This is a genomic window from Noviluteimonas gilva (assembly GCF_009740395.1).
GTDB classification, from domain to species: Bacteria; Pseudomonadota; Gammaproteobacteria; order Xanthomonadales; family Xanthomonadaceae; genus Noviluteimonas; species Noviluteimonas gilva.
This window is the reverse complement of the sequence record NZ_WOXT01000004.1, coordinates 345,055-402,725: the sequence shown is the minus strand read 5'-3', so window position 1 is coordinate 402,725 and position 57,671 is coordinate 345,055. Positions and strand designations below refer to the sequence as shown.

Genomic DNA, 57,671 nt, shown 5'->3' with positions numbered 1-57,671 from the left:
GCCCGACGCACGCAATGCACGCAAGAGGAAGGTTTCCGCCTGGTCGTCACGATGATGGGCGAGCGCGAGCAGCGCGCCGTCGTCCATTTCCGCCGCGAGTGCCGCCTGCCGCGCTTCGCGCGCCGCCGCTTCGAGCCCGAGCTTCGACTTGCGATCCACGACCACGTGCGCGACATGCAGCGGCACGCCGAGCGACGCGCACACGCGTTCGCAATGCGCGGTCCATGCGTCGGCCTGGTCGCTCAAACCATGGTGGATGTGGATCGCGCGCAGCCCGCGTTCGCGGACCTCACGCATCGCCGCGAGCGCGTGCAATAGGACCGTGGAATCCAGCCCGCCGCTGTACGCGACGAAGATCGGGGCGTCGCGCCCGACGTCGGGCAACGCAATGGACAGCTTGGTGGCGGTCGACATCGCGCGACCGCCGCCCTCAGGCGTGTTCCGGTTGGGCGGTGCGACTTTGCAGCGCGCGCTTCGCGATCTCGACCCAGGCGCGCTGGTCGCGCTGGTAATACTTCGGCGCAAGCGATGCGCGCTTGATCACTTCTTCGAACACCGCCGTGGCGCGCGCCGTGTGTCCGCGGCGCTGCAGCAACTGCGCGTAGCGCACGCGCGCTTCTTCGCCCGGGAAGCCTTGCACGACCGCTTCGTATTCTTCGAGCGCCTTCTCGACATCGCCGCTGCCTTCGACGGCGCGCGCGTAGAGCAGGTGACCGTCGCTCGATCGATAGTTCGGGTTCGCGACGATCAGCGCTTCGAGCGTGGCGCGTGCTTCGATGGCCAGATCCAGCGCGAACTGCGCTTGCGCCAGGCCGAGCATCAGCGTCGGGTCGGTCTTGTACATGCCCGACAACGAATTGCGATACAGCTCCAGCGCCTGTTGGTAATCGCCGCTGGCCATGCTCTGTTCGGCGAGGCGGCGGCGGTTTTCCAGCGTGTCGGCGATGTCGAGCTGGCGCGCGGCGCGGCGCTTGCCGTGTTCGGGATCGACCTTCTGGCGCACGTTCTGCGCCACGCGGCGCGCGACGGGATCGCGATGCAGGTTGGGCAACACTTCGGCGAAGAAATACACCGCGATCCCCAGGAACGAGCCGATGAGGACGATGTAGATCCAGTAGTGCGGGCGGCCGCTGCGGACCACGTGCACGGCGCACGCGATCTGCAGCAAAACGGACAGGACGATCAATGGCATGGCGGCGGGCTCCCCTCCCGACGACGGATCAGGCGACTTCGTACGCCCCGTAGGACCGCAGGCGTTGGTAGCGGCGTTGCACGAGTTCGTCGGCCGGCACCCCTGCCAGCGCGTCGAGTTCGTTGATGAGCACGGCCTTCAGGCGCGTGGCCATCTGGCGCGGATTGCGGTGCGCGCCGCCGGTGGGCTCGCGCACGATCTTGTCGATCAGGCCGAGTTCCTTCAGGCGCTTGGCGGTCATGCCGAGTTGTTCGGCGGCGTCCTTCGCCTTCTCCGCGGTCTTCCAGAGAATCGAAGCGCAGCCTTCCGGCGTGATCACCGAGTACGTGCCGTATTCGAGCATCAGCGTGCGGTCGCCGACGCCGATCGCGAGCGCGCCGCCCGAACCGCCTTCGCCGATCACGGTGCAGATGATCGGCACGCGCAGTTCCGACATCTCCAGCAGATTGCGCGCGATGGCTTCGGACTGGCCGCGTTCCTCGGCATCGATGCCCGGCCAGGCGCCGGCGGTGTCGATGAAGGTCAGGATCGGCAGGCCGAAGCGTTCGGCCATCTTCATCAGGCGCAGCGCCTTGCGATAACCCTCGGGCTTGGGCATGCCGAAGTTGCGGCGGATCTTGGCCTTGGTGTCGCGGCCCTTCTCATGGCCGATGACGACGACCGGGCGCCCGTCGATGCGGGCAAGCCCGCCGACGATGGCGTTGTCGTTGGCGAACGCGCGATCGCCGGCGAGCTCTTCGAACTCGTCGCAGATCACGCGCAGGTAGTCGAGGGTGTAAGGCCGCGCGGGATGGCGCGCGAGCTGCGAGATCTGCCACGGCGAGAGGTCGCGGAAGATCTGCGCGGTGCGCACGCGCAGCTTGTCCTGGAGGGCGTGGACTTCGGCATCCACGTCCACCGCCGAGCCCTGGCTGGCGTGGCGGAGTTCCTGGATCTTCGCTTCCAGGTCGGCGATGGGCTGCTCGAAATCGAGGTAGTTCGGGTTCATTGGCGAGCGCTGGGCGGCCACGTGAAAGGCAAGGTGGGGGAGTGTAGCCCACGGTGCCGGACCGTACCGAGGCGTGCGGATGGGTATGCTTCACGGATTCGGAAAGGGGCACGCATGGCACGGGATTGGCGCGGCTGGGTGGCGTTGGGGTTGTTGGCGGTCGCGGGTTCGGCGGAGGCCTGTTACGCGGTGCCGTCCGTGTTCCAGGTCGCGCCCGGAATCCTGCACGTGCCGCCGGACGGCTGGCGCGGTCGCGATGCGTGGGCAGCGCGGCCCGTGGACGAGCCACTCCCGTCGTCCCGCTTGCAGAGCACGCGCTCCACTTGCGAAGGCGAGTTCGAGTTCGCTTCGGGGCTGGCGTTGCCGCACTCCATCTGGCGAGGCCGGTCCCAACACGCCTGGACGCTGACGGCAACCCGCGATCGCGATGGATTGCATATCCCGTTGCAGCCGGGCGACCGCGTCTACGGATTGGGCGACAAGGCCGGATCGATGGATCGTCGCGGGCGCATCTTCACGCTGTGGAATACCGACGCCTATGCGTGGGATGCGGCGCGTGATCCCTTGTACAAGTCGATTCCCTTCCTGATCGTCGAGCGCGAAGGGCGAGTCTTCGGCATCTTCGTCGACAACGTCGAACGCATGATGATCGACGTCGGCAAGACCCAAGCCGATGTCCTGACCATTACGACGACCAGTGGATACGCCGATTGGTACCTGATCGACGGGCCCACCCCACGCGAGCTGCTGCAACGCTACACCGCACTCACCGGCCGCACGCCGCTGCCGCCGAAATGGGCGCTCGGCTTCCAGCAATCGCGTTACACATACGTGCCCGAAGCGCGCGTGCGCGAAGTGGCGAAGACCCTGCGCGACAAACGCATCCCCGCCGATGCGATCTGGCTCGACATCGGCTTCCAGGACGCGAACAAGCCGTTCACCGTCGACCGCAAGGCCTTCCCCAACTTCGAAGGCATGCTCGGCGACCTGCGCAAGGACGGCTTCCGCACGGTGCTGATCACCGACCTGCACATCGCGAAACAACCCGGTTATGCACCGTACGACAGCGGCAAGGCCATCGATGCGTTCGTCAAACGCGGTGGCGAGGATTACGTCGGCAAGGTGTGGCCCGGCGACAGCGTGTTCCCCGACTTCACCCGCGCGCAGGTGCGCGAGTGGTGGGGCGGGTTGTACACCGACTTCGTGCGCATGGGCGCGGCGGGGTTCTGGAACGACATGAACGAGCCGTCGGTGTTCGACGGCCCCGGCGGCACGATGCCCGACGACGTGGTGCATCGCTTCGACGACGGCACCACGCGCACGCATGCGCAGCTGCACAACGTGTACGGCATGTTCAACGCGCGCGCGACGTACGAAGGCGTGCTGAAACTGCAACCGGATGTGCGGCCCTTCGTGCTGACGCGCGCTGCATTCGCGGGGACGCAACGTTACGCAGCGACGTGGACCGGCGACAACACCGCCGACTGGGCGCACCTCGCGCAGGGCGTGCCGAACATCCTGAGCCTCGGGTTGTCGGGCATGGCGTTGGCGGGCGACGACATCGGCGGGTTCATCGGTTCACCGCCTGCGGATTTGCTGACGCGTTGGTATCAACTCGGCGCATGGCAGCCGATCTTCCGCAGCCATGCGGCGACGGATACGCGCGATCACGAGCCCTGGGTCGACGGGCCGGAACACGAAGCGTTGCGACGCGCGGCGATCGAACAACGCTATCGGTTGATGCCATACCTGTACACGGCAGCCGAAGAGAACGCGCGCACGGGTGCGCCGATCACGCGGCCGGTGTGGTTCGAATTTCCGACGGCGGGCGGAAGCGATCGCGACTTCCTGTTCGGCCGCGATCTGTTCATCGCACCGGTGGTGACCGAGCGCGTCGATCCGCACGTCGTGCAGTTGCCGCCGGGCACGTGGTACGGGTTGAGTGACGGAAAGCGTTACACCGACAAGGTGACCTTCGATCCGGTGCCGCGCGACGTGCCGGTGTTCGTGCGCGCCGGTGCGATCGTGCCGATGCAGCCGGTCGTGCAGCACATGGGACAGACGCCGGATGGCCCGCTCGAAGTCCACGTGTGGTGGCCGGAAGCGGGAACGCCTTGCGACGGCGCCTTGTACGACGACGACGGAACCTCGTTGGCCTTTCAACGCGGTGCATACCTGCGCCTGGATTTCGATTGCCGCGTGAAAGGCGACACGCTGATCGTCGAAGCACGGGCCGAGCATGCGAAGTTCGACCCGTGGTGGAAAGCGATCGATGTCATCGCGCATCGCCCGGATGGAACGACGCGCACGCACCGCATCAAGGGCGCGCGCACCGACTGGCGCGCGACGCTGCGTTAACCCGGGTACGTCAGCGGCGCGCCCGGCCCGACGGGCCAACCGAACGCGATCCACACCGCGAACATCACCGACCACGCGATGCCCAGCGCGATGGAGTAGGGCAGCATCGTCGACACCAGCGTGCCGAGTCCGGCCTTGGGTTCGTAACGCTGGAAGAACGCGATGATCAGCGCGAAGTAACTCATCATCGGCGAGATGATGTTGGTGACCGAATCGCCGATGCGATAGCCGGCCTGCACCATCTCCGGGGCGTAGCCGAGCAGCATGAACATCGGCACGAAGATCGGCGCCATCAGCGCCCACTTCGCGGAGGCCGAGCCCAGGAACAGGTTCGCGACGGCGGTGATCGCGATCAGCCCGAGGAACAAGGGGATCGCCGGCAACTGCAGGACCTGCAACAGGCCCGCCAGTTTGACCGCGAGGATCAGCCCGATGTTCGTCCACTGGAAGCACGCGACGAACTGCGCCATGAAGAACACCAGCGCGATGTACGGGCCCAGCGCGGCCATGCTTGCGCCCATGCCGCGGATCACGTCCGCATCGCTGCGCAGCGTGCGCGCGCCCACGCCGTACGCGATGCCGCAGACCACGCCGTACGCGAAGATGATCCCGACGATGCCGCGCAGGAAGGGCGAGTCGAGCACGCCGCCGGTTTCGGTGTTGCGCAGCAGACCGTCGGCGGGCACGACACCCCATGCGGTCAGCGCGCTGAGCGCGAGCGTCGCGTACAGCGCCCATCGAAGACCGCGGCGTTCGTTCGCGTCGGGTGGCGCGATGGTGTCGCCTTCGACGTCGAGGGTGGACGCCATGTCGAATCGCGGCGCGACGTGGCGTTCGGTCACCCAGGTGGCGACCGCGACGACGAGCAGCGTCGAGGCCATCATGAAATACCAGTTGGCCGCCGCGTTGACGGTGTAAGCGGGATCGACGAGCCGCGCCGCTTCCTGCGACAGCCCCGACAACAAGGGATCGATCGACCCGAGCAACAGGTTCGCCGAGAACCCACCCGACACGCCCGCGAATGCCGCCGCCATGCCGACGATCGGATGCCGCCCCGCGCCCTTGAACATCAACCCCGCGAGCGGAATCAGCAACACGTACCCGATCTCGCTGGCCATGTTCGACATCACGCCAGCGAACACGACGACCGGCGTCAACGCCCAACGTGGCGCCGCGAACACCAAGCGACGCAACGCCGCACCGATCAACCCCGAGTGTTCCGCGACACCGATGCCGATCAGCGACACGAGCACCGCACCGAGTGGCGCGAAGCCGGTGAAGTTCGGCACCAGGCCGGTGAGCAGGCGATGCAGGCCTTCGCGCGAGAGCAGGTTGACCGCGCGGATCGTTTCGCCGGTGGCGGGATGCGCGGCGGAGACATCGAACCACGTCGCGAGCGAGGAGGCGACGATGACGCAGAGCGTGAGTAACGCGAACAGTGTTGCGGGATGCGGGAGTGCGTTGCCGCCGACTTCGACGATGTGGAGGAAGCGGTCGGTGAGAGAGCGCCGCGGTGCGGCGCTTTGCGGGGAAGAGGACATGGCGGGATCGATTCGGGGGAGTGGCGAGTCGAACGCCGCGGGCGTGTGTGTCGCAATTGTCCTTTTGGGCAAATCGTTGCGAAAAAAAGCCACGCCCCTCGTCGAGGGGCTTGGCCATTGCACCGCATCAGAAGGAGATGCTCCAGCGGTCGATGTAACCGACATCGCCGCTGGCCCCATCGGCGACCGAGAGCGTCCAAGTTCCGTTCATCGGCTCGGCGCTCAAGTCGACCGTGTAGGTCTGGTCGATGTTCGGCGTGGAGTCTGAGGTCTGTGGCTGCAAAGTGAATTCGGTGCCAACAGGCGAACGCAGACGCACCCTGAGATCGCCCCGATACGAATGTACGATCTTGACGTAAACAGGCACGTTTGCAGGGGCATTTCCGACGCGCCCTGACACGGTGACCCCGCTTTCTGCGGGCGGCGGCGAGATAATGTCATTGTCCAGAATGTTGACGTCGGTATCGTTGCTATAGGTCGATACCCCACTGACTTGCGAATCGGTTGCCTTGAAGACTTCGGCGCCGTTGCTCGGCGCCCCCGTGGCGCTAACAGGCGTGATGCCAAGGACCAGGAAGAAGTCCCTGTCGTCGTTTTGAATCAGGTGCGACCTCGCGGTGGCGCTGGCGATTGGAGTGCGCATCGTGCCGGCCGCATCGGTGGCGCGGTACCACTGGAAAAGGTGTGCGCCTTCGCCGTCGCCGTCGGGATCGTGAAAGCCCTGCGGCATGCCCGTCAGCGTTTCGCCAATGAGAACGGTGCCAGTGATTGTCGGGGGCTGCATCGTGGGCGCGTGGCCGATGGGCGGAGCGGCAACCGCGCTCGACGTCACCGCGCTGACGGCCGCGCCTTCGAACGGTTCAACCAGGCTCACCGGAATCACTTCGAACACAAGCCACACGCCGACATCGGCTTCCGTGATCGTGAACTGCAAAGCGGTCGCCCCATCGATGGCAGTTCGCTGCGTGCCGGCCGCATCAGTCGCGCGATACCACCGGTAACGATGCGTACCTTCACCGTCGCCGTCGGGGTCGTTGAACCCGTTTGGTACGCCAGTCAGCGTTTCGCCGATAGCGACGTTCCCATTGATGGTGGGAGGCTGCATTGTTGGCGCTTGGCCGACGGGCTGAGCGGCCACTGCATTCGCGGTCACCGTGCTCACGGCGACACCGTCGTGCGGGGCAACGAGGCTGACCGGAACAACTTCGAACACGAGCCACATGCCTACATCGGCCGACGTGATCACGTACTGCAGCGCGGTCGCCCCATCGATCGCCGTCCGCTGCGTGCCCGCAGAATCCGTCGCGCGATACCACTGGTAACGATGCGTGCCTTCACCGTCGCCATCTTCGTCGTTGAAGCCCTGCGGCGTGCCGGTCAGCGTTTGTCCGACGGCGACCGTGCCCGTAATCGTCGGCGCCTGCATGGTCGGCGCCTTGCCGGTTTCGCCGACGCCATCGGTGACGACCGACGCGCTGACCAGGGAAACGGTCACACCTTCCGCTGGCGTGCCCGTGGCCGCGACGGGCGTGACGTCGACGACGAGATAGTTGCCGACATCCGCGGCAGCGATGGTGTAGGACAAGGTCGTCGCGTTGGCGATGATCGTGCGCTGCGTACCGGCGGCATCGCTCGCGCGATACCACTGCACGCGCGTGGCGCCTTCGGCATCGTTGTCCGGATCGGTGAAGGTGTACGACGCGGTGACGACGCTGCCGACATTCAACGCGCCCTGCATCGCAAGCGCGCTGGCCACCGACGCCTGGCCTTCCACCGGCGCTTGCTTCAACTCGCGGACGATCTCGAAGGCCTGGCGCGCTTGCCCACCGCGCGTGTCGCGCGCGACGACGGTGACGTGGAGTTCTTCGGTCACCGGCTGCGCAGGCGCGGCCAGCGACTTCTGTGCCGAGACTTCTGGCGCGAGCTCCAGGTGACTGTTGACGATGCGGAAGCGGTTCGCATCACGCCCTTCGAGCGACAACGTGGGCGTGCCGACGCCGCCGGTCACGATCAGCCCGTGCGCCAACGTCTGATCGGCGGCAAGCGTCATACGGACCAATGCCCCGCCGACGAAGACCAGCGGATGCGCCTTCAACTGCTTTTCCATCACGATGCGGTGCTGGCGTTCGACCGGTGCGAGCGCGCGGGCCGCGATGTCGTTGCGCCGTGCGACGTTCGACGATTCCAGCTGTTGGGCCAACGATTGGCCGAAGCGATAGGTGAACTGCATGTCGATGCGGTGGTTGATCTCGTGGCCCGTGCGTTCGTGTTCGAACGCCAGCGAAATCAGCGGAATCGGCGTGTAGCCGATCTTCGCCGACCACACCAGCGGGTCGGTATGCAGATTGCCGCTGTCGAACACGTCGACGGCATCGCCGAGCCATTGCGAGGCTTTCAGTTGGAAGTCCAGCGAAGGCAGCACGCCCGGCGACCAGGCGGCGCCCAGGTCGTAACCATTGGCCACGCGTTCTTCCCACCGGTCGCCATCGACCGGCGCATCGCGCCACTTGTTGGAGATGCCTTGATAGGCGTTCGAGAACATCCGCCACTGCTGCGTGGCCGCTTCCACGCCGACGCTCGCGCGCTGCGCGCCCGAATCGAAATCGCGGTCGTAGAACAGGTTCGTGCCGATCAACCACGCCTTGTCGACGCTGATCCAGCGGTAGATCAGGCCCGCGTTGACGGTGTCGCGGTCGCCTTCGTTGTGCGCGCCGATCTGGCCGAGCCAATGGTGGCGCGTGCCGTTGCCGTACAACTTGCCGACCGTTGAGAGGTCGTAGCGCAGCAGGCCGCTCGCGTGGTCGTAGGTGATGCCACCCTGCAGGCTGCCGAGGAAGGGAAGATTGTTGTCGCCGACGAAGGAGACGGCTTCACCGAGCGCCGCGTTGGCGCCCTGCGAGATCACCGAATCGGCGCTCGCGCTGCGGACCTCGGTGTCGTCCTGCTGCCCGGTGTGATCGAACGCGAAGGGGTTCTTCGCCGGCAACGCCGGGGCGATGAGCAGACCGATGAGAACGGCGGCGGTGGCGCGGGAAAGCGGATGGAGCTTGGGCGTGCGAGTGCGGCGCGTCATGGCGGCCCCCTGCAGAAGGAAGGCCGCGATGATCTAGATCGTCCACACAGGGCGATATTGGAACGGGCCGCCATGTGGGGCAGACCGTTCTCCGATTGTTCGAATGACGTTTACAACGCGCGCTTTGAGACGCGACTGCCTTACGAGGCCCAGGGCTTCGCCAACGCAAGCCGCACCGTGCGAACACCGGGAATGCTGCGCAGCACGCCCGGCAATCCGGCATCCGCGCGCACGCCCTGGCCGCCGTTGATGCTCAGGCGCCCGACGGCGGTGGACGTGATCGCTTCCAGCAACATCGGTGTCGCGCCCGGCAGATAGGGATGCAGCGCTTTTTCGAAATGCGCGAGCGCGTCCTTCTGACGCAAGTCGAGCTTCACCGACAATCGTTGCGCGTACTGGCTGCACACCTGTGTGAAATCCCAGCAGCGCTTGGCGCGCAGCGAGAAGCCGCCGCTGAATTCGTCTTCGCGCAGGCCGCCTTCGATCACGAGGATGCGGTCGCGCGTGAGCAACTGCGCGAAGTTGTAGTACGCCTCGGCGAAGAACGCGCATTCGATGCGGCCGCGCCCGTCTTCGAGTTGCACGAAGGCCTGGCTGTCGCCGCGCTTGCGCATGCCGATCACCTGGCCGGCGATGACGACCGCCATCTCCGGGCGCCAGCCCTTGCGCTCTTCGTCGGGCCGCTCGCTCCACATGCGATCGAGGTCGCTGAGATCGTGGCCGACGAGGCCGCGCAGTTCTTCGCGATAGGGATCGAGCGGATGGCCGCTGAGATAGTGGCCGAGGGTTTCGCGCTCGCCCTGCAGTTTCTGCAGGAGCGACCATTCCTCGGATTCGGGCAGCGACAGATGCAGCGCGGGTGCTTCGGGCATCGCGCCGAACAGGGACACCTGGCCGGCTTCGCGTTCCCGCGCGAGCTGGTCGGTCGCCTTCAATACTTCCGGCAACTGCAACATCAGCGAAGCGCGATTGCGGCCGAGCGCATCGAGCGCGCCCGCGTTGACCAGCGCTTCGAGTGCGCGGCGATTGAGCTTGGAACCTTCGACGCGCTTGCAGAAATCCAGCAGATCGATGAAGACGCCGTTGCGGTCGCGTTCTTCGGCGATCGCTTCGCACACGCCGCGGCCGACGCCTTTCACCGCGCCCAGCCCGTAGCGGATCGTCTTCGGATCGATCGCTTCGAACATGTACACCGACGCATTGACGTCGGGCGGCAACACCTCCAGCGACAAGGTGCGCGCTTCGTCGAGGAAGCCGACGACCTTGTCCGTGTTGTCCATGTCCGAGGACAACACCGCCGCCATGAATTCGGCGGGGTAGTGCACCTTCAGCCACGCAGTTTGGTACGCGACGAGCGCATACGCGGCCGAGTGCGACTTGTTGAAGCCGTACTCGGCGAACTTCTCCATCAGGTCGAAGATCGACGACGCCACGCGCGGCTCGACCTTGTTCGCCGCCGCGCCGGTTTCGAACTTGACGCGCTCCTTCGCCATTTCCTCGGGCTTCTTCTTGCCCATGGCGCGGCGGAGCAGGTCGGCGCCACCGAGCGAATAGCCCGCCAGCACCTGCGCGATCTGCATCACCTGTTCCTGGTACACGATCACGCCGTAGGTCGGCGCGAGCACGGATTCCAGCAGCGGATGCGGATAGCTGACTTCGGCGTTGCCGTGCTTGCGATCCACCCAGTCGCGGTCCATCCCCGAGCCGAGCGGGCCGGGGCGGAACAACGCGGCGAGCGCGATGATGTCTTCGAAGGTGTCGGGCTTGGCGCGCTTGAGCAACTCGCGCATGCCGCGGGATTCGAACTGGAACACCGCGACGGTGTCGCCGCGCGCGAACAATTCGTACGTCGGTTTGTCTTCGAGCGCGAGCGCGGTGATGTCGAGCGGCGCTTCACCGGCAATGGCGCGGCGCAGGTTGATCGCCTTCACCGCCCAATCGATGATCGTCAGCGTGCGCAGGCCGAGGAAGTCGAACTTCACCAGGCCGATGGTTTCGACGTCGTCCTTGTCGAACTGCGTGACGGGGTTGCGGCCGCGGCCGCCCTCGTCGTGTTCGGCGAACAGCGGGCAGAAGTCGGACAGCGGGCTCGGCGCGATCACCACGCCGCCGGCGTGCTTGCCGGCGTTGCGCGTCAGGTCTTCCAGGTCGCGCGCGAGCGAGAGCAGATCGCGCACGTCGTCTTCGGCCGCGTTGCGCTGCATCAGCTCGGCGGAGGCGAGCTCGGGGTTCTTGCGCGCGGCGTCGGATTCGCCGAGTGCGTCGTCCAGGCTCACGCCCAGCGTGAGCGGGATCAGCTTGGCGATGCCATCAACGAAACCGTAGGGATGGCCGAGCACGCGGCCGGTGTCGCGCACCACGGCCTTCGCGGCCATCGTGCCGTAGGTGATGATCTGGCTGACGCGGTCGCGGCCGTATTTCGCGGCGACGTAATCGATCACCTCGTCGCGGCGGTCCATGCAGAAGTCGATGTCGAAGTCGGGCATCGACACGCGTTCGGGGTTGAGGAAGCGCTCGAACAGCAGGTCGTAGGGAATCGGATCCAGGTCGGTGATGCCCAGCGCCCACGCGACCAGCGAACCCGCACCCGAACCGCGGCCAGGGCCCACGGGAATGCCGTGGTCCTTCGCCCAGTTGATGAAGTCGGCCACGATCAGGAAGTAGCCGGGGAAGCCCATCTTGATGATGACGCCGAGTTCGATTTCGAGGCGTTCGAAGTACGACTCGCGCGTGTGGCCGGCGGCGATCGGGGCCTTTTCCAAACGCTTGGTCAAGCCTTCGCGCGCCTGCACGCGCATCCAGCTGTCCAGCGTTTCGTCGTCGGGCACCGGGAAGGCGGGCAGGTAGTACGTGCCCAGGCGCAATTCGAGATTGCAGCGCGTGGCGAGCGCGATCGCGTTGTCGAGCGCATCGGGGACGTCGGCGAACAGCTCCGACATCTGTTCCGAGGACTTCACGTACTGCTCGGGGCTATAGTCCTTCGGGCGCTTGGGATCGTCGAGCACGCGACCGGTGGCGATGCACACGCGCGCTTCGTGCGCGTCGAAGCCGTTTTCGTCGAGGAAGCGCGCGTCGTTGGTCGCGATGACCGGCACGCCGCGGCGCGAGGAGGCATGCAATGCGAAGGCGTTGAACGCGTCTTCGTGCTCGCGCGCCGTGCGCGTGATTTCCAGGTGCAGGCGTTCGCCCGTGGCTTGCTGCCACTGCGCGAGCCATTGTTCGGCGAGGTCGTGCTTGCCTGCGAGCGCGAGGCGCCCGGCTTCGCTGTGCTTGCCGGCGAGCAGGAACAGACCGTTGTTCGCGTCCTGCAACCACTGCGGGCGCACGACGACGCCATCGTTGCGATGGCCTTCCATCCACGCGCGCGTGAGCAGGCGCGAAAGACTCAGGTAACCATCGCGATCACGGCACAACACCGTCATGCGCGTGGGCGCTTCGTCGCCGTCGGCGAGCAACAGGTCGGCGCCGGCGATCGGCTTGATGCCCGCGCCTTCGGCCGCCTTGTAGAACTTCACCAGCCCGAACAGGTTGTTCTGGTCGGTGATCGCGACCGCCGGCTGCCCTTGCGCCACGCAACGACCGACCAGGTCCGGGATGCGGATGGTCGAATCGACGAGCGAGTACTCGCTGTGGAGATGCAGGTGGGCGAATGCGGACATGCCGGGACGTTCGAAGGCGTCTCGGCAGGTTAGGGGGGAGGCGATGCAGCGACAAGGACTTGACGCGTACGAGATGTGCGCGTCGTCGTTGCTTTATCCCCCCCAATCGCGCTTTGCGCGATTGACCCCCCTTGGAAAGGGGGTGGAGATCGCGCATTAGCTGCCTACGCGGAACGGCGCCTCCGCATGGCCGCGACGGCTGTAGTGGCTCGCGTTCACGCGCATGTTGTGCTGCCACAACTGGATCTCGGCCAGGCGGTCGCGGATCCACGCGGCGCGCTGTTCGTCGCCGGTGCCGGCCGCGCCGGTCTCCGAGCGATAGGCGCAGAAGTCGCGATAGTCCTCGGCCTCGGCGGCGAAGGCGGGCCACGCCAGTTCGAGCAGCAGCACGTCGTCGAGTTTGCCGAGCAGCGGTTCGCGGTCGGGGATCAGGTCTTCATCCTGGTCCAGGTACCCGATCAGCTTGGCCAGCCGCGCGCGCAGGGCGTCGGGCGGGTCCCAGCAGTCGTCGTCGAGCATCGCGCGCAGTTCGTCGATGCGGCGCAGGCGGCGATCGAGCACGTCCTGGGCGGCCTGGGCCGGCATCGACGCCAGCCAGACGCACAGGTTGCGCACGCGGTCGGCATCGACGCGTACGGCATCGGGGTAGAGCTCGTGGAGCAATGCATCGAACTGGACGACCGCCTCGGGCCGGATGGCCGGTCCGCTACCGGAATCGGCGCCGAAGGACATCGGCAGGGGTTCGTCGGTGATGGTGGGGGCGGATAGACGCATGACGCACCTCCCGGACCGGCTGTCAGAAGGTGCGTGCGCCGGCCGGCGCGGCGCGCGACCGAAAGGTTGGGACGGGTGCCTGGCTCGGTTGGTTCCCGGGCCCCGTTCCGAATTGGATGCAGGCTGAGTCTGCTCCGTTGCATATCGGATGTCTCGGCCGGGAAGTCGGGGTGCCGAACGTCCCGACCGGCGGTAGCCGGGATGTGCGGGTTTGCGCGTTGGGCCAGTCGATGCAGGACTCTCCTCGCGACCCCGGGCAGGTCTACCGATTCGACGACGTCGAGGTGCGCGCGCGCCCGATCGGCGTGCGTCGCGGCGACCGGATGATCGGCGTGGAACCAAAGGCGCACGCCGTCCTGCTGCAACTGCTGTCGCACGCGGGCGAGGCGATCGAGCGCGAACGCCTGCTCGACACCGTCTGGGGCCATCGCCACGTTACGCCGAGCGTGCTCAACCGCATCGTGGCCCAGCTGCGACGCGCGCTGGGCGACGACGCGTCGAACCCGCGCTACATCCAGACGCTCCACGGCCGCGGCTATCGGTTCATGGTCCAGCCCGAGAAGCTCGCCGACGAGCACGGCGAAGAGAACGAGACGACCCGGTCGCACTGACGGCGGGTCAGTCCTCGACGACTTCCAGCGGCAACAGGTTCCCCTGCAACGCATCGCGCACGGGCGTGAAGCTGCGCCGATGCTGCGGGCACGGCCCGTGCGTGCGCAGGGCGGCGAGGTGTTGCGGCGTCGAATACCCCTTGTGCTCGTTGAAGCCGTACTGCGGCCATTGGCGATGCAGCGCGACCATGTGGCGGTCGCGCGTCACCTTGGCCAGGATCGAGGCGGCCATGATCGCGCGGTCGCTCGCATCGCCGCCGATCAGCGCTTCCGCGCGGCACGACAGGCCTTTCGGAATCGCGTTGCCGTCGATGCGTGCGTACTCGCACGCGTGCAGCACGCCTTCGACCGCCAGGCGCATGCCGAGCATCGTGGCGTGGTAGATGTTGAGGCGGTCGATGTCTTCCACTTCGACGTGCACGATCTTGTAGGCGATCGCACGCTCGACGATGCGCACGTAGAGTTCTTCGCGGCGCTCGGCGTTCAACTGTTTCGAATCGGCCAGGCCGTTGATGGGCGTTCGGCCCGGTGCGAAGACCACCGCGGCGACGACCACCGGTCCGGCGAGCGGGCCACGGCCCGCTTCATCCACGCCGGCGAATCGCGCGGGTGGGGCGGCGGGGTCGGCGGTGGCGGGTTCGAACGACATCGGCGCGGACTGTGCGGTGGACCGACGCATTCACGCAAGCGGTGCGGGCGCGTCCAGCAGTTCGGCGATGGCGTCGGCCGCGCGGGCGGAGGCGTCGCGGCGCAGCGCGAGGTGCAGGTCGCGGAAACGGGCCTGGAGGATGAGGCCGGGTTCGGGCGTGGAGAGCAGCGGGAGCAGGGCGGCGGTGAGCTTGTCGGGCGTGCAATCGTCCTGCAACAGCTCGGGCACGAGCGATTCGCCCGCCAGCACGTTGGGCAGCGACACGTGTTGCACCTTGAGCAGGCCGAAGGTGCGCACGATGGCGTGCGTCAGCGGCGCAAGTCGGTAAGCGACGACCATCGGGCGCTTGCACAGCATCGCTTCGAGCGCGGCGGTGCCGGAGGCGAGCAGGACGGCGTCGGCGGCGATCATCGCGCGCTGGGCCTGGCCGTCGAGCACGGTCACGTTCGGAAGATCGGCGGGCAGCGCGGCTTCGATCGCGCGCCGGCATGCAGCGTTGGCCGCGGGGACGACGATGTGCAGATCGGGCAACGCCGCGGACAACTTCGCAGCCGCGGCGAAGAACGTCGCAGCGAGCCGATGGATCTCGCCGAGTCGGGAACCGGGCAACACCGCGAGGACGCGCGCGCCCTGCGGCAGCCCGAGGGCTTCGCGTGCTTCGTTGCGATCGGGTTCCAACGGCAACGCATCGGCCAGCGGATGGCCGATGTAGCGCGCGTCGACGCCATGCTGCGCGTAGATCGCAGGCTCCATCGGGAACAGGCACAGCACGCGATCGGCGCTTTGCCCGATCTTCGCCGCGCGCGACTGGCGCCAGGCCCACAGCGACGGGCTGACGTCGTGCACCGTGCGAATGCCGCGTTGCTTCAGCCACTTCTCGACGCCTAGGTTAAAGTCGGGCGCGTCGATGCCGACGAAGACGTCGGGCTTCCAGGCCAGCACGCGTTCGCGCAACTCGCGACGCACGCGCAACAAGCGGGGCAGATGCGCGATGACTTCCGTCAGGCCGAAGACCGCGAGTTCGGACGCGTCATGCCACGCATCGAAACCGGCGGCGCGCATGTTGTCGCCGCCGATGCCGGCGAATTGCGCATCGGGAAAGCGCGCACGCAGCGCTTCGATCAAGCCTGCGCCGAGTTGGTCGCCCGAGGTTTCCCCCGCGACCAGGCCGATCCGGAGCGGACGGGCCATGGGTCAGCGCAACAGGTGGCGTTCGCCGCGGCCGATGAACTCGACCATCGCGCGCACGTCGTCGCTGTCGTTGCTCATCTCGCGCAGTTGCTCGAGCGCGTCTTCGAGCTTGGCGCCCGAGACGTACAACGCGCGGTACGCACGCTTGATCGCCGCGACGCGCGTGGCGTCGAAACCGCGGCGCTTGAGGCCTTCGGAATTGATGCCGCGCGGGCGGCCGTAGCTTTCCTGCGCGATCATCAGGAAGGGCGGGACGTCGCCGTTGACGAACGCGCCCATGCCGATGAAGGCGTGGTCGCCGATGCGGCAGAACTGGTGCACGCCGACGAAGCCGCTGAGGATCACCTGGTTGCCGACTTCGACGTGGCCCGCGAGCGTGGCGTTGTTCGACAACACGCAGCCATCGCCGATGATGCAATCGTGCGCGACATGCACGTAGGCGAGCAGCCAGTTGCCGTTGCCGATGCGCGTGACGCTGGCGCCGGTGCCCGTGCCGCGGCTGATGGTGACGAATTCGCGCACGACGTTGTCGTCGCCGATCACCAGTTCGGTGCGTTCGCCCGCGAACTTCTTGTCCTGCGGATCCCCGCCGATGGCCGAGTGCCCGTGGAAATGATTGCGCCGGCCGATGCGCGCCGGGCCGTCGATCGTGCAGTGCGGGCCGACGATGGTGCCATCGCCGATTTCGACGTCGGCGCCGATGACGCAGAACGCACCGATGCGCACGTCCGCGCCCAGGCGCGCGCCCGCATCGACGACGGCGGTGGGATGCACCTGCGCCGTCATCGGGTTCAGCCCTTGACCTCGGCGCAGAGGATTTCGGCGCACGCGACCTGTTCGCCGTCCACGCGCGCGATGCCCTGGTACAGCGCCATGTTGCGGATGGTGCGCTTGAGCTCGACGTGCAGCTCCAGGCGATCGCCCGGCACGACCATGCGGCTGAACTTCGCGTTGTCGATCTTGACCAGGTAGAACAACTTGTCCGTCGCCGCGGCCTGGTGCGAGAGCTGCGTCAGGATGCCGCCGGCCTGCGCGAGGGCTTCGATCACCAGTACGCCCGGCATCACCGGGTGGCCGGGGAAGTGGCCCTGGAAGAAGGGTTCGTTGATCGTGACGTTCTTGATGCCGAGGATGCGCTTGTGCGCTTCGAACTCGGTCACGCGATCGACGAGCAGGAACGGGTAGCGGTGCGGCAGCAGCTTCTGCAGCGCGACCACGTCGAGGGGAGGTTGCACGTCCATCGTTTTCAATCCTTGTCCGGGGCCGCCACGCGGCGGGCCAGTGCATCGAGTTGCTTGAAGCGCGCAGCGCTCTTGCGCCAGCTGCGATTGTCCATGATCGGCGTGCCCGACGAATACTCGCCCGGTTCCCGGATCGAATGGGTCACCAGGCTCATCGCGGTGACGATCACGCGGTCGCACAGTTCCAGGTGCCCGAGGATGCCGGCGCCGCCGCCGATCAGGCAGTAGCGGCCGACCTTCGCGCTGCCGGCGATCGCGGCGCAGCCGGCCATCGCGGTGTGCGCGCCGATCACGACGTTGTGGCCGACCTGGATCTGGTTGTCCAGGCGCACGTCTTCTTCGAGGATCGTGTCTTCCAGCGCGCCGCGGTCGATGGTGGTGTTGGCGCCGATTTCGCAATCGTCGCCGATCACCACGCCACCCAGTTGCGGCACCTTGAGCCAGCGGCCGGCGTCCATCGCCAGGCCGAAGCCGTCTGCGCCGATGACCGTGCCCGGATGCAGGCGCACGCGCTTGCCCAGGCGAACGCGCGTGACCAGCGTGACGCGCGCGATGAGCTCGCAGCCTTCGCCGACCACGCAATCCTCGCCGACGATGCAGCCCGGCCCGAGCGTCGCGCCCGCGGCCACCGTGCTGCGCGCGCCGACGACGACATGCGGGCCGATGTGCGCCGAAGGATCGACGACGGCGCTCGCATCGATGACGGCGGACGGATGGATGCCGGGTTCGACCTGCGGCACCGGTTCGAACAACGCGGAGATGCGTGCGAATGCCGCGTACGGATCACGCGCGATCAGTGCCGTGCCCGCGTAACCCTCTGCATCTTCGGCGCGCATGACGACCACGCCGGCTTGCGACGTGGCCAGTTGCGCGCGATAGCGGGGATTGGCGAGGAAGCCCAGCGAATCCGGGCGGCCGTTGGCGAGCGTCGATACGCCGCGAACGACGCGTTGCGCGTCGCCCGCGACATCCAGCCCGAAACGCGCCCCGAGATCTGCTGCGGTGAATTCCGGGGCGCCCATGGTGTCGTTTCCCGAAGCCGCGGTCAGAACGACCCGCCGAAGGTGAACTGCAGTCGCTCGATGTCGTCGCCCGGGAAGAACGTGAGCGGATCGGCATCCTTCGAGCGGATCGGCAACGCGTAGCTGATCGACAGCGGACCCATCGGCGAGCGCCACAGCAGCGCGACACCGGCCGAAGCACGCAGTTCGCCCGCGTCGAACGCGTCGAAGTCGGCGAACACGTTACCCCAGTCGAGGAAGGCCGAGATGCGCGCGGCCGGCGAGTCGAACAGCTTCGGGAACACCAGTTCCACGGTGCCCACGGTCTTCAGCGCGCCACCGATCGGCTGCGACTGGAAACCGGCGACTTCGCGCGGGCCCAGCGAGTTGTCGACGAAGCCGCGCACGCGGCCCGACGAGCTGATGCCGCCGGCGTAGAAGCGTTCGAAGAAGGGCAGGCCGTCGGAGTTGACGGTGGTGAGGAAGTCGTCGGACGCGGTGGTGCAGGGCACGGTCATGTCCACGCACAGGTCGCGGTAGATGACCTCGCCGTAGTTGTCGCCGTAACCGATGTTGACCGCGGTGAGCAGGATCAGCGACGGGGCGAGCGGGAAGTAACGCGAATACTGGTATTCGGCCTTCCAGTACTCCGCCGTCGAACCCGGCATCGCGATTTCGATGCTGGCGCGGTGGTAGCTGCCGTTGGACGGCATGAAGTAATCGTTGCGCGTGTCGCGCGAATAACCGAACTGCGTGCGCCACGCATGGAAGGTGCGATGCCCGACGGCCGCGATGTACTTGCGGATCGACAGCGGCGTGGACGCCGACAGCAGGATCTCGTTGGTGTCGATGCCCGCCAGCGCCGAGACGGTGTCGTACTCGGTGATCGGCAGGCCGAGGAAGACCTGGGCCGCGCCGCTGTTGGTCGAGTAGTTGGCCGCGCCGTAGTCGCTGTAGTCGAACTCGCGCCACCACAGGTTGTAGCCCAGCGACATGCCTTCGTCGGTGAAGTACGGGTTGGTGAACGAGAAGTCGTAGCGCTTCTGGTAGCTGCTCTGCTGCGCGGCGATCGACACGCGGTTGCCGCTGCCGAGGAAGTTGTTTTCCTGCAGCTGCACCGACAGGTTGACGCCCGACAACTGCGAGTAACCCACGCCGAACATGAAGCTGCCCGAAGTGGTTTCCTTGACGGTGTAGGTCACGTCGACCTGGTCGTCGGTGCCGGCGACCGGCACGTTTTCGACTTCGACCGTTTCGAAGTAACCCAGGCGCTGCAGGCGGACCTTGGAACGGTCGACCGCGGCCTGCGAGTACCACGCGCCTTCGAACTGGCGCATTTCGCGGCGCAGCACTTCGTCGGCGGTACGCGTGTTGCCCTTGAAGACGACGCGGCGCACGTTGACGCGCGGGCCCGGGACCACCTGGAAGTTGATGGCGACGGTCTTGTCTTCGGCATGCACTTCGGGGATCGGGTTCACCTGCGCGAACGCGTAGCCGATGTTGGCCAGCGAGGCGACGATGGCGTCGGACGTGAACTCCAGCAGGCGGCGGGAGAAGATCTGGCCTTCCTTGACGGGGACCATCTTCTCGACCTGCTCCTGCGGGAGGATCGTGTCGCCGGTGACCTTGACGCTGGAAATCTTGTACTGCTCACCCTCGGTCAGGCCGGCGGTGATGAACATGTCCTGGCGGTCGGGGCTGATCGCGACCTGCGTGGAGTCCAGGCTGAAGTCGACGTAGCCGCGGTCCAGGTACCAGCTGGTGAGCTTTTCCATGTCGCCGGACAGCTTTTCGCGCGAGTACTGGTCGTCGCGGCGGTACCACGAGAGCCAGTTGTGTTCCTTCGATTCCCACGCATCGGTGATCGTCTCGTCGGCGAATTTCTCGTTGCCGACCAGGTTGATGTGCTGGATCTTCGCGGCCTTGCCTTCCTTGACGTTGATCGTCACGTCGACGCGGTTGCGGTCCAGGCGCGCGACGTTCGGGGTGATCTCGACGTTGTACTTGCCGCGGTTGTTGTACTGGCGATTGAGTTCCTGCGTCACGCGGTCCAGCGAAAGGCGGTCGAAGGTTTCGCCTTCGGCCAGGCCGATGTCCTTCAGGCCCTTGGTCAGGTCTTCGGTCTTGATGTCCTTGTTGCCGGTCAGCGTCAGCTTGTTGATCGCCGGACGCTCGACAACGGTGATCACCAGGATGTCGCCCTGGCGATCCAGGTGCACGTCTTCGAAGAAGCCGGTGCCGTACAGCGCGCGAATCGCGTCGCCGGCGAGCGAGGCATCGAGGCGGTCGCCGCGTTCGACGGGCAGGTAGGTGAACACCGTACCCGCCGAAATGCGCTGCAGGCCTTCGATGCGGATGTCGCTGACGGTGAAGGCGGCCGGATCGCTGGTCGGGCCCGGGGCCGGCGCGGCGCCTTCCGGCTGCTGGAGCGCGAACGGGTTGGCCGTTTGCGCCGCCGCGGGGGCGGCGATCGCCGATGCGAGGGCGAGGGCGAGCAGGCGGCGGGAAAGGTGTCGCGTCATCGTCACGTCCGGTTGGGGGTTCAGGCCACCGCGCGTATGGCGGGGGCGGGTCTTGCGGGCTTTGGGGCGGTGGCTAATGGAAAAAGACGTCGTTGAACAACGCCAGCCCCATCAGGCCGACCAGCAGCGCCAGGCCCACATATTGCCCGGCAGCCATCGTACGCTCGCTCAGCGGGCTGCCTTTGACCAATTCAATAAGGTAATACAGCAGGTGTCCCCCATCCAAGAGCGGAATGGGGAGCAGGTTGAGGATCGCCAGTGAGATCGACAGGACGGCGAGGAAGTTCAAAAACCAGGCCAGCCCCAGTTTTGCCGTCGCATTCGCCGCGCGGGCGGTGGTGACGGGGCCTGAAACGTACTTCAGCGATGCATTGCCGGTCAGCATGCGGCCCATGAAACCGACGGTGTCGCGCGCCTTGTGCCAGGTCTCGACGAAGGCCGCCGGGATCGCGTCGATCGGGCCGTAGCGGCGGACCGCGTCGAAGTCCGGCATCGTGCCCGACGACTTGTGGATCACGCCGATCCGCGCGACCGGCTTGCCGTCTTCGCCCTTGTCGATGCGCGGCGTCAGCGGGAAGGCCCTGCGCTCGGGCGATTGCGCGTCGCCTTCGGTGCGCAGGACTTCGATCATGCCGGGGCCGCCGCGCGCGGCGAGCGCTTTGACGGCCGGGGCGATGTCGGCGTAATCGGAGACCGGTTGGCCGTCGATCGCGACGATGCGGTCCTTTTCGGCGAGCACGCCGTACGCGGGCGAGCCCGGGACGATGTCGTCGACGGTCGGCGGTTCGAGCTGGTAGCGCGCGGTGAGGCCGACGAGCGTGGGCGCCTGCAGTTCGTCGAATTCCGCGGGGAGCTTGGAAAGATCGAGCGTGCGCGTGAGCGTGTCGCCGTCGGCGTTGCGCACCTGGACCGCCACGCGTTCGCGATCCAGCCCCGCGAGCGCGAGCGCGAAGCGCACGTCAGTCCACGTCTGGATGTTGCGATCACCGATGCGCAGGACTTCATCGCCCTTGCGCAGGCCCGCTTCGGCGGCGATGCCGGTCGTGCGGCCGACCACCGGCGCATATTCTTTCAGCCCGACGACGAACGCGCCCCACAGGAACAGCACGCACAGCAGGATGTTGGCGACGGGCCCGGCCGCGGCGATGGCGATGCGGCGCCACGGCGATTGGCGATTGAACGCGCGATGCGCTTCTTCGGGCGCGACGTCGTACTCGCGCTCGTCGAGCATCTTGACGTAGCCGCCCAACGGGATCGCGGCGATGGCGAACTCGGTGCCGTCCTTGTTCTTGCGCATCCACAGCGGCTTGCCGAAGCCCACCGAGAAACGCAGCACCTTGACGCCGCAGCGCTTGGCGACCCAGTAGTGCCCGTACTCGTGGAAAGTCACGAGCACGCCGATGGCAACGATGTACCACCACACACCACCGATGAAGCCGTCCATCAATCTGCTTCCGAACGTGCGTTGACGACGGCCTGCGCGTACACCCGCGCGGCACGGTCGGCCTCGCGGAGTGTGTCGAGCGTGTCGGCCGGCGTAGGCGGCAGGGCGGCGAGGGTTTCGTCGACCAGCGCCGGGATGCCTAGGAAAGCGATCCGGCCCTGAAGAAAGGCTGAAACCGCCACTTCATTCGCCGCATTGAGGGTCGCCGGGGCGGTGCCGCCGGCGCGCAGGGCCGCGTAGGCCAGGCCCAGGCACGGGAAGGCTTCGCGGTCCGGCGGCTCGAAATCCAGGCGGCCGTGCTGCAGCAGATCCAGCCCGCCGACGCCCGAGACGACGCGCTCGGGCCACGCCAGGCCCACCGCGAGCGCGGTGCGCATGTCGGGCAAGCCCAGCTGTGCGAGCGTGCTGCCGTCGACGAATTCGACCAGCGAATGCACCAGGCTTTGCGGGTGCACCAGCACGTCGATGTGGTCGGCCGACACCCCGAACAGGTGATGCGCTTCGATCACCTCCAGGCCCTTGTTCATCAGCGTGGCCGAGTCGACCGAAATCTTCGGGCCCATCGACCACTTCGGATGCGCGACGGCCTGCGCCGGCGTGACGTCTTCCAGCGATTCCAGGTCGCGCCCGCGGAACGGGCCGCCCGAGGCGGTGAGGCAGATGCGCTTCAAACCGTTTCGCGCATGCGCATCGGGCAAGCACTGGAAGATCGCGTTGTGTTCGCTGTCGATCGGCACGATCGTCGCGCCGGCCGCGTTCGCCGCGTGCATGAGCAACTCGCCCGCGAGCACCAGCGATTCCTTGTTGGCGAGCAGCAGGCGCTTGCCCGCGTGCGCGGCAGCGAGCGTCGAACGCAGGCCCGCGGCGCCGACGATGGCGGCAACGACGGTGGTGCATGCATCGCTGTCGATCAGCGCGTCGAGCGCGTCTTCGCCGGCGTGCGCTTGGGTCTTGAGTCCGGCATCGCGCAAACCGTCGCGCAACGCATCGAAGCGCGTGGCGTCCGCGATCACCGCATGGTCCGGCTTGTGCGTGCGGCACAACGCAAGCAATGCGTCGACCTGCGTGCCCGCGGCGAGCACGCTGGCGCGCATCCGCCCGGGATGGCGGGCGATGACGTCGAGCGCGCTGGTGCCGATCGAACCGGTGGCGCCGAGGACTGCGACCTGCTGCATGATCAGAAGCCGAAAAGACCCTTGCCGAGCGCGAACACCGGCAGCGCGGCGAGCACGCTGTCGATGCGGTCGAGGATGCCGCCGTGGCCGGGGATCAGGTCGCCCGAATCCTTCGCGCCCACGTGGCGCTTGAGCAGGCTTTCGAACAGATCGCCGACCACCGAGAACAACACGGTGACCACGACGACGATCGCGACGAAGGGCAATTGCGCGACGGTTGCGCCCGCGAACGGCGCCGCGGCCAGTGCGATGACGAGCGCGGCGATCATGCCGCCGACCAGGCCTTCGATGGTCTTGTTCGGGCTGATGCGCGGGCTGAGCTTGTGCTTGCCGAACTTGCGGCCGGCGAAATACGCACCGCTGTCGGCGGCCCAGATCACCAGCAGCGCGATCAGCAGCCAGCGATGGCCGTTGGGTTGCCCGCCGTGGATCAGCGCGAGCGCGCACCACGCCGGCACCACCGCGAGCGTGCCCGCGGCGAGCTTGAACATGCGCGCGTGCGTGTCGTGGTCGGAGGCGAAGTTGAAATGCTTCAGCCACAGCATCGACAGCAGCCACCAGATCACGCCGATGACGGTGGCGATCTGGAACAGCACGAAGCTGTAGCCGGTGGCCGTGCGCGAGGCCCAGACGATCGCGACCATCAGCGCGAGGTTGGCCACGAGCAGCACGCTGCGATGCAGGGTGTCGTCGATTTCGGCCAGTCGGAACCATTCCCACAACCCGGCGAGGAACAGGACCGCGCCGCAAGCGACGAGCCACGGCGTGTCGAGGAACAACACGGCCGCGATCGCGAGCGGGGTCATGAACAGCGCGGCCAGCAGTCGCGTGCGGGTCATTCGGGGGTCCCGTGGTCGGGTGGCGGTGGGAAGGAGGCGGAAACCTGGGCCCCGGTGAGACCGAAGCGCCGCTCTCGCATCGCGTAGTCGTCCAGGGCCTGGCGGAGTGTGGCGGCATCCACGTCCGGCCACAACGTTTCGGTGAACCACAACTCGGTGTAGGCGAGCTGCCAGAGCAGGAAGTTGCTCACGCGCACGTCACCGCCGGTGCGGATGAACAGATCCGGCGGCGGCAGGTCGGCGAGCGCCATGCGCGAAGCGAAGGCGGCTTCGTCGATGTCTTCGGGCTTCACGCGTCCGGCCGCGACATCCATCGCCAGCTTGCGTGCGGCGTTCACGATGTCCCAGCGACCGCCGTAACTCGCGGCGATGGTCAGGTGCAGCACGTCGTTGCCGCGCGTGGTGGCTTCGGCGGCGTCCATGCGCGCGCGGATCGCGGGGCCGAACCGCTCGTCGCGTTGGCCGATGAAACGGATGCGCACGCCGCGGCGGTGCAGTTCCTCGACTTCGCGCTCCAGCGCGTTGAGGAACAGTTTCATCAACGCGCCGACTTCATCCTCCGGCCGCCCCCAGTTTTCGCTGGAGAACGCGAACAGGGTGAGCGCGTGGATGCGGTGCTCGATGCAGAAGTCCACGCAGTTCTGGACGGCGCGCGCGCCGGCGCGATGGCCGATGGCGCGCGGACGGCGACGGCGTTCGGCCCAACGGCCGTTGCCGTCCATGATCACGGCGAGGTGGCGCGGAATGCGCGCCGGCGATGCGTCGGAAGGCATGCAGGGGCCGTGGCGTCAGACCGCCATCAGCTCCTGCTCCTTGGCCTTGACCACTTCGTCGACCTCCTTGATCGCCTTGTCGGTCAGCTTCTGGATGTCGGCTTCGCTGCTGCGCTCTTCGTCTTCGGTGATCTGCTTGTCCTTCAGCAGTTCCTTGATGTGGTGGTTGGCGTCGCGGCGGATGTTGCGGATCGCGATCTTCGCGTCCTCGCCACCGGCGTGCACGTGCTTGGACAGTTCCTTGCGGCGCTCTTCGGTGAGCGGCGGCAGGTTGATGCGGATGACGGTGCCCGCGGTGTTGGGCGTCAGGCCGAGGTCGGAGGCGAAGATCGCCTTCTCGACGACCGCGACCATCGGCTTTTCCCACGGCGTGATCGTCAGGGTGCGCGCGTCGGCGACGGCGACCGTGGCGACCTGGCTCAGCGGCATCTCCGAGCCGTAATAGTTGACCTTCAGGTGGTCGACCAGCGCGGAGGTCGCGCGGCCGGTCCGGAGCTTGGTCAGTTCCTGCCGGAATGCATCCACGCTCTTCTGCATGCGGGCGGTGGCGTCTTTCTTGATGTCGCTGAGCATCGCGGGCTCCGGGTCCTTTCGATCAGGCGCGGGATTCTACCAGCCGGTCGGGGGAAAGCCTCGCTGCGACCTGGGGGCAAGGGGCTTGAGAGCCCGCAGCGAACTGGGGGCAAGGGGGGCTTGAACGCCCGCAGCGATCTGGGGGTAAGGGGGGCTTGGCCCCCCTTAAACCCCGGGTTGAACGGCGTCAGTAATGCGGCGCTCTGTCGTGTTGATCGTGGCAGCCGGTGCCGAACTCGATCTGCAGCGTCGGATGATTGATCCCGAAGCGTTCGTCCAGATCGTTGGCGAGGGCGTCGATGAAGACGTCGTGGTCGTCGGCGTTCGCGCGGACCAGGTGCGCGGTCATCGCCACCTCGCCGGCGCCGAGCGACCAGATGTGCACGTGGTGCACGGCGGTCACGCCGGGGCAGGAGGCGAGGAAGGCGCGGACCTGCGCCTGGTCGATCTGGCGCGGCACGGCATCCATCGCCGCATTGAAGCTGTCGCGCAGCAGGCGGAAGGCACTGAAGGCGACCACCGCGCCGACCAGCAACGCGGTCAACGGATCGAGCCAGCGCCAGCCGAAGACCAGCATGCCCGCACCCGCGAGCACGGCCGCGAAAGACACCGCGGCATCGGCCATCAGATGCAGGAACGCGCCGCGCCGGTTGAGGTCGTCGTGCCCGCCGTGCATGAACCACGCCGCGCCGAGATTCACCGCGATACCGATCGCGGCGACCACCATGACCGTCACGCCGGGCACTTCGGGCGGTGCGAAGAAGCGCCGCATCGCTTCCCATGCGAGCGCGCCGGAAAACCCCGCGAGCACGATGGCGTTGGCGAGCGGCGAGAGCAGCGTCGCGCGACGCCATCCGTAGGTGTGCGTTTCGGTCGGCTTGCGTCGCGCGATGACGGCCGCGCCCCACGCGAGCGCGAGGCCGAGCACGTCGCCGAGGTTGTGCAGCGCATCGGAGAGCAACGCGAGCGAATTGGTCGCGAAGCCGTAGCCGGCTTCGAGCACCGTGTAGGCGAGGTTGAGCAGCGTCACCCACGCGAAGGCGCGGATGCCGGCATCGCCGTGGTGGTGGTCGTGCGCGTCGTGCGAATGCCCGGCGCCCATGCCGACCTCAGCCGCGGCCGCGGACGAGCGTGCCGATGTTCTCGCCGCGCAGGATCTTCAGCAGCACGCCCGGCTGCGACATGTCGAAGATGCGCAGCGGCAGGTCGCTGTCGCGCGCCAGTGCGAAGGCGGCGGTGTCCATCACCTGCAGATCGCGCGAGATCACTTCGTCGTAGGTGAGCGAGTCGAAGCGCACCGCGTCGGTGTGCTTCTTCGGGTCCTTGTCGTACACGCCGTCGACCTTCGTCGCCTTGAGCAACAGGTCGGCGCCGATTTCGATCGCACGCAGCGCGGCGCCCGAATCGGTGGTGAAGAACGGCGCGCCCACGCCCGCGGCGAAAATGGTGATGCGGCCCTTCTCCAGGTGCCGGATCGCGCGGCGGCGGATGTAGTCCTCGCACACGTCGTTGATCTTGATCGCGCTCATCACGCGCGCGCGGCCGCCGCGTTTTTCGAGCGCGTCCTGCATCGCCAGCGCATTGATGACCGTGGCGAGCATGCCCATCTGGTCGCCCGTCACGCGGTCCATGCCGCCGGCGGCCAGCCCCGCGCCGCGGAAGATGTTGCCGCCGCCGAGCACGAGCGCGATTTCCGCGCCGGCCTCGCGGGCCTCCATCACTTCATCGGCCAGCCGGCCGATGACCTTGGGATCGATGCCGTAGTCCTCGTCCCCCATCAACGCTTCGCCGGACAGCTTGAGCAGGACACGGCGACAGGCGAGCTGGGACACAGGCGACTCCTCGGGGGGCAAGGGAAAATCCTCGGCGATTCTATCCGATGCCCGCCCGGGGGCTCAGGCGATCCGCACGACGACCTTGCCCAGGTGCCTGCCGGAGGCCAGGTGCGCGAATGCGGCCGGTGCGTCGTCGAAGGCGAACACGCGATCCACCAGCGGCCGCAGCCCGCGTTGCGCGACGAAGGCCACGAGGCGCTCGGCCATGGCGCGGCTGCCGACCAGCACGCCCGCCAGCCGCTTCATGCCGCCGATGAGCGCGAAGGGCTCGATCCATCCGCCGAAGCCGCCGCTCGCGCCGCCGACCATCGCGACCGTGCCGCCCACGCGCACCGACGCGATCGATTGCCCGAGCGTGCGTTCGCCGCCGACTTCGACGACGAGATCGGCGCCGCGCCCGTTGGTGAGCCGCAGGACTTCTTCCGACCAATCCGGATGCGTGCGGTAGTTGATCGTCGCATCCGCGAGCGTGCCCACGAAAGCGCGCTTGGCTTCGTCGGAGGTGGTCACGATCGTGCGCAGTCCCGCGGCATTCGCGAGTGCGAGCGCCCACATCGATACGCCGCCCGTGCCGAGCAACACCACCGTGTCGCCGGGGCGCAGCGGCGTCGTTTCGAACAACGCGTGCCACGCGGTGAGTGCGGCGCAGGGGAGCGTGGCGGCTTCGATGAAATCCAGATGCGCGGGAATCGCGAACACCGCGTCTTCGTGCGCGACGATGGCTTCGGCGAGCACGCCGTCGACCATGCCGCCGAGGCTGCCAGTGGTTGCATCGGCCGTAGGCGCGCCGTCGATCCAGCGCGGATAGAACGCTGCGGCAACGCGATCGCCGATGCGCCAGCGCGTGACGTCGCGTCCGATCGCTTCGATCACGCCAGCGCCATCGGAAGCGGGAACGATGCGGCCTTCGCCGGAGGATGCGATGTCGAGATCGCGTGCGTTGAGCGACGCGGCGTGGAGGCGGACGCGCACGTCGTGGGGTCCGAGGTCGGGCAGCGCGCGTGTCGTGCGACGCAGGCGTTGAATGCCTGCGCCGCGTTCGACTTCCCACGCGGAAACCGACTCCGCGCGAAGCACGGCGTTCATGCGTGCGCTTCCAGGGTGAAGGCGCGGCTGCGGCGCAGCGCGTAATCGCCATCGCCCGACAGCCACAGCGCGATCGACACGACGATCAGGAACAGCGGGTATTCCCAGCCGCCGCCGGTCGCGGTGAACACCCAGCCGTTCGGCACGTGCGTCAAGAACGCGACGGCCAGGATCGGCACGAGCAGCAACGCGACCTGGCGTGCGTAGAAGCCGGCAAGGATCGCCAAGCCGCCGGCGAGCTCGGCGACGACAACGGGGTAGGCGAGGAAGCCCGGGATGCCCTTGGATTCGAAGAAAGCGGCCGTGCCGGGCAGGGTGAAGACGAGGATCTTGAGCAGGGCGTGCGACAGCCACATCGCGGCGAGCGCGAGGCGGAGCAGCAGCGGGGCGTAGGTGCGGGTGTCCATGGGGAGCTCGGTTGCGGTGAAGGTGGACGCACTCTAGGATTGCGACGACGCAATCGGAATATGTGGAATCACAAATGCCAGTTGCATCCGTGCAATACGAGCTGGGCCCTGCGGATCTGCGCGTCGTGCTCGCCCTCGCGCGGCGGGGCACGCTCGCGGCGGCGGGCGAATTGCTGGGTGTCGACGCGTCCACGGTGTTCCGCGCGCTGCAGCGCGTCGAGAAGGGGTTGCAGCAGCGGCTGTTCGAACGCACGCGCGCCGGCTATCGCCCGAGCGAACTGGGCGCGCAACTCGCGCGACACGCCGAGCGCATCGAAACCGAACTCGAGACCGCGCGCGGCGTCGCGCAGGCGCCGGGGCAGGCGGTGTCGGGCACGGTGCGCATCAGCACGACGGACACCTTGCTGCACGGCCTGTTACTGCCCGCGTTGCGCGATCTGTCGCAAACGCATCCGTTGTTGTCGTTCGAAATCAACGCGAGCCACGAACTCGCGAGCCTCACCAAGCGCGACGCGGACATCGCACTGCGCGCGACCTCGCGTCCGCCAGACCATGTCGTCGGCAAGCATCTCGGCACGATTCGCGTCGCGATCTACGGGCCGCGCACGCGCGGTCGCAAGCCCGATCCCGCGACAAGCCCGTGGATCGCGCCCGACGAAGCGCTTCCGCAACACCAGGGCGTGCTGTGGCGCAAACGCCACATGCCCGGGATCGTCCCGCGCGTGCAGGTGAACAGCATCTTGTCGGTCGCCGAAGGCATCGCCGCGGGGCTGGGCGTGGGCGTGTTGCCGCTGTTCCTTGCGCGCGATCGCCACGACCTGGTTGCACTCACCGAGCCGCTCACGGATGCCGAAACGCAGCTGTGGTTGTTGACGCATCCGGAGTCACGCCATCTGCGACGCATCGCGACGGCGGCGCATCACCTGGCAGAGCACGTCACGCTGGATTGAACGCCTTCCCATTGGCGAACCTGCGGGCGCAACATCGAGCGCGCATCGCCTTCTCGCCGTCGTGCGCTCGCTGGAAGAGTGCAGCGGATGGAAGATGCCATCGTCCGCAGGAAGTGGAAGTACACGCCGATTCCAGCGACACGCTGGAGCGTGGAAAGCCGCTTGCAGCATCCATCGAACGGCACCGCGTGTTTCGGCGCCATGCCGGAGGTCGTGCATGCAGGCAGGACCATCTTCGCAGGCGGAGACATCGTGCTCCGCTATGGCCGCCATACAGGAAGTCGCTTCAGCCAGAATGGCTTCGGGTTCCGCCACATCTGGGCGCGGCGGTTCCACCATGTCGCGGAGCATGGCGAGGCAATGGACGCGGTCTGCGAATTCGTCGCCGGAATCCTGCGGCCCGGCGCGCACGTGTACTGGGAGACGGGCCGGCGCGTGGCGATCTTCTGCAACGCGAATGGAGAGGTCATCGTCGAGGAGCGCGGCACCGCGGAACGCCCGTTCTACTCGATCGTCACTGCGATCAGGCACCCCGTAAAACCGAAGGGCTCCCGTCTGGGAGCCCTTGGCTGAGTGTTGGTCCGGGCCGTAGAAGTATTCCCTTAGTCAACCGTGTGGCTTGGTCGGGAACTGGCTCATGGCGGAGAGCCATCGGGCCGCCTGGGAGTGTCGGTCTCCCAATCGCACTGATTGACGCGAAGGCTCCAACTCGACCACGCCTTCCGCCACGAACTCTTGCATCGGTCCAACGCGAGGCATCGTGCCTCAAGCCAACGCCACGATCAACGGCCATTCACAGACAAAGAAAAACCCGCGGTCACCCGCGGGTTTTTCGTCGTTCACTTGTCGCGGTGGATCAGACCTGCATCGCCTTGGCCACTTCGGCGGCGTAGTCTTCCTTCACCTTCTCGATGCCTTCGCCGACGGCGAGACGCTGGAAGCCGACGACATCGGCGCCGGCGGCCTTCACCGTGGCTTCGACCGTCTTGTCCTGGTCCAGCGCGTACGGCTGGCCGTACAGCGTCACTTCGTTGACGATCTTCGCGATCTTGCCGCTGATGATCTTCTCGAGGATTTCGGCCGGCTTCTGCTTGTCCTTGTCGGACATCTTGGCCAGTTCGATTTCCTTTTCCTTCGCGACGAAGTCGGCCGGCACGTCGGCGGCCTTGTTGTGCGGCGGATTCAGCGCGGCGATGTGCATCGCGATGCCGCGGGCCAGGTCGGCGTCGCCGCCCTTGAGTTCCACGAGCACGCCGATCTTGTTGCCGGTGTGCACGTAGGCCGCGACGTTGTTGGCGGTGTCGATGCGCACGAGGCGACGGACCTGCACGTTCTCGCCGACCTTGGAGATCACGGCGGCGCGCGTTTCCTCGACCGTTTCGCCCGAGGGCATCTTCGCGGACTTGAGCGCTTCGACGTCGGCGGCGCCGGACGTCAGCGCGGTCTGCGCGACGGCGTCGGCGAAGCGGATGAAGTTGTCGTCCTTCGCCACGAAGTCGGTTTCGGAGTTGATCTCGACCAGCACGGCTTTGTTGCCCGACTGGGCGACCGAGATGCGGCCTTCGGCGGCCACGCGGCCGGCCTTCTTGTCGGCCTTGGCCAGGCCCGACTTGCGCAGCCATTCGGCCGAGGCTTCGATGTCGCCGTTGTTTTCGGTGAGTGCCTTCTTGCACTCCATCATGCCGGCGCCGGTGCGCTCGCGCAGTTCCTTGACGAGGGAAGCGGTGATTTCAGCCATGGGGGTTCCTCTGGAAAATGGGTGTCATCCCTGCGAACGCAGGGCGGCAGGAATGACGAAACGAGCAGCAGCCGCGCAGTCTTGCGCGGCTGCGTGACAGCCGATGCTTACTCGGCCTTGGCGGCCGGCTTGCGCGGGGCGGCCTTCTTGGCCGGGGCGCGGCGCGGGCCCTTCTTGTCGTCGCCTTCGGCGCCGGCGGCTTCGGCGAAGTCTTCTTCGCGCACGTTGGCGGCCGACGGAGCGGCAGCCTTGCCTTCGAGCACGGCGTCGGCCGCGGCGCGGGCGTACAGCTGCACGGCACGGATGGCATCGTCGTTGCCCGGGATGGCGTAGTCGACCAGGGCCGGATCGTAGTTGGTGTCGACGACCGCGATCACCGGGATGCCGAGCTTCTTGGCTTCCTTGACGGCGATGTCTTCGTGGCCGATGTCGATCACGAACAGCGCGTCGGGCAGGCGGTTCATGTCCTTGATGCCGCCGAGCGAGGCTTCGAGCTTGTCGCGCTCACGGCGCAGGCCGAGCACTTCGTGCTTGACCAGCTTCTGGAACGTGCCGTCGGTTTCGCCGGCTTCCAGTTCCTTCAGGCGCTGGACCGACTGCTTGACCGTGCGGAAGTTGGTGAGCGTGCCGCCCAGCCAACGCTGCGTCATGTACGGCATGCTGCAACGCGTGGCTTCTTCCTTGATCGCCTCGCGCGCCGAGCGCTTGGTGCCGACGAACAGGATGGTGCCGCGCTTCTGCGCGATGGCCGAGATGAAGTTCATCGCGTCGGAGAAGAGCGGCATCGTCTTCTCGAGGTTGATGATGTGGATCTTGCCGCGGGCGCCGAAGATGTACGGGCCCATCTTGGGATTCCAGTAGCGCGTCTGGTGGCCGAAGTGGACGCCGGCTTCCAGCATCTGGCGCATGGTGACCTGGGACATTGCGGTAACTCCTGACAGTGGAACCTGCCGCCCATTGGTTGGGGCGGACGATGGTTCCGGGGTTGGGCCTCCCTGTCGCTTCCGCCTCCGAACCTCTTGCGAGGCACCCCGGGGCGGGCTGTTGCGGCAGGTGTGGATTCGAGGGTGACGCCCCTCGTGGGCGGCTTCCGGGGGCATGTGCCACGGGAAGGAGCGGAATTCTAGCGGTTCCAGCCACTTGCGGGCAAGTCGTGGAACGCTCCGGCGCGGGGATGTGATGGCCGGGAAGGGCCCCGGGAGGCGATAATCCCCCCATGTCGATCACCATCAAGTCCCCCGAGGACATCGAGAAGATGCGCGTCGCCGGCCGCCTGGCCGCCGAGGTCCTGCAAGTCGTCGCCCCGCACGTGAAGCCGGGCGTGACCACCGCCGAACTCGACCGCATCTGCCACGACCACATCGTCAACGTGCAGCAGGCCATCCCGGCCAACGTCGGTTACCGGGGCTTCCCCGCGACCGTCTGCACGTCCGTCAACAACGTCATCTGCCACGGCATCCCGAGCGAAGCCAAGGTCCTGAAGGACGGCGACATCGTCAACATCGACGTCACCGTCATCAAGGACGGCTGGCATGGCGACACCTCGCGCATGTACTACGTCGGCGCGCCGTCGGTGATGGCCAAGCGGCTGGTGGACACCACGCGCGAGGCGATGTTCCGCGGCATCCGCACCGTCAAGCCGGGCGCCACGCTCGGCGACATCGGCCATGCGATCCAGCAATTCGCCGAAGGCGAACGCTTCAGCGTGGTGCGCGAGTACTGCGGCCACGGCATCGGCACGGTCTATCACGAAGACCCGCAGGTGCTGCATTACGGCCGCCCGGGCGAAGGCCTGGTGCTCAAGAAGGGCATGACCTTCACGATCGAACCGATGATCAACGAAGGCGCACGCCACACCAAGCTGCTGCCCGACGGTTGGACCGTGGTGACCAAGGACCGCAAGCTTTCGGCCCAGTGGGAACACACGGTGGTGGTGACCGACGACGGCGTCGAGATCCTCACCCGCGTCCCCGGCGACGACAACGACCTATGACAGATCCCGCCGCCGCCTCCAGGCCGGCGGCGAGCGCGCCGCCGAGCGAACCCGCCGCATGGGCCGCGCAGGCGCGTGCGCGCCTGATCGACGCCGATGCCGCGCTCGCTGCGCGTTTCGACCGCAACGAAGACATCGACACGCTGCTGCGCGACCGCGCGATGGCGGTCGACGCGATCGTGCGCGACGCCTGGTCGCAATGCATCGCCGATGACGTGAAGCTCGCGCTGTTCGCCGTCGGTGGCTACGGCCGCGGCGAGTTGTATCCGCAGTCGGATATCGACCTGCTCGTTCTCGCCGAACCCGATGCGCAGACCGCGCAACACGACGCCCTCGCACGCTTCTTCGCGCTGCTGTGGGACGCGGGCCTGCCGACCGGCCACGCCGTGCGTTCGCACAACGAATGCACCAGCGCCGCGCGCGAAGACATCACCGTGCTCACCGCGCTGTCCGAAGCGCGCCCGCTGGTGGCCGACGAACACGACCTGCGCGCGCTGCTGCACGCCATCGACACGCGCCATGTGTGGCCCGCGCGCGAATACTTCCGCGCCAAGCGCGAGGAACAGCGCGTGCGGCAAGCGCGCTTCGGCGACACCTCGGACAACCTCGAACCCAATCTCAAGGAAGGCCCGGGCGGCCTGCGCGATATCCAGACGCTGCGCTGGATGGCGCTGCGCGTGCTCGGCCAGCGCGATGCGCAGGGCATGATCGCCCTCGGTCAGCTCGGTGCCGACGAATACGCCACGCTCGAACGCGAACGCCGCGCGCTCGCCCGCCTGCGTTACGGCTTGCACCTGGTCGCCAATCGCCGCGAAGAACGCCTGCGTTTCGATCACCAGAAGACGCTCGCCACGCGCCTGGGGCACGTCGATGCCGACGGCACGCTCGCCGTCGAACAAATGATGCAGGGCTTCTATCGCAGCGCGTCCATCGTGCTGCGCATCAACGATCGGTTGCTGCAACGCTTCGAGGAACAACTCGAAGGCGAAGTCGCGCCCGAGCCGATCGACGCTGCGTTCGAATTGCGCCGCGGCTATCTCGCCGCGCGCGATCCACAGTGGCCGAACGGCGACACCGCGGCGATCTTCGCGTTGTTCGCGACCTGGGCGGCGCAACCGTGCATCCGCGGCCTACATTCGCAAACGGCGCGCGCGCTGGCCGAGTCGCTGCCGACCATTCCCGCGTATACCGACGCGACGCCCGAGCTGCGCGCACAGTTCATCGCGCTGCTGCGTGGTCCGCATGCGGTCGAGACCGTCGCGCGCCTCGCGCGGCTTGGTGTGCTCGCGCGCTGGTTGCCGGCGTTCGCGCAGGTATCCGGTCGCATGCAGTTCGACCTGTTCCATGTCTTCACCGTCGACCAGCACACGCTCGCGGTGCTACGGAACATCGCCGGCTTCGCCGCGGGTACGCAGGACGAGCGCTTCTCGATTGCGCACGAAGTGCACCCACGCCTGCGCAAGCCGGAATTGCTGCTGCTCGCCGGCCTCTTCCACGATATCGCGAAGGGGCGGGGCGGCGATCACTCCGAACTCGGCGCCGTCGACGCACGCGAATTCGGCGTCGCGCACGGCCTGAGCGACGCCGACACCGAACTCATCGCGTGGCTCGTGCGCAAGCACCTGTTGATGTCGATCACCGCGCAGAAGCAGGACATCTCCGATCCCGAGGTCATCCATCGCTTCGCGCACGAAGTCGCCGACCGCGAACGCCTGGACTTGCTGTACCTGCTGACCTGCGCCGACATCGCCGGCACCTCGCCGAAGTTGTGGAACGCGTGGAAGGACCGCCTGCTCGCCGATCTCTACACGGCGACGCGCCTGGCCTTGCGTCGTGGCCTCGAGCATCCCGTCGCCGCCGCCGACCGCATCGCCGAAGCGCGGGCGTCCGCGCAGACGCTGCTCGCGCAATTCGGCATCGCGGCCGAAGAAGCGCAGCGCCTGTTCGCGCTGATGCCCGATGAAACCTTCCTGCGTGCGCGGCCCGACCAGATCGCGTGGCAGGCCACCGTCGTGCGCGGCGCGAAGCCCGACGTCGTGCGCGTGAGTGCGCGCACTCTGAACGCACAGGGCGCGGCGCGCATCGGTGCATTGGAAGTGTTCGTGCTCGCGCCCGATCGCGACGGCCTGTTCGCGGCGATCGTCGCGACGTTGGATCGCGCGGGCCTGGCGATCATGCAGGCGCGCCTGTTCGACGGCCCGGATGCGCGCGTGTTCGATACGTTCGAAGTGCTGCCGGCCGAAGGCCAGCGTGCGGTGGCGGCGGAGGAAGTCGAGCGACGCCTGACGACCGCGCTCGCCGTGGCGAACCTCGACACGATCAAGCCGGTGCGCCGCAACCAGCCGCGCCACCTGCGACATTTCCGCATCGCACCGCAGATCGGGTTCGTCGATGCCGCCGACGGGCGCCGCACCTTGCTCAGTTTGGTCTGCACCGATCGACCGGGCCTGCTCGCCGATGTCACGCAGGTCTTCCGTGCACAGCGCCTGCGCGTGCACGATGCACGCATCGCGACCTTCGGCGCCCGCGCCGAGGACGTGTTCCAACTCACCGACGAGCGCGACCACGCGCTCGACGACGCGCGCCGCGACGCCCTGCGCGCGGCGCTGTCGGCCCTTTTCGATGGAGATCCACGATGACCGCCCGCAAGACCACGAGGAAGAAGGCATCCACCACGCCGCAGCCCGCGCCGGGCCTGAGCGTGGAGGAGCTGAAGTTCCACATCGACAGCGCGTGGGAGCGCCGCACGATGCTTACGCCCGAAGAGATCGAGTGGGCCACGCGCCCGTCGGTCGAGCGCGTGATCGAAGGCATGGAGAGCGGCGAGTTCCGCGTCGCCGAGCCTGATGGCAAAGGCGGCTGGCAGGTCAACGAGTGGCTGAAGAAAGCGGTGCTGCTGTACTTCCGCACGCGCGACATGACGCTGATGGAAGGCGAGCCGGCGCCGTTCTGGGACAAGGTGCCGCTGCGCTTCCAGGGCTTCGGCGAATCGCAGTTCCGCAAGCTGGGCGTGCGCGTGGTGCCGGGCACGGTCGTGCGCCGCGGCACGTATCTGGGCAAGGACGTCGTGCTGATGCCCAGTTTCGTGAACATCGGCGCGCATGTCGGCGCCAACACGATGGTCGATACCTGGGCGACGGTCGGGTCGTGCGCGCAGGTCGGCAAGCATTGCCATATCTCCGGCGGCGCGGGCATCGGCGGCGTGCTGGAACCGCTGCAGGCCTCGCCGACGATCATCGAAGACCATTGCTTCATCGGTGCGCGCTCGGAAGTGGTCGAAGGCGTGGTCGTCGGCCACCACAGCGTGATCGGGATGGGCGTCTTCCTAGGCCAGAGCACGCGCATCTACAACCGCGCGACGAAGGAAATCACCTACGGTTACGTGCCGCCGGGTTCGGTGGTCGTCTCCGGTTCGCTGCCGGCGGAGGATGGCTCGCACTCGCTGTACTGCGCGGTGATCGTCAAGCAGGTGGATGCGAAGACCCGTTCGAAGACCTCGATCAATGACCTCTTGCGCGGGTAAGCAATGACCACTCTCTACGGCCTGTCCAACTGCGACACCTGCAAGAAGGCGCGCAACTGGTTGGAGCGCTTCGGCATCGCGTACACCTTCGTCGACTATCGCGACAATCGCCAGGCGGCCACCACGCTCGCCGATTGGGCGAAGCAGGCCGGCGGGTTCGATGCGCTGATCAACAAGTCGTCGACGACGTGGCGCGAGCTCCCGCAGGGGCGCAAGACGCCGGGCAGCGATCCGGAATGGCAGTTGCTGCTGAAGGAATATCCGCAGCTGATTCGTCGCCCGGTTGTCGTCACCGACGACGGCACGGTCACGCAGGGATTCACCGACAACGGCTTCAAGCTGCGGTTCGGAGTGCGCCAGTGAGCGACGTGTTGGCGTTGTCGAAGGCGCTGATCGAACGCGCGTCGGTGACGCCGGACGATGACGGCTGCCAGGCGATGCTCGCGTCGCGTCTATCGCGTGCGGGCTTCGCGTGCGAATCGCTGCGCTTCGGTGACGTCGACAATCTGTGGGCGACGCACGGCAGCGAGGGGCCGGTCCTCGTTTTCCTCGGTCATACCGATGTCGTGCCGTCGGGTCCGCGCGAGGCGTGGGCGAGCGATCCGTTCGTGCCGACCGAACGCGACGGGCTGTTGTACGGCCGCGGCGCGGCGGACATGAAGGGCAGCGTCGCGGCGTTCGTCGTCGCGCTGGAGCAGTTCGTTGCCGCGCATCCGCAACATCGCGGCACCGTCGCGATGCTTGTCACGTCGGACGAGGAGGGCGATGCGATCGATGGCGTGCGTCGCGTCGCCGACGTCTTTCGCGAACGCGGGCAGCGCATCGATTGGTGCGTGACGGGTGAGCCGTCGTCGAAAGCGAAACTTGGCGATCTACTGCGCGTCGGCCGTCGCGGCACCTTGTCGGCGACGATGACGATTCGCGGCATCCAGGGCCACGTCGCGTATCCCGACAAGGCACGCAACCCGATCCACCAGGCTTTGCCCGCGCTCGACGAACTGGTCGCGCGCCGATGGGACGAAGGCTTCGAAACCTTCCCGCCCACCAGCCTGCAGATCAGCAACATCCACGCGGGCACCGGCGCGAACAACGTGATCCCCGGCGAGATGCAGGTCTTGTTCAACCTGCGCTTCAACCCGAACTGGAGCGCAGCGCAGCTGGAAGCCGAGTGCGAAGCGATCTTCCGCAAGCACGCGCTCGAGTACGCGATCCACTGGCATCGCGGTGGCGAACCGTTCCACACGCCCGAAGGTCCGCTGCGTGCCGCGGCGCGCGAGACGCTGGCTGAAATCGCAGGTTCTGCGCCGGAGGAAAGCACGGGCGGCGGAACCTCGGACGCGCGCTTCATCGCGCCGCTCGGCGCGCAGTGCGTCGAGATCGGGCCGGTGAATGCGAGCATCCACAAGGTCGATGAGCATGTGTCGATCGCCGACCTCGAAGCGCTGCCGGGGCTGTATCTCGCCCTCATGCGCCGGTTGCTCGCCTGAACTCCCTCTCCTGCAAGCAGGGGAGGGCTGGGGTGGGGTTGCGTAGTCCCCCGCGTAGCGCTAGGGTCGGTGCCATGACGTTCACCCGCGCCAATAATCGCAATTCGAATAACGCCAGCCTCCCGCGGGCCGGCGATTCGCGCGTGCGATAGAACGTTTTCCACGCAAAGATTCGCCCGAAGCCCGCGCCGCAAGCGCGGGCTTCCTGCGTTAGCGGCCTCCGAAAATCCAAAGGAGTCCGTCCATGTGTTCCATCCTCGGCATCTTCGACGCGCGCCCGCACGCGGACCTGCGTCCGCTGCGCCCGCTCGCGTTGTCCCTCTCCGCGCTGCAACGGCATCGCGGGCCCGACTGGTCCGGCGTGCATGCCGAAGCCCACGCGATGCTCGTGCACGAGCGCCTGGCCATCGTCGACCCGGCCGGCGGCGCGCAGCCGATCGTGTCGGCCGACGGCGCGCTCGTGCTCGCGGTCAACGGGGAGATCTACAACCATCGCGAATTGCAGGATGGGCTCGCGGCGCCGTACGCGTTCACGACCGGCTCCGATTGCGAGATCGTCAGCGCGCTGTATCGCGAAGCCGGGCCGGAGGCGTTCGCGCGCCTCAACGGCATCTTCGCGTTCGCGCTGTGGGATGCGGCTGAGCAGCGTGTCGTGATCGCACGCGATCCGCTCGGTGTGTGTCCGCTGTACTGGGGCCACGATGCAGACGGGCGCTTGTGGGTCGCGTCGGAGATGAAGGCGATCGTGCGCGTCTGCGCCGATGTCGCGGTGTTTCCGCCCGGGCATTGGTACGACAGCGCGACCGGTGCGCTCGTTGCGTTTCATGACCGTGCATGGCGCGAATACGAGGCAACGCGTGGCGTCGAAGTCTCACCGCCCGCGTTGCGTGAAGCGCTCGAATCCGCCGTCCATCGCCAACTCATGAGCGACGTGCCTTATGGCGTGTTGTTGTCCGGCGGGCTCGACTCCTCGATCGTCGCGGCGTGCGCGGCCTTGCATGCGCGGCGCCGCGTCGAAGACGACGACCGCAGCGAAGCCTGGTGGCCGCGCCTGCATTCCTTCGCGATCGGCCTGGCGGATTCGCCCGACCTCGCCGCCGCGCAGGTGGCCGCCGACGCGATCGGCACGGTGCACCACGGCTTCACCTACACGCTGGAAGAAGGGCTCGATGTGCTGCCCGACGTGATCCGCCATGTAGAAACCTACGACGTCACGACGATCCGCGCGTCGACTCCGATGTTCCTCCTCGCGCGCCGCATCAAGGCGATGGGCGTGAAGATGGTGCTGTCGGGCGAGGGTGCCGATGAGATCTTCGGCGGCTATCTGTATTTCCACAAAGCGCCGGATGCGCGCGAATTCCACGCCGAGACCGTGCGGAAGCTCGATGCGCTGCACCAGTTCGACTGTGCGCGCGCCAACAAGGCGATGATGGCCTGGGGCGTGGAGGCGCGCGTGCCGTTCCTCGACCTGGCGTTCCTCGATGTCGCGATGGCGATGGATGCCGATGCGAAGTGCGTGCGCATGCGCGGCGGGCGGAAGATCGAAAAGGCGGTGTTGCGCGAGGCCTTCGAAGGCGCGTTGCCCGACGCGATCCTGTGGCGGCAGAAGGAGCAGTTCAGCGACGGCGTCGGTTACGGCTGGATCGACGGACTGAAGGCCTATGCCGCGCGCGAAGTGAGCGACGCGGAGTTCGCGACGGCGGCAGAGCGGTTTCCGATCAACACGCCGGAGACGAAGGAAGCGTTCCTGTATCGGCGGTGGTTCGAAGCGATGTTCCCGGGAGATGCCGCGGCGCGCACGGTGCCGGGTGGGAAGTCGATCGCGTGTTCGTCGCCGGCGGCGATCGCGTGGGATGCGAGTTTTGCCTCGCGCGCCGACCCGTCCGGCCGCGCCATGCGCGAAGTGCACGCCGCCGCCGCGTCCGTGGAGGACGACGCGGCGACGGCGGCATGAACCTCAGAAGCGGTAACCGATGGACACGCCGTAATAGGTCTTGTCGCTCTTGACCGTGCGCGACATCGGATTGCTGAGGGTTGTCACGTCCATGGAGGAATCCATCCAGCGGACGTCGCCGCGGGCGAACCAGCCATCGGCGATGGCGTAGTCCAGGCCGGCGACGGCGGCGAAGCCGTTGTCGCTGGACAGCTTCAGGCCGGTGACCTCGTCATACGCCACGTTCGTGCGGACACCGCTGACGTTGGTCCAGTGCCAGCCCGCGCCCACGAAGGGCGTGAAGCGACCCATGCCACCGAAGTGGTACTGCGCCATCAGCGAGACCGGCGCGGTGGAGTATTCGGCGACGCGGATGTCCGGCGCGAACTCCGGGTCGATGTGCACGTGGTGCTCGGCGCCCTGCGAGGTCCACAGTTCGACCGCCCAGTGCTTGTTGATGAACCACGAGGCCGACAGGCTCCACACGCTGTCGCTGTCGTCGCTGTCGATGGTCGCCAGCGGGCCCGGCATCTCGAGCGGAACGCCGACAAGAGGATTGCCGCCGCCTTCGAGGCTGCCGTAGCCGCCCGTGAAGGCAAAGCCGGGGCCGTCGGTGGCGAACGCGGTGGCCGGCGCGAGCGCGAGGGCCAGCGCGATCAGTTTCAGTTTGGTCATGCTCGATTCCAATAAGGGGGAGGGAAACGCCGCGGCATCGTAGTGGCGCGTGCGAGCCATCCTTCTTGGATTCGGCCGGTTGGTGCAGACGAAATTTCGCTAATTCAGCGTAAGCGTGTGCTCTGTCGGACCCGGGAGGAAAGGCGTGGGACGTCCCTGCACCCAGTCGTCGTGTCCCGCGCCCCAATACGGCGACAGCGGATGCCCGCTCTGTCCGCCCGGCATGTGGAAGATGCCATCCGCTTCGTGACCCGGCGAGACGACCATGCGCTCGGACGCGCCGTTGTCGGGCGATTGCGCGCGCGGCGTGGTCGCATCGCCGGACAGCGGATCGGCCGGCATGCACAACAGCTTGCGCGCGAAGAACAGCGCACGCGCCAAGGGATGACAGATGCGCGCGGCGTTCGCTTCGCCCCACGTGCGTTCGGCGAGTTCGCCTTCGCCTTCGAGGTCCGCGCGCACTTCCTTCGCGGCGTCTTCGAACAATGCCGTCCACGTCTTGTAGCGTCGCGGCAGCAGATGCATCGGCCGCTGCGTGACCAGCGGCCACGCGACGCCTTCGAGCTGCGGCATCTGCGGCATCACGAAGTCCTGCCCGAGCTCCGCCTGCGCCGGTGCCGTGAGTCCATCGGCGAGGCGATCGAGCACCGCGCGGCGCCACGCCTTCACGATGCGGAAGCTGACGGACGAGGGCATCGCGCGACCTTCCCAGGTGCGCGACGCATCGGCCAGCGCATGCAAGGCAGGCGTGCCGTCGGTTTTCGCCTGCGCCTGCATCAATTGCCACCAGCGATACAGGAACACCGCGCGATCATCGGTCTGGATCTCGAGCAGCGCGCGCTCGTCGAATTGCGGGCGTTCGAACAGATCGCTGCGAATGCGATGCGCGCGCACGCCGAGCCAGAAATTCCCGTCGTACAAACGCGCGGCGCCGGGTCGATCCTGGATCGTTCGCGCGTTCGCGCTCCACAACCGCGCCGACGTTGGTCGCGCGACCACGGGCGATGCGTCGAGTCGCAATCCCCACGGCGCGCACGTGCCCGCATCCGGCATCGGGGCATCGCACCCGGCCGCACGTTGCGGCAAGGGACCGATCACGCGCCATGCGATGTCGCGCTTCCCCGCGATCAGCAGGTTCTGCGCGGGAATCGCCGCGCGACTCGCGCGACGCAATGCATCGTCGACATCGGTGGCGTACGCCATGTCCATGAACGCCAATCGCAACGACCCCGGCAAATGCGCGGACCACCGAAGCGCAAGCGCATCGCCGTTCTCCGCTTCGTCGAGCACCGGTCCCCACGGCGATTCCTCGACATTGATGTCGACCGCAGAGCCGCCCGCAACCTCGATGCGCTCGCGATGCACCTGCAAGGGAACGCACGCGCCCTTGATGCGGTAGCGCGCCTCGCCGCATTTCACCAACCGTCCCCAATCCGCCGCGTCGATGTAACCGTTGGTGAAACCCCATGCGACATGCCCATTGCTGCCGACCACGATCGCGGGCATGCCGGGCAGGGTGACGCCGTTGAGATCGACGCGGCCCGCTTCGGCGCGCGCATCGGGATAACGCAGGCGCGTGCGGAACCAGATGTTCGGCGCGCGCAAGGCCAGGTGCATGTCGTTGGCCAGGATCGCGCGGCCGTCGCGCGTCGCATCGCCGCTGACGGCGAAGTTGTTGCTGCCGATCGCGGGCGGATCGGGCAACGACGGAATCGCTGCGAGGAAGGGCACGGGCAGGTCGCGCAAGTTCAATGCATCCGGACCGGGTAACTTCGCGTCGCCGGTCGGCGGGCCCGTCAGCGGCGCATCCCAGCTCGATCCATCGTGCGTGAGCAGCGCATACAAGGCCGGCGGCACGTGCGATTGCAGCTTCCACAACGCGAGTTCCCGCTTGTTGCCCGCGTCCTGCAGGTCGAAGTACATCGCGTAACCGACCAGCGGCGTATCTTCCGCGCGCCACGGCTTCGGATGCTGGCGCAACACCAGATACGCCCACGGCCGCGCGGAGAGCGCATCGAGTCCCGCGTTCACGCCCTGCGTGTAGGCCTCCAACTGCGCGCGCCGATCACCGGCGATTTCATTCAAGCGCTCCTGCACGCGTGCGCGCATGCGATGCGAACGCGCCGCCTTGTCGACGCCCAGCGCGATCTCGCCGAACAATCCCGACAACTCACCCGCCGCCGAGCGGCGCATCAAATCCATCTCGAAGAAGCGCTCTTGCGCATGCACGTAGCCGAGTGCGCGCAGGGCGTCGGTTTCGTTCGCGGCGTTGATGGTGACCACGCCCAGTGCATCGCGCTGGATCGTCACCGGCGCGGACAGGCCGGGCAGGGATTGCGTGCCTTCCAGCTTCGGCAGGCTCGCGCGCATCGCCAGCCACAGCGCGAACAGCGCGATCAGCAACAGCCCCAGCAGCCCCAAACCGATCCGGATCATCCAGCGCCGCATGCAGCCCCCTTCGTGCGACGCGCGTCAGCGCCGCTGCAGTCGATATGCCACCGCGTGCAGGGCCGTCACGCCTTCGTTCCGCCACGATGCCTGGTAGGCCAGGATCTCGCGGCGCACGAGCACGTCGACGGTCCAGTCGGATTCGAACAGGTCCCGCACTTCCGCTTCGCGCACGGAGAAGGGCGGCCCCTGTTTTTCATGTTCGGGATATTCGAGCGTGACCATCAGCCCGACGCAGCCGCGCGGCAATTGCGCATAGACCTCGCGCGCGTAGCGCTGGCGCAACCCGCGCGGTAACGCGATGATCGCGGCGCGATCGAAGAACGCGCGGCATTTGGCGAGATCCTGCGCATCCAGCGCAAACACATCGCCACACAACAACGCGATCGGACCGGACCGCCACAGCGCACCCTTCGGCGTCTCTTCGACCTTCGCCTCCAACCGCTGCTCCGCGAAAAACTGCTCGACCGCGAGCGACGCCAGCTCCACGCCGAACACGTCATGCCCGTGCTCGGCGAGCCACGGCATGTCGACCGACTTGCCGGCCAGCGGCACGAACACCGTCGAACCTTCGGGCGCACCCACGCGCTCCCAACATTCGACGAGCAAGGGCGACGGCGTGTCCTGGTGGAACCCGATCCGGCCCTCGCGCCAGCGCGCCAGCCAGTTCTCGCGATCGCGCAGCAGCTCCTCGCTCATTCCACGACCAGGCCGTCGACCTTCTGCCAACCGCGCGGCAACAGCCCGCCACGCGACGCGCGTGCACCGATGTATTCGTCGAGCTCCTTGAACGACAGCGTCATCGAACGCGACCCCGACTTCACCGAAAGCTTGCCGCCCGGCGGCACGACGGCGACTGCGACGACACGTTCGGTCCCGAGCTTCGCCTTCGGAATCTCGATGATCTTGTTGCCCTTGCCCTTGTCGAGTTCCGGCAGATCGCTGACCGCGAACGCAAGCAGATGGCCCGCACTCGTGACCGCGACGACGCGATCGCTTTCGACCCCGCCCACCTGCGCCGGCTGCAACACCTTCGCGCCCGGCGTGAGCGAGAGCATCGCCTTACCCGCCTTCTGACGACCCGTGAGGTTCACGAACTTGGTGACGAAGCCATACCCGTGCGAAGACGCGAGCACGAAGCGCGTTTCATCGTCGGCGCTGGCGATCGCCTGGAACGACGCGCCCGAAGCGAGCGCGAAGCGTCCGCTCAAGGGCTCACCATTGCCCCGCGCACTCGGCAGCGTGTGCGCGACGGTGGAATAGCTGCGCCCCGTCGAATCGAGGAACGCGACCTGCTGCGTACTCCGCCCACGCACCGCGGCGAGCAAACCATCGCCATCGCGATACGACAGCGCCGCCGCATCCACATCGTGTCCCTTCGCCGCGCGAATCCAGCCCTTCTCGCTGAGCACGACCGTCATCGGCTCGCTCGGCACCAGCTCGGTTTCGTCCAGCGCCTGCGCGGCATCGCGCGCGACCAGCGGCGAACGGCGCGCGTCGCCGAACTTCTTCGCATCGGCCAGCAACTCGTCCTTCACCAACTTCTTCAGCTTCGCCTTGCTTTCCAACGTGGCGATGAGCTTTTCCAGTTCCGTCGACAGCTCGTCCTGCTCGCCGCGGATCTTCATTTCCTCCAGGCGCGCCAGTTGCTTCAGGCGCGTCTCGAGGATGTAGTCGGCCTGCTCGTCGCTAAGCGCGAAGCGCGCGATCAACGCATCGCGCGGCTCGTCTTCGGTGCGGATGATGCGGATGACTTCATCGAGATTGAGGAAGGCGATCAACAAGCCTTCCAGCATGTGCAGGCGGCGCTCGACGCGTTCCTTGCGATGCTGCAGGCGGCGCACGACGGTGTTGGTGCGGAACACCAACCACTCGCTCAGCAGCTCCTTGAGATTCTTGACCCGCGGGCGGCCGTCTTCGCCGATGACGTTGAGGTTGACGCGATACGAGCGCTCGATGTCGGTCGTCGCGAACAAATGGCCCATCAACTGCTCGGCATCGACGCGGTTGCTGCGCGGCACGAGCACGACGCGCACGGGATTCTCGTGGTCGGATTCGTCGCGGATGTCTTCCAGCCACGGCAGCTTCTTCGCGCGCATTTGCGCTGCGATCTGCTCGATGACCTTCGACGAGGACACCTGGTAGGGCAGGGCGGTGATGACGATGTTGGACTGTTCTTTCACGAACGTGCCGCGCGCACGCACGCTGCCCAGGCCGGTTTCGTACATCGACAACAGGTCGGCGGCCGGCGTGATGATCTCCGCCGTCGTCGGGTAATCGGGGCCGCGCAGGTGCTCGCACAGGTCGCGCACGGTCGCGTCGGGATCCTCGAGCAGGCGGATGCACGCGGCAACCACTTCGTTGAGGTTGTGCGGCGGGACGTCGGTGGCCATGCCCACCGCGATGCCCGTCGTGCCGTTGAGCAGCAGGTGCGGCAGGCGCGCGGGCATCCACGAAGGCTCGTCCAGCGTGCCGTCGAAGTTCGGCACCCAATCGACCGTGCCCTGGGCCAGTTCGCCCAACAACACTTCGGCGATCGGCGTGAGCTTGGATTCGGTGTAACGCATCGCGGCGAAGGATTTCGGATCGTCGCTCGAACCGAAATTGCCCTGGCCTTCGATCAGCGGATAGCGATACGAGAACGGCTGCGCCATCAACACCAGCGCCTCGTAGCAAGCCGAGTCGCCGTGCGGATGGTATTTGCCGATCACGTCGCCGACGGTGCGCGCGGATTTCTTCGGCTTGGCCCCGGCGTTGAGCCCGAGCTCGCTCATCGCATAGATGATGCGGCGCTGCACCGGCTTGAGCCCGTCGCCCAGGAAGGGCAGCGCGCGGTCCAGCACGACGTACATGGAGTAATCGAGATACGCGCGTTCGGCGTATTCGCGGAGGGGGATTTGCTCGAAGCCGTGGAAGACGGGGCGGACGGTGTCGTTCATCGAATGCTGCGTGGGGACAGTCGCCGGAAGTGTACCCGCCGCCGCCGGATGAAGAATGTTTCATCTCCGGGCAACCGGCCCGCAAGCCGCGCGGGCGCAGCCTTGGTCCTGCGATATCCATCGCCCACGTCCACAGGAGTTCCGCCATGCTCGCCCGCAAAGCCCTGCTGCTGCTTGCCATGACCGTCGTCGCCGGCTCCGCGTTCGCGGCTTCGCCGCAGGCCGCCTCCACCGCGGCGCAGCCGGCCAAGTCCACCGCCGTGAAGTCCGAACACAAGAACCGCACTTGCGAAAAGCAAGGCAAGACCGGCCACTGCGAGAAGTGGTCGAAGTCGGAAACCAAGGCCGCCGCCAGGAAGTGATCTCCCCGAAGCGACCCCGGGCGGCGCGGCGATCCCCTGACCCCGCACCGTCGCGTCCGCCCGGTGGCTCGCATCCCCGAAGCCTGCACTGACAAGTCCGCCCCCCGGCCCGGCGTTATGCTGGGCCGGAAGGAGGCGGCAATGCGCATCTTGTTGATCGAAGACGACGCCGACACCGCCGCCTGGCTGCGACAGGGCCTGAAGGAAGCGGGGCACGCCGTCGACCACGCGGCCGATGGCAAGGAAGGCCTCTTCCTCGCCACCACCGAACCCTATGACGCCCTGATCGTCGATCGCATGCTGCCCTTGCTCGACGGTCTCACCGTGCTGCGCACCTTGCGCGGCGCTGGCAATCGCGTCCCGACGATCGTGCTCACGGCGCTGGGCGACGTGGACCATCGCGTCGAAGGCCTGCGCGCGGGCGCCGACGATTACCTCTGCAAACCTTTCGCGTTCGCCGAATTGAGCGCGCGCCTGGACAATATCGTGCGTCGCGGCGACGGTGGATCGGCCGCAACCGAAACCAAGCTGAAGGTCGCCGACCTCGAACTCGACCTCCTGCGCCGCCAAGCCCAGCGCGGTACACGCCGCATCGAACTGCAACCGCGCGAATTCCGCCTGCTCGAAGCGCTGATGCGCCAGACCGGGCGCGTCGTCACCCGCACGATGCTGCTCGAACAAGTGTGGGACTACCACTTCGATCCGCAGACCAACGTCATCGACGTGCACATCAGCCGCCTGCGCCAGAAGATCGACCACGGCGAAACCACGCCTCTGCTGCACACCGTGCGTGGCGCGGGCTACCGCTTCGGCGACGCGTGAACCTCGCGCGCGCACTGCGTTCGACCAGCGGGCATCTCGCCTTCGCCGTGTGCGTGTCCTTCCTGCTCGGGTTCGCGTTGCTGGGCGGCGCGGTGTATGCAGCCGTTTCGACGTTGCTGGTGCGCGATGCCCGCGAAGCGATCGTCGCCGAAGGCGAAGGCCTGCGCGATGCCTTCCACGATGGCGGACGCGCGGGCCTGGCCGAAGCCGTGCGCGACCGCGTCGCGAGCCCCGACGAACCCGATGCGCTGTACGGCGCGTGGTTCGATGGCCGCGCGATCGCCGCGAACACGCCACGCGGCAGCGTGCCGACGCGCGATGGCTGGCGCGAGGCGCAGGACGATGACGGCACGCGCGTGCTCGTGCAGCGCACGACGCTCGCGCCGGGCGTGGTCATCGCCACCGGCCTGCGGCTGCGTTCGGAAAGCGGCTTCCTCGCATTGATGGCACGCACGACGTTGGCTGCGCTGGCGATCGCCGTCGTCCTCGGTCTGCTGATCGGCGCCTTGACGGCGCGGTGGGTGTCGCGCCGCCTGCAGGCCCTCGATGCCACGGCGATGCGCGTGGGCGCGGGCGAGATCGCACTGCGCGCCCCGAGCGACGGCACCGGCGACGCGTTCGACCGCCTCTCGCTGCGCTTCAACACGATGCTCGACCGCATCGAAGCGCTGCTCGCCGGCGTGCGCGAAGCCACCGACCACATCGCGCACGACCTGCGCACCCCGCTCACGCGCATGCGCACGCGCCTGGACCAGTTGCGGACGCAAGGCCCGGTCGATCCCGAAGCCCTGGAACCCGCCATCGCCGACGCCGACCAACTGCTTCAATCCTCCGGCGCCCTGTTGCGGCTGGCGCGCATCGAAGCGCAGGCGCGCATCGAAGACGAGCCCTACGTCGACCTCACCAAACTCGCGCGCGACGCACTGGACCTCTACGAACCGATCGCGGCGGAGCGGGGCATCGCATTGACGCTCCAGACGCAGCCGCTGCAAGTGCGCGGCGACGCCGACCAGTTGTTCCAGATGACCGTGAACCTGCTCGACAACGCCATCAAGTACGCCCCCGCGAACACCGGCGTCGACCTCGCGGTCGCGCGCACCGGCAACCACGCCTGCATCGTGGTGGGCGACCGCGGCCCCGGCATCCCGGAGAACGAGCGCGACCGCGTCTTCGACCGTTTCCATCGCGGCGAACGCCACCGCGGCACGCAGGGGAGCGGCCTGGGCCTGAGCCTGGTCCGCGCGATCGCCGTGCGCCACCACGCGCGGATCGCGCTGGACGACAACCACCCGGGCCTGCGCGCGACGGTTTCCCTGCCGCTCGCCCATGAGGGCGACGCGCCCCCGGCTGCAGGCGCGCAAAATCCCGGCCCGACGCGTTGACATCGGCTGCGCCGCACCGCACCATACGCGCCCACCTGCCCGGGTGGCGGAATTGGTAGACGCACTAGTTTCAGGTACTAGCGAGTAAAATCGTGGAGGTTCGAGTCCTCTCCCGGGCACCAAATAGAGGTCGCCGGTCGTCTACGACGATCTGGTAAGCAAAAACCCCGCCGACGCGCGGGGTTTTTTGTTGTTTGCCGTCTGTTGGAGTGCTTAAACGGCGCTTTCAGTTCCAGCCGCAGACAAGAGGTCATTCAACGCAAGGAAGCGAGTAATCCACGAGTGACCCATCGCGCCCTCCTCAACCACCTTCATTCGCGTCGACACGCCCGTCCATTGTTGACCCCATGAACTCCTTGCCAAACGCACTCGGCTCAAACCATCCGATGTGGTTTTGATCTATTAGGCGCTCACGCGGCATGTTCTTCAGCAACGCGTACCGCTCCACTAGCGGCTCGAACTTTGGCCGGCCGTCGCCGCACGCGCAGTTGTAAAAAAGGAGTAGGGTCTCTTGATTCGAAAGTTGTGCGCGAATCAAGTTCGTATAGAAATGCTTGTCGTCGACAGCACTTCGATCTACTAGCTTCACAAGATTGTAAAGGGTCCTGAAGTAGTGACCGACATCTCCGTGCGACTCGGTGTAGACGTGTTTGTACGCTCTTTCTGCGATCTGACGATCGCTAAGCTCTTCGAAGTATCCAGAACGCCTGAGTGAAGCGTACCGATTCTCAAGCCGATCATAGAACACGCCAAAGCAGTCTCGGCCAGATGTTGTTACTACGCCACTCTCTCGCTTGATCAGATCAATGGAAGCGACAATGTCGCCGAATACGCCGAGAACACGAAAGAACGAATTCTCGAAAGAATCCGTGCGCATTTGCTCGCTCTGGCCCTCCATCTGTTCGCGCTGCCCCTTTAACTCAGTTCGAGTTTCGGTCAACTCAATGCGCTGAAGTTTCAGCTCGTATCGCTGCAAGAGGATCGTATAGATCAATGCTGCAAACGCTAGCGCCGAGAGCAGCGAGTTGGCCGCACCGAACATGTCCCCAAACGTTCCTGGTTCTTCGTGGTGTTGAACCAAGGCGAACCATCCAAGTGCGATCCACGCGATGCATACCATCAGCACAACGGGCATCCAATGGAATTGCATCACAAAGACCGCACGCCGGAGGGCGGCATTGAGCCCATGACTCGGACTGAACACAGGCTTGGCGATAACTACAAGAAAAATCACCCGGACGAATAGAATGGACGAACAAGAGATATTTGAAAGCGAGGTTCGGTCCAACGATGACCTGGCGGGCGTCTTTGAGCACGATGGTGATACAGGCTATTTTTATCTCTACGATTTAACGAAGGGAGAGAGTCAAAGGATCATCGCCGCGTTGCACATGATGTCGGGTACGGCTGATTTTTCAGCGGACGAAGTAGCTGTTCGATGGGATCAGAATGAACAGTTCGTAGGCTTGTTGATCAAAGGAAAGCTATGGGCCGCTTTTGAGGCCGAAGGGAGCCGCCCTTTTGATGGTGGCTACGGACGCGTGGAGAAATCTGAGATCCCAGAGAACATCCGTGCTTTGTTTGAAGGGAAAGCCTAGTAATGGCGAAGCAGGGGTCAAGCTGGACCGTCCCGTCTCCACAGACGGGTAGTCAGAGGAAAACTTCAGAGAACAGTTATTTGACCAATAAGCACAAGGCCCGCTCGCGGACCTTGTCGTTTTCGACGTGGTGTTTGGCGCTAATTGATGCGCGGCGAGTACCGAGTCGAACACTCGCGAGATGGCGCGTTGTTTGGCGAGCGGAAGCGCTTCGATCTGTTCGAGATGCTGCCGGAGATTCTTCTGCGGTCCGCGCATCTTCGGCGCGGCCATCGTCGGAGCTGCCTCGAGGGCTACCAGCGCATCCAGCGTGGTCTGCGCGATCACCGGCAGTAACGACACGTTGGATCGCGATCCTGTCTTGTAGAACGGTTGCAGAACTAAAAAAGGGTCCTCTCCCGGCACCAAATTCCAGTCCGACGAAAACCACCGCAGTCAGACGGCTTCACCCAAAACCCCGCCGGCGCGGGGTTTTTTGTTGCCTGCCGCCGCTCAACCGCCAACGCACCCCGGCAGGCTCGCTTCGACCGGCGCCGCAAGATCCTCGTGCAGGATGCGCAGCACTTCCGCGATCGCCTCCGGGTTGTCGTAGATCTGATGGTGCGAATCGATCACCAGCGTCGACGCCGCGCCCGCGATGCGCGCGCTCTCCAGCGGCACCGCGCCATCGCCCGGCGGCTGCGAGCCCGGCAACACGCCCGCGATCGTGTGGTACGGAATCCCGGGGCCGGGCAGCAGCATCTCGCCGGCGGCGCGCACGGGTTGCTTGCGCTGCAGCGTGGAGATGCTGTTGATCGCACCGCGCTGGTAGATCTCCCGCAGGTCCGGTTGCATGGCGTCGGGATTCTCTTGCGCGATCTTGCGCAGCCCGCGGATTTCCGGCGTGTTGTTGCCGACCAGCGCGCGCACGAAGCGACTGAAGAAAGTCTCGGCGCGCGGGGCGCCATGGTGCGGCGTGGCCAGGAAGATGTCGCGCCCCACGCCCGGATACGCGCGGAAGTGGAAGATCGCGTCCAAGGTGGCGAGCAATTCCGGATCGCCGTGCAGTTGCGTCGGCGGCACGACGAACGCGGCATTCCACAGCGCTTCCCCGCTGTCGACGGACAGCATGCGCGCCGCCACGCCGCCCATGCTGTGGCCGACGAGCACGATGTGACGGCGCGCCGGGTCGTCGCATTCCGGATCGAGCACGCGCAATGCGGTATCGAGATAACGCTGCACGCGCAGGCGCACCGCGAGCAGCGGTGCGTCGCTCTGGTACACGACGTGCCAGATCTGATAGCGGGCGCGCAGGGCAGGGTCGGCCCAGATCGCATTCGACATTCGTCCCCAGATCAGCGGACTGCTGCCGAGCCCATGGATCATCACGATGGGGAACTTGTTCGGGTCGTATTCGTCGAGCAGGTACACCCCCGCGCGCCGACCGATCTCGCGGCCGCCCAACAATCCCCACACGCCCAGCCGATTTAACTTGGACGTGCCCGCACCGAGGGCATAGGGCGCGGACGTATCGATGGACAAGGTGCGCTCGCCCGCCGGTGTCGCGAGCACCGGGTGGCGGAACGGATCGGTGATCACGAGCGTGGGGATCTCGTCTTCCGCGTTCTGTTCGATCCATGCCGCCGCGGGCCGGAACACGCCTTCGGGAGGATTGAGGTCGCAGCGTGGCGTGCCCTTGCACCGCGCGGACATCACCGCGAGCGCGACGCCGTAGCCGCGCACCAGTTGCCGATCGCCATAGCTGCCCAGGTCGATGTCCACGGCGCGCGCGAGGGTGAGTGGCAGTTGCAGGTCGGATGACAGTCCGCGGAACTCGACGCGGAGGTCATTGCCCTCCACCCGCGTGGCACCGGGTTTCCATCCGTGCGCGCGTTGCGCGAAGGCGCGCGCGAGGACTTCGTCGGTGCAGCGCGTCGACAGTTGCGTGGCCTCGGGTGCGTCCGACGCCATCGCGCGCCAAGCGTCGCCCGCGCAACGCAGCCAGGCATTCATCGACTGACGCCTGCCGGCCAGACGTTCCGCGCGTGCGGCGGCATCGCGCGCCGACTGCATCGCATCGTCGGCCGAACGCGACGCCGACGGCGTCGCGCAGCCCGTGATCGCGATCGCGGCGGCCACCAACCAAGCGCGTCGAAGGGTCACGTCGGAGCCTGGCCCTGGAGAGAGGACGGGAGAGAATCGTAGTGGAAGACGGTGCGCCGGATCGCACATTTCCTACCGCTGAGATTCGATCGGAACGCCGTGCATCCCGACGCCCTCGTCGTGAAGGGAACGCAGCACGATGCTCGCTACACTCCCGGGCCATCGCAGCCGGAAGGGGATGGCCATGCGCCGATGGATCTGCGCGCTCCTGCTCATCGGGATCGTTCGCTTCGCGAGTGCCGCGACACCACAGGCGCTACCGACGTTCGACCGCGCGGCCTTGCAGGCCGACGTCGATGTGCTGGTCCAGGCCTATACGCGGCTCCACCCCGGAATTTACCGCTACAACACGCCGGCGCAGTTCGACGCGCACGTGCGTGAGCTGCGCAAGGCGCTCGACGGGTCGCGCGATTTACGCCAGGCCTATCTCGCGTTCTCCGAGTTCGCGGCGACGATCCGTTGCGGGCACACCTACGCGAATCCAACCAACCAAACCGAGTCCATCCAACACGCGCTGCTGGAAGCGCAGGACCGCGTGCCCTTCGAGTTCCGCTGGCTCGACGGACGCATGATCGTGACGCGGGATCTGACCGCGGACCATGTCCTCCCGCGCGGATCGGAGATCGAGTCGATCGATGACGTTCCGGTGGCGCGCATCCTCGACCGGCTGATGCACATCGCGCGCGCCGACGGCAGCAACGACGGCAAGCGCATCGCCCTGCTGGAAGTGCAGGGCACCGAAAAATACGAAACCTTCGACGTCTATCTGTCCTTGTATTTTCCGCAAATCGGTGCGACGCAAACCCTGGCGATTCGAACCCCGTCTGGCGAACGACAGACCGTCGAGGTCCAGGCCCTCACCTACGCGCAGCGCCTCGCCGCGCGACACGAAGGCGACGACGATCCGCAGTCGGGCTGGTCGTTCGACACCTCGGATCAAACGCTTGCCATCCTGCGCATGCCCACGTGGGCGCTCTACGACAGCAAGTGGGATTGGAAGGCGTTCCTCGATCGCACCTTCGCCGAACTGGATCGCCGCAAACCGACAGGCCTGGTGATCGACCTGCGCGGCAACGAAGGCGGGCTCGACGTCGGCGACGCGATCCTGCCGCACCTGCTGTCGGCCCCGCTGGTCCTGCAGGAGCCACCCCGCCTGGTGCGTTACCGCAAAGTCCCGGACGCACTCGCGCCCATGCTCGACACCTGGGACCCCTCGTTCAAGGATTGGGGCAGCGACGCGGTGCGCCATGACGATCGCTTCTACACCCTGCGCGACGACGACGGAAACGTGGGGCCGCGGCGCATCGAACCAAAATCGCCGCGCTATGCCGGCCGCGTCTTCGTGCTCGTCGGTCCCACCAACAGTTCGGCGACCTTCCAGTTCGCCGAACAGGTGCAACGCAACCGTCTGGGGACACTGGTCGGACAAACCACGGGCGGCAACCAGCGCGGCATCAACGGCGGCGCGTTCTTCTTCCTGCGCCTGCCCAATACGCAGATCGAGTTGGACCTGCCGCTCATTGCGCGCTTCGTCGACGGTGTTCCGGATGCGGGGATGACGCCTGACATCGCCGTGGTGCCCAGCGTGGAGGACATCGCGCAAGGGCGTGATGCGGAGCTTGCGCGGGTTCGCGAGGAGTTGGGGAAAAGCCCCAAGGATTGATCCGCTTGAGACTGGGGGGGCGGTAAGCGGCTATCGTTACCGGGACGGCGCATCCGACCGCACGAAGGAGTGCTAGCCAATGCTTACCAGGCCATTCGCCGCATTCTTGCTTGCCATTTCGCCAATGGTTGGGGCGTGCGCGGAGAAGGCGAATGTTTGCTCGGACATGGTCAAGCCACTGACGACAAACGACGTTGAATTCCCGCATCGCACCGACTATCAGTTCTCGGGTTCCGTTACCGTTCGATACTCCGTGCAAAATGACGGATCAATTGCCAACGTAACAGTAGTGGGATCATCGCTTCAGCCGATTGGTCGCGGAAGCCGCGATTCATCTGAACTGGAAGCTGCCATTGTTGATGCGGTCAGTTCGTGGAAATATCCGCCCATGCGAGCGGCATGCGAAGAGACAACGACCTTTACCTTTCAAAGCAAAGTTCGGAAATAGAGTCCACATCAGGTCTGAGTAGTCGCCGAAAAGGCGGGGCAGCCATGGCGCCGAGTCGCCGTGAGCAAGTTGAAGGGGCGAAGTGCGATGACACGTTTTCTTGGGGCGATCACGGCAAGCGCAGTCGTAGCCATTGCCTCTACCGCTGCCGCATCGACGCCGTGGTCGATTGTTTCTGCGTACAAGGGAGCCGAACGTTCCGGCTTCGGCCACGTGACGGAGGCCAAACAGTTGGCTGACGGTGCCGCGTATCTCTATATCGTGGAGTACGGACGGCCAAGCAAGAAGATCGCTCTCTGTACCGGCGAACAGCTCGTCATCGGGGCGCCATTGCTATTTGTGCTCGGCGATAAGCTGTCGCACCGCAGGTGCCCGGCAGAGAGCTACTTCGTGCCCTCCGAGGACATGCGTACGTTCTTGTTGCCGGGGATCCAGGACTTGTACTCCAAGAGGACGTTCATCAGGGTTGAGTATCCCCATGATCGATCGCTTGGTTGCGCGATGAACACAGTCACGGTCTCGAATACAAGTACGCGTACCGGCACGCAATCTGAGATCGAGTTCGGGCCGTTCGATACGGACGGCAAGTATTTCGCGATCGATGACTTCATGAAATGCGTGGAGCGTAGGGATTGAAGTCGCCCCGCGCGTGCTGCACGGCGCGGAAATAAAACCCCATCGGGTCCGTCAAAGAGACCGATCAGACCATTCACCGCTCACTGGGATTGCGCCGCACGATGCGTTTAACGCCCTCTACTGATCCAGACGCCGCATGGAGGCCAGGGAATGAGACTTGACGCGAGGTCCTTCATCGCGATGGGCCTTCTTGTGCTCGGATTCGGCACTACTGGCTGTGCAACGCCCGCTGAGCTAGCAGTGCAGGCGAGCCCATCTTCGAATTACCCGTGCGACGTATTCAACTTCAACTTCTGCTTCAGGAAGCCGTACGGCGCGGTCGTTGAGTTGCGGTCCGGGCCCGACTTCGACATCTACCGGGTTGTCGACGGCGAGAGCGGTCGCGCGCTTTGGTCGGTCTACGTAGGCACCGCGCCGGAGCGCACGCGGCAGGACGTTGGCCTGTTTGCGGTTCAATCGAACGGAGTCGGAATTTCTGCGGGGACCTATCCGACAGAAGCCGGGGCGAGGGGCCTCGAACTCCGATTGGCGTACCCGAAGGGATTGTTTGTTCATGTCTTCGGCGTGGAGACAGAGCCCGGCAAGATCGCGCTTGTGGAGACGCTGCCCAGTTTCCGGCTCTGTTCAAAAAGTGGGTTGACCAGCATTGAGTGCAAGTCTTCCCCGATGCTGGATGGGGATGCGCAACAGATCTTGCGCGATTCGATAAAAGGGCAAGCTGCGAGCAACACGGGAGGCGATTTGGCCGTTACGAGCCCGTGCGAGTTGATCGCAAACCCCGAAATGAACGCCGACACTCGAGTGCACATCAAATCCCTGGCGAGGCCTGCCGCGCATTCCGTGATCTTGCTTTACGACGAGGCATGCAAGGACGCAGTTGTCGTGCTCGACGTGCCAAGCAGTCTGCACGGCACGCCCGGGGTCGAGAAGATGATGAAGGTCGTTTGGGAGGGCTATCCGGCACCGAGGGCGGGCAACACCGTCATCGAGCTTTACGGGGTCTATCGCTGGAAGAAGAACGACGTTCCGTCGCGCTATATCGTTGCCGAACGTGTTGTCGATGCCACGGGGCTTGCGCCGGATGCTTCGCGTCTGTTTCCCTAGCGACGTCCGAGTCGCCGACACTGGGGGAGTTGATCGTTGAACGCGCTTGAAGGGGGCGAGCCGTGAGCCGAGGGATAAGGACGTGGTTGCTGTTCCTGATCCCATCGGTCGTACTCGGGGCAGGGATTTTCTTCGGCTGCCCGCCGCTCAGGATGTTCTGCGGAATCTCGAACCCGGTCGGCCTTTTCGTGTTTCCGCTGCAGCTTACGTTCTTTGCGGGATGGTTCGGGGGATCCGTTGCTTCCTATCTGGTCTATGTGCTCGTCGCGGGAGCGGCTTCCGCGTTGTTGGCGCTGGCCTGGATGCGGTTGAAGAGATGGACGTTCCTTGTCACGTATCTCGTGCTTTGTGCTTCGGCATATGTCGCCACCGACTACGCGATGTATCGAGCGTTGATGCAGAGGCCAGCCGAGATGGCGCGCAGTACCGGCGCCCTCGGACCGTTGGCTGTAGATGGCGCGTGCTCGATCAAACTTGAAACCAGCCGCGATGATGCTGGAAAGGCGACGTTGCACATCGATGCGACGGCTTGCGACGCAACGGCGGAGGCGTTCTCTGCCGCGCTGGAGGAATCGCTTGATCGTTTCGGTTCGTCGCGCGTGGATTACGTTTCCTTGGTGGGCCCAAGCTCCCGGGTCAATCAGGCCGCCCTGGTCCACGCCTGGAAAGCGGCGTGTCAAAAGAAGGGCGGGCGTGGCGCGGACGCAGGTGCCGCCGAGGTGCTGTCGATTTACAAGGACTCCGCGATCCCCGTTGCGCTTGTCAGGATATTCGCTGCCCGAGGCGTTGGTCTCGTGCCCGGTGGCATCGACAATTTCTATCCGTTGGCGCCAAAGGGCAGAACGGCCGTCGACGCTTGCGATGCGGACATTCCACTCCCGATCCTGTGGTTCTCT

At 66.3% G+C, this 57,671-nt stretch carries 49 protein-coding genes, 1 tRNA gene and 1 pseudogene (2 of these 51 only partly in view); 21 read left to right on the top strand and 30 right to left on the bottom strand.

Annotated features, from left to right (window positions below; genetic code table 11):
• The 3 genes in view from tilS to accA are tightly spaced (at most 28 nt apart) and all read right to left on the bottom strand, a layout consistent with a single transcriptional unit that may run on beyond the window.
• Nucleotides 1-414 carry the beginning of a tRNA lysidine(34) synthetase TilS gene (gene tilS / locus GN331_RS14060; protein WP_156642892.1) on the bottom strand. 897 nt of this gene lie to the left of the window's left edge, so 414 of the gene's 1,311 nt are visible here — the first part of the coding sequence; its start codon is at nt 412-414; the stop codon falls past the left edge of the window.
• Between the two features lie 16 nt (nt 415-430).
• Complete coding sequence (locus GN331_RS14055) at nt 431-1,192, bottom strand: tetratricopeptide repeat protein (RefSeq protein ID WP_156642890.1); 762 nt, start codon at nt 1,190-1,192, stop codon at nt 431-433.
• 28 nt (nt 1,193-1,220) lie between these two features.
• On the bottom strand, nt 1,221-2,180 hold the full coding sequence (gene accA, locus GN331_RS14050) for an acetyl-CoA carboxylase carboxyl transferase subunit alpha (protein ID WP_156642888.1): 960 nt from the start codon (nt 2,178-2,180) through the stop codon (nt 1,221-1,223).
• 114 nt (nt 2,181-2,294) lie between these two features.
• Here accA and GN331_RS14045 point away from each other — a divergent pair, with 114 nt between their 5' ends.
• Complete coding sequence (locus GN331_RS14045) at nt 2,295-4,538, top strand: TIM-barrel domain-containing protein (protein ID WP_156642886.1); 2,244 nt, start codon at nt 2,295-2,297, stop codon at nt 4,536-4,538.
• Here GN331_RS14045 and GN331_RS14040 read toward each other — a convergent pair.
• The 4 genes from GN331_RS14040 to GN331_RS14025 all read right to left on the bottom strand — a co-directional run bounded on the left by GN331_RS14040 (nt 4,535) and on the right by GN331_RS14025 (nt 13,585).
• A complete protein-coding gene (locus GN331_RS14040) occupies nt 4,535-6,079 on the bottom strand; it encodes an AbgT family transporter (protein ID WP_156642884.1) in 1,545 nt (514 codons plus the stop codon). The genes GN331_RS14045 and GN331_RS14040 overlap by 4 nt on opposite strands.
• 127 nt (nt 6,080-6,206) lie before the next feature.
• Complete coding sequence (locus tag GN331_RS14035; protein WP_156642882.1) at nt 6,207-9,152, bottom strand: inverse autotransporter beta domain-containing protein; 2,946 nt, start codon at nt 9,150-9,152, stop codon at nt 6,207-6,209.
• A 140-nt stretch (nt 9,153-9,292) separates the two neighbouring features.
• On the bottom strand, nt 9,293-12,811 hold the full coding sequence (dnaE, locus tag GN331_RS14030; RefSeq protein WP_156642880.1) for a DNA polymerase III subunit alpha: 3,519 nt from the start codon (nt 12,809-12,811) through the stop codon (nt 9,293-9,295).
• A 156-nt stretch (nt 12,812-12,967) separates the two neighbouring features.
• The gene (locus GN331_RS14025) at nt 12,968-13,585 is read right to left on the bottom strand and encodes a YkvA family protein (RefSeq protein WP_156642878.1); all 618 of its coding nucleotides are present in this window, start codon (nt 13,583-13,585) and stop codon (nt 12,968-12,970) included.
• A 170-nt stretch (nt 13,586-13,755) separates the two neighbouring features.
• Between GN331_RS14025 and GN331_RS14020 the strand changes: the two genes are divergently transcribed.
• On the top strand, nt 13,756-14,196 hold the full coding sequence (locus GN331_RS14020) for a winged helix-turn-helix domain-containing protein (protein ID WP_197427147.1): 441 nt from the start codon (nt 13,756-13,758) through the stop codon (nt 14,194-14,196).
• 40 nt (nt 14,197-14,236) lie between these two features.
• On the opposite strand, the pseudogene GN331_RS14015 reads toward GN331_RS14020, so the two are convergent.
• The 15 genes and pseudogenes from GN331_RS14015 to GN331_RS13945 all read right to left on the bottom strand — a co-directional run.
• Nucleotides 14,237-14,794 (bottom strand): annotated as a pseudogene (locus GN331_RS14015) (ribonuclease HII); the annotation flags it as partial.
• Nucleotides 14,795-14,875: 81 nt separating this feature from the next.
• Entirely contained in the window at nt 14,876-16,036 is a 1,161-nt protein-coding gene (gene lpxB / locus GN331_RS14010) for a lipid-A-disaccharide synthase (RefSeq protein ID WP_156642871.1), read from the bottom strand.
• Between the two features lie 3 nt (nt 16,037-16,039).
• The gene (lpxA, locus tag GN331_RS14005; RefSeq protein WP_156642869.1) at nt 16,040-16,822 is read right to left on the bottom strand and encodes an acyl-ACP--UDP-N-acetylglucosamine O-acyltransferase; all 783 of its coding nucleotides are present in this window, start codon (nt 16,820-16,822) and stop codon (nt 16,040-16,042) included.
• A 5-nt stretch (nt 16,823-16,827) separates the two neighbouring features.
• A complete protein-coding gene (gene fabZ, locus GN331_RS14000) occupies nt 16,828-17,277 on the bottom strand; it encodes a 3-hydroxyacyl-ACP dehydratase FabZ (RefSeq protein ID WP_156642867.1) in 450 nt (149 codons plus the stop codon).
• Nucleotides 17,278-17,282: 5 nt separating this feature from the next.
• The gene (lpxD, locus tag GN331_RS13995) at nt 17,283-18,299 is read right to left on the bottom strand and encodes a UDP-3-O-(3-hydroxymyristoyl)glucosamine N-acyltransferase (protein ID WP_156642865.1); all 1,017 of its coding nucleotides are present in this window, start codon (nt 18,297-18,299) and stop codon (nt 17,283-17,285) included.
• A 23-nt stretch (nt 18,300-18,322) separates the two neighbouring features.
• Nucleotides 18,323-20,800, bottom strand: coding sequence for an outer membrane protein assembly factor BamA (bamA, locus tag GN331_RS13990; protein ID WP_156642863.1), 2,478 nt, complete (start codon nt 20,798-20,800; stop codon nt 18,323-18,325).
• Between the two features lie 73 nt (nt 20,801-20,873).
• Entirely contained in the window at nt 20,874-22,244 is a 1,371-nt protein-coding gene (rseP, locus tag GN331_RS13985) for an RIP metalloprotease RseP (protein WP_156642861.1), read from the bottom strand.
• Nucleotides 22,244-23,419 carry a 1-deoxy-D-xylulose-5-phosphate reductoisomerase gene (locus tag GN331_RS13980; RefSeq protein ID WP_156642859.1) on the bottom strand — a complete coding sequence of 392 codons (1,176 nt, stop codon included), beginning with the start codon at nt 23,417-23,419 and terminating at the stop codon, nt 22,244-22,246. The genes rseP and GN331_RS13980 overlap by 1 nt, the downstream gene beginning before the upstream one ends.
• A 2-nt stretch (nt 23,420-23,421) precedes the next feature.
• Nucleotides 23,422-24,258, bottom strand: coding sequence for a phosphatidate cytidylyltransferase (locus GN331_RS13975; RefSeq protein ID WP_156642857.1), 837 nt, complete (start codon nt 24,256-24,258; stop codon nt 23,422-23,424).
• A complete protein-coding gene (uppS, locus tag GN331_RS13970) occupies nt 24,255-25,031 on the bottom strand; it encodes a polyprenyl diphosphate synthase (RefSeq protein WP_156642855.1) in 777 nt (258 codons plus the stop codon). The genes GN331_RS13975 and uppS overlap by 4 nt, the downstream gene beginning before the upstream one ends.
• A 15-nt stretch (nt 25,032-25,046) precedes the next feature.
• Entirely contained in the window at nt 25,047-25,604 is a 558-nt protein-coding gene (gene frr / locus GN331_RS13965) for a ribosome recycling factor (protein WP_156642853.1), read from the bottom strand.
• A gap of 187 nt (nt 25,605-25,791) precedes the next feature.
• Nucleotides 25,792-26,706, bottom strand: a complete 915-nt coding sequence (locus GN331_RS13960; RefSeq protein ID WP_156642851.1) for a cation diffusion facilitator family transporter — start codon at nt 26,704-26,706, stop codon at nt 25,792-25,794.
• A gap of 7 nt (nt 26,707-26,713) precedes the next feature.
• Complete coding sequence (gene pyrH, locus GN331_RS13955; RefSeq protein ID WP_331713493.1) at nt 26,714-27,436, bottom strand: UMP kinase; 723 nt, start codon at nt 27,434-27,436, stop codon at nt 26,714-26,716.
• Nucleotides 27,437-27,499: 63 nt separating this feature from the next.
• A complete protein-coding gene (locus GN331_RS13950) occupies nt 27,500-28,525 on the bottom strand; it encodes a zinc-dependent alcohol dehydrogenase family protein (RefSeq protein WP_156642847.1) in 1,026 nt (341 codons plus the stop codon).
• Complete coding sequence (locus tag GN331_RS13945; protein WP_156642845.1) at nt 28,522-28,932, bottom strand: DoxX family protein; 411 nt, start codon at nt 28,930-28,932, stop codon at nt 28,522-28,524. Before GN331_RS13945 ends, GN331_RS13950 begins: the two co-directional genes overlap by 4 nt.
• Nucleotides 28,933-29,006: 74 nt before the next feature.
• Here GN331_RS13945 and GN331_RS13940 point away from each other — a divergent pair, with 74 nt between their 5' ends.
• Together GN331_RS13940 and GN331_RS13935 are read left to right on the top strand one after the other, a co-directional pair.
• Complete coding sequence (locus GN331_RS13940) at nt 29,007-29,882, top strand: LysR family transcriptional regulator (RefSeq protein ID WP_156642844.1); 876 nt, start codon at nt 29,007-29,009, stop codon at nt 29,880-29,882.
• Nucleotides 29,883-29,969: 87 nt separating this feature from the next.
• Entirely contained in the window at nt 29,970-30,455 is a 486-nt protein-coding gene (locus GN331_RS13935) for a hypothetical protein (RefSeq protein ID WP_156642842.1), read from the top strand.
• A 283-nt stretch (nt 30,456-30,738) separates the two neighbouring features.
• Here GN331_RS13935 and tsf read toward each other — a convergent pair whose 3' ends face one another.
• Nucleotides 30,739-31,620 (bottom strand): translation elongation factor Ts, encoded by an 882-nt coding sequence (gene tsf / locus GN331_RS13930; RefSeq protein ID WP_156642841.1) that lies wholly within the window; start codon nt 31,618-31,620, stop codon nt 30,739-30,741.
• Between the two features lie 107 nt (nt 31,621-31,727).
• Nucleotides 31,728-32,543, bottom strand: a complete 816-nt coding sequence (gene rpsB, locus GN331_RS13925) for a 30S ribosomal protein S2 (protein WP_156642840.1) — start codon at nt 32,541-32,543, stop codon at nt 31,728-31,730.
• Between the two features lie 293 nt (nt 32,544-32,836).
• On the opposite strand from rpsB, the gene map reads away from it, so the two are divergent.
• The 6 genes from map to asnB all read left to right on the top strand — a co-directional run bounded on the left by map (nt 32,837) and on the right by asnB (nt 40,577).
• Nucleotides 32,837-33,613: a type I methionyl aminopeptidase gene (map, locus tag GN331_RS13920; protein WP_156642837.1), complete on the top strand. Its 777-nt coding sequence runs from the start codon at nt 32,837-32,839 to the stop codon at nt 33,611-33,613.
• The gene (gene glnD / locus GN331_RS13915) at nt 33,610-36,252 is read left to right on the top strand and encodes a [protein-PII] uridylyltransferase (protein WP_156642836.1); all 2,643 of its coding nucleotides are present in this window, start codon (nt 33,610-33,612) and stop codon (nt 36,250-36,252) included. The genes map and glnD overlap by 4 nt, the downstream gene beginning before the upstream one ends.
• A complete protein-coding gene (gene dapD / locus GN331_RS13910; RefSeq protein WP_156642834.1) occupies nt 36,249-37,136 on the top strand; it encodes a 2,3,4,5-tetrahydropyridine-2,6-dicarboxylate N-succinyltransferase in 888 nt (295 codons plus the stop codon). Before glnD ends, dapD begins: the two co-directional genes overlap by 4 nt.
• Before the next feature lie 3 nt (nt 37,137-37,139).
• Nucleotides 37,140-37,499: a Spx/MgsR family RNA polymerase-binding regulatory protein gene (locus GN331_RS13905; protein WP_156642832.1), complete on the top strand. Its 360-nt coding sequence runs from the start codon at nt 37,140-37,142 to the stop codon at nt 37,497-37,499.
• Nucleotides 37,496-38,623 carry a succinyl-diaminopimelate desuccinylase gene (dapE, locus tag GN331_RS13900; protein ID WP_197427154.1) on the top strand — a complete coding sequence of 376 codons (1,128 nt, stop codon included), beginning with the start codon at nt 37,496-37,498 and terminating at the stop codon, nt 38,621-38,623. Before GN331_RS13905 ends, dapE begins: the two co-directional genes overlap by 4 nt.
• A 244-nt stretch (nt 38,624-38,867) precedes the next feature.
• Entirely contained in the window at nt 38,868-40,577 is a 1,710-nt protein-coding gene (gene asnB / locus GN331_RS13895) for an asparagine synthase B (RefSeq protein ID WP_156642830.1), read from the top strand.
• 3 nt (nt 40,578-40,580) lie between these two features.
• Here the strand turns inward: asnB and GN331_RS13890 are convergent, their stop codons facing one another.
• The 4 genes from GN331_RS13890 to parC all read right to left on the bottom strand — a co-directional run bounded on the left by GN331_RS13890 (nt 40,581) and on the right by parC (nt 46,618).
• Nucleotides 40,581-41,231: an OmpW/AlkL family protein gene (locus GN331_RS13890; RefSeq protein WP_197427146.1), complete on the bottom strand. Its 651-nt coding sequence runs from the start codon at nt 41,229-41,231 to the stop codon at nt 40,581-40,583.
• A gap of 99 nt (nt 41,232-41,330) precedes the next feature.
• Entirely contained in the window at nt 41,331-43,679 is a 2,349-nt protein-coding gene (locus GN331_RS13885) for a penicillin acylase family protein (RefSeq protein WP_156642828.1), read from the bottom strand.
• Nucleotides 43,680-43,703: 24 nt separating this feature from the next.
• Nucleotides 43,704-44,378, bottom strand: a complete 675-nt coding sequence (locus GN331_RS13880) for a thiopurine S-methyltransferase (protein WP_156642827.1) — start codon at nt 44,376-44,378, stop codon at nt 43,704-43,706.
• On the bottom strand, nt 44,375-46,618 hold the full coding sequence (gene parC / locus GN331_RS13875; RefSeq protein ID WP_156642826.1) for a DNA topoisomerase IV subunit A: 2,244 nt from the start codon (nt 46,616-46,618) through the stop codon (nt 44,375-44,377). Before parC ends, GN331_RS13880 begins: the two co-directional genes overlap by 4 nt.
• Before the next feature lie 146 nt (nt 46,619-46,764).
• Here parC and GN331_RS13870 point away from each other — a divergent pair, with 146 nt between their 5' ends.
• The 4 genes from GN331_RS13870 to GN331_RS13855 all read left to right on the top strand — a co-directional run bounded on the left by GN331_RS13870 (nt 46,765) and on the right by GN331_RS13855 (nt 49,306).
• Nucleotides 46,765-46,980 (top strand): hypothetical protein, encoded by a 216-nt coding sequence (locus GN331_RS13870; protein ID WP_156642825.1) that lies wholly within the window; start codon nt 46,765-46,767, stop codon nt 46,978-46,980.
• A 141-nt stretch (nt 46,981-47,121) separates the two neighbouring features.
• Complete coding sequence (locus GN331_RS13865) at nt 47,122-47,802, top strand: winged helix-turn-helix domain-containing protein (protein WP_156642824.1); 681 nt, start codon at nt 47,122-47,124, stop codon at nt 47,800-47,802.
• A complete protein-coding gene (locus GN331_RS17000; protein ID WP_156642823.1) occupies nt 47,799-49,184 on the top strand; it encodes a HAMP domain-containing sensor histidine kinase in 1,386 nt (461 codons plus the stop codon). Before GN331_RS13865 ends, GN331_RS17000 begins: the two co-directional genes overlap by 4 nt.
• Before the next feature lie 37 nt (nt 49,185-49,221).
• A tRNA-Leu gene (locus GN331_RS13855) sits at nt 49,222-49,306 on the top strand.
• Between the two features lie 179 nt (nt 49,307-49,485).
• Here GN331_RS13855 and GN331_RS13850 read toward each other — a convergent pair.
• Nucleotides 49,486-50,334, bottom strand: a complete 849-nt coding sequence (locus GN331_RS13850; RefSeq protein WP_156642822.1) for a putative phage abortive infection protein — start codon at nt 50,332-50,334, stop codon at nt 49,486-49,488.
• Nucleotides 50,335-50,431: 97 nt separating this feature from the next.
• Here GN331_RS13850 and GN331_RS13845 point away from each other — a divergent pair, with 97 nt between their 5' ends.
• Nucleotides 50,432-50,782, top strand: coding sequence for a DUF2251 domain-containing protein (locus GN331_RS13845; RefSeq protein ID WP_156642821.1), 351 nt, complete (start codon nt 50,432-50,434; stop codon nt 50,780-50,782).
• Between the two features lie 147 nt (nt 50,783-50,929).
• Entirely contained in the window at nt 50,930-51,118 is a 189-nt protein-coding gene (locus tag GN331_RS13840) for a hypothetical protein (RefSeq protein ID WP_156642820.1), read from the top strand.
• A 156-nt stretch (nt 51,119-51,274) separates the two neighbouring features.
• On the opposite strand, the gene GN331_RS16995 is transcribed toward GN331_RS13840, so the two are convergent.
• Entirely contained in the window at nt 51,275-52,924 is a 1,650-nt protein-coding gene (locus tag GN331_RS16995; protein WP_197427145.1) for an alpha/beta fold hydrolase, read from the bottom strand.
• 184 nt (nt 52,925-53,108) lie between these two features.
• Between GN331_RS16995 and GN331_RS13830 the strand changes: the two genes are divergently transcribed.
• From GN331_RS13830 to GN331_RS13810, 5 genes are all read left to right on the top strand, one after another.
• The gene (locus tag GN331_RS13830; protein WP_156642818.1) at nt 53,109-54,587 is read left to right on the top strand and encodes a S41 family peptidase; all 1,479 of its coding nucleotides are present in this window, start codon (nt 53,109-53,111) and stop codon (nt 54,585-54,587) included.
• Between the two features lie 166 nt (nt 54,588-54,753).
• Nucleotides 54,754-55,035: an energy transducer TonB gene (locus GN331_RS13825; protein WP_197427144.1), complete on the top strand. Its 282-nt coding sequence runs from the start codon at nt 54,754-54,756 to the stop codon at nt 55,033-55,035.
• A 60-nt stretch (nt 55,036-55,095) separates the two neighbouring features.
• Nucleotides 55,096-55,671 (top strand): hypothetical protein, encoded by a 576-nt coding sequence (locus GN331_RS13820; protein ID WP_156642816.1) that lies wholly within the window; start codon nt 55,096-55,098, stop codon nt 55,669-55,671.
• Nucleotides 55,672-55,821: 150 nt separating this feature from the next.
• A complete protein-coding gene (locus GN331_RS13815) occupies nt 55,822-56,775 on the top strand; it encodes a hypothetical protein (RefSeq protein WP_156642815.1) in 954 nt (317 codons plus the stop codon).
• Between the two features lie 86 nt (nt 56,776-56,861).
• Nucleotides 56,862-57,671, top strand: partial view of a hypothetical protein gene (locus GN331_RS13810; RefSeq protein WP_156642814.1) — the 5' portion only. 36 nt of this gene lie beyond the right edge of the window; the window shows 810 of its 846 coding nt (coding positions 1-810); the start codon lies at nt 56,862-56,864; its stop codon lies beyond the right edge, outside the window.

Coding starts and splice junctions, on each gene's coding strand:
- lpxA (WP_156642869.1), bottom strand. CDS start 16,822: ATGACGGCGCAGGTGCATCCCACCGCCGTCGTCGATGCGGGCGCGCGC.
- GN331_RS14025 (WP_156642878.1), bottom strand. CDS start 13,585: ATGCGTCTATCCGCCCCCACCATCACCGACGAACCCCTGCCGATGTCC.
- glnD (WP_156642836.1), top strand. CDS start 33,610: ATGACAGATCCCGCCGCCGCCTCCAGGCCGGCGGCGAGCGCGCCGCCG.
- frr (WP_156642853.1), bottom strand. CDS start 25,604: ATGCTCAGCGACATCAAGAAAGACGCCACCGCCCGCATGCAGAAGAGC.
- bamA (WP_156642863.1), bottom strand. CDS start 20,800: ATGACGCGACACCTTTCCCGCCGCCTGCTCGCCCTCGCCCTCGCATCG.
- GN331_RS13815 (WP_156642815.1), top strand. CDS start 55,822: ATGAGACTTGACGCGAGGTCCTTCATCGCGATGGGCCTTCTTGTGCTC.
- GN331_RS14055 (WP_156642890.1), bottom strand. CDS start 1,192: ATGCCATTGATCGTCCTGTCCGTTTTGCTGCAGATCGCGTGCGCCGTG.
- accA (WP_156642888.1), bottom strand. CDS start 2,180: ATGAACCCGAACTACCTCGATTTCGAGCAGCCCATCGCCGACCTGGAA.
- GN331_RS13890 (WP_197427146.1), bottom strand. CDS start 41,231: ATGACCAAACTGAAACTGATCGCGCTGGCCCTCGCGCTCGCGCCGGCC.
- GN331_RS13880 (WP_156642827.1), bottom strand. CDS start 44,378: ATGAGCGAGGAGCTGCTGCGCGATCGCGAGAACTGGCTGGCGCGCTGG.
- GN331_RS13950 (WP_156642847.1), bottom strand. CDS start 28,525: ATGAACGCCGTGCTTCGCGCGGAGTCGGTTTCCGCGTGGGAAGTCGAA.
- uppS (WP_156642855.1), bottom strand. CDS start 25,031: ATGCCTTCCGACGCATCGCCGGCGCGCATTCCGCGCCACCTCGCCGTG.
- GN331_RS13945 (WP_156642845.1), bottom strand. CDS start 28,932: ATGGACACCCGCACCTACGCCCCGCTGCTGCTCCGCCTCGCGCTCGCC.
- GN331_RS13870 (WP_156642825.1), top strand. CDS start 46,765: ATGCTCGCCCGCAAAGCCCTGCTGCTGCTTGCCATGACCGTCGTCGCC.
- asnB (WP_156642830.1), top strand. CDS start 38,868: ATGTGTTCCATCCTCGGCATCTTCGACGCGCGCCCGCACGCGGACCTG.
- lpxD (WP_156642865.1), bottom strand. CDS start 18,299: ATGGGCGCCCCGGAATTCACCGCAGCAGATCTCGGGGCGCGTTTCGGG.
- map (WP_156642837.1), top strand. CDS start 32,837: ATGTCGATCACCATCAAGTCCCCCGAGGACATCGAGAAGATGCGCGTC.
- GN331_RS14045 (WP_156642886.1), top strand. CDS start 2,295: ATGGCACGGGATTGGCGCGGCTGGGTGGCGTTGGGGTTGTTGGCGGTC.
- lpxB (WP_156642871.1), bottom strand. CDS start 16,036: ATGGCCCGTCCGCTCCGGATCGGCCTGGTCGCGGGGGAAACCTCGGGC.
- GN331_RS13885 (WP_156642828.1), bottom strand. CDS start 43,679: ATGCGGCGCTGGATGATCCGGATCGGTTTGGGGCTGCTGGGGCTGTTG.
- dnaE (WP_156642880.1), bottom strand. CDS start 12,811: ATGTCCGCATTCGCCCACCTGCATCTCCACAGCGAGTACTCGCTCGTC.
- parC (WP_156642826.1), bottom strand. CDS start 46,618: ATGAACGACACCGTCCGCCCCGTCTTCCACGGCTTCGAGCAAATCCCC.
- GN331_RS13960 (WP_156642851.1), bottom strand. CDS start 26,706: ATGGGCGCCGGGCATTCGCACGACGCGCACGACCACCACCACGGCGAT.
- GN331_RS13825 (WP_197427144.1), top strand. CDS start 54,754: ATGGTCAAGCCACTGACGACAAACGACGTTGAATTCCCGCATCGCACC.
- GN331_RS13975 (WP_156642857.1), bottom strand. CDS start 24,258: ATGACCCGCACGCGACTGCTGGCCGCGCTGTTCATGACCCCGCTCGCG.
- rseP (WP_156642861.1), bottom strand. CDS start 22,244: ATGGACGGCTTCATCGGTGGTGTGTGGTGGTACATCGTTGCCATCGGC.
- fabZ (WP_156642867.1), bottom strand. CDS start 17,277: ATGGACGTGCAACCTCCCCTCGACGTGGTCGCGCTGCAGAAGCTGCTG.
- GN331_RS13905 (WP_156642832.1), top strand. CDS start 37,140: ATGACCACTCTCTACGGCCTGTCCAACTGCGACACCTGCAAGAAGGCG.
- GN331_RS13865 (WP_156642824.1), top strand. CDS start 47,122: ATGCGCATCTTGTTGATCGAAGACGACGCCGACACCGCCGCCTGGCTG.
- GN331_RS13830 (WP_156642818.1), top strand. CDS start 53,109: ATGCGCCGATGGATCTGCGCGCTCCTGCTCATCGGGATCGTTCGCTTC.
- GN331_RS13935 (WP_156642842.1), top strand. CDS start 29,970: ATGGAAGATGCCATCGTCCGCAGGAAGTGGAAGTACACGCCGATTCCA.
- dapD (WP_156642834.1), top strand. CDS start 36,249: ATGACCGCCCGCAAGACCACGAGGAAGAAGGCATCCACCACGCCGCAG.
- tsf (WP_156642841.1), bottom strand. CDS start 31,620: ATGGCTGAAATCACCGCTTCCCTCGTCAAGGAACTGCGCGAGCGCACC.
- GN331_RS14035 (WP_156642882.1), bottom strand. CDS start 9,152: ATGACGCGCCGCACTCGCACGCCCAAGCTCCATCCGCTTTCCCGCGCC.
- GN331_RS13840 (WP_156642820.1), top strand. CDS start 50,930: ATGCGCGGCGAGTACCGAGTCGAACACTCGCGAGATGGCGCGTTGTTT.
- GN331_RS13845 (WP_156642821.1), top strand. CDS start 50,432: ATGGACGAACAAGAGATATTTGAAAGCGAGGTTCGGTCCAACGATGAC.
- GN331_RS13940 (WP_156642844.1), top strand. CDS start 29,007: ATGCCAGTTGCATCCGTGCAATACGAGCTGGGCCCTGCGGATCTGCGC.
- rpsB (WP_156642840.1), bottom strand. CDS start 32,543: ATGTCCCAGGTCACCATGCGCCAGATGCTGGAAGCCGGCGTCCACTTC.
- GN331_RS14040 (WP_156642884.1), bottom strand. CDS start 6,079: ATGTCCTCTTCCCCGCAAAGCGCCGCACCGCGGCGCTCTCTCACCGAC.
- GN331_RS13850 (WP_156642822.1), bottom strand. CDS start 50,334: ATGCAATTCCATTGGATGCCCGTTGTGCTGATGGTATGCATCGCGTGG.
- GN331_RS13980 (WP_156642859.1), bottom strand. CDS start 23,419: ATGCAGCAGGTCGCAGTCCTCGGCGCCACCGGTTCGATCGGCACCAGC.